The sequence below is a fragment of the Tardiphaga sp. genome (assembly GCF_041424195.1).
In the GTDB taxonomy this organism is placed as follows: Bacteria; Pseudomonadota; Alphaproteobacteria; order Rhizobiales; family Xanthobacteraceae; genus Tardiphaga.
In genome coordinates, this window is record NZ_JBGMOE010000165.1 from 1 (window position 1) to 49,382 (window position 49,382).

Genomic DNA, 49,382 nt, shown 5'->3' on the forward strand with positions numbered 1-49,382 from the left:
ACTTGTCCTCGAGCTCGATCTCCTTGGCGACGGTGACGCCGTCCTTGGTGATGCGGGGCGCGCCGAACGACTTCTCGATCACGACATTGCGGCCCTTCGGACCGAGCGTGACCTTGACGGCGTTGGCGAGAATGTCGACGCCGCGCAGCATGCGATCGCGCGCGTCTCCGGAGAATTTAACGTCTTTGGCTGCCATGTGATGGTGCTCCTGAATTCCTGAAAGGTGAACTTAAAACGCTGTCATGACCGGGCTTGCCCCGGTGATGACAGCGTTTGTGGCGGGCGGCGTCGCTTAAGCGATCACGCCCATGATGTCCGACTCCTTCATGATGAGGAGTTCTTCGCCGTCGAGCTTGATCTCGGTGCCCGACCACTTGCCGAACAAAACCTTGTCGCCGACCTTGATGTCGATCGGGATCAGCTTGCCGGCTTCGTCGCGACCGCCAGGGCCGACGCCGACGACTTCGCCTTCCGACGGCTTTTCCTTGGCGCTGTCCGGGATGATGATGCCGCCCTTGGTCTTCTCGTCGGCGACGATGCGCTTGACGACGACGCGGTCATGCAGCGGGCGGAATTTGGTCTTGGCCATGGGATTGTCCCTTTGGGTTGCGATCTGGGTGCCATCACGGAGGCGGGCTGGAATCCAGCCGGAACGCTCGAGGCGGCCGGCTCATTCCCTTAGCAATCGCGCTCCGGGAGTGCTAATTGAGCGTCCGGGAGATATGACCAGACGCTTTTTGAGTCAAGCGAGGCCTTAAGGCCTTGGTGAGGCCAATATGGGATGATCTGGAAACCATAACGGAGCATCGGCGTAACTTGGCCGGCCTTATTGCTCCGTCAGGTGTTTTGCGCTTGGCTGCTGGGACGGGCAGTCGGGGAATTTGCTCAGGGGATGATATGATCAGGTCACGCTACGCCCGCACGATTGCCCATCTGGCGATCGTTTCAACTTTGGCGCTGTCATTGGGCGGGTGCGGCACGTCTGGTGGATTGGGCGGCTTCAGCTTTGGGAACTCGCAGCCGACACCGCCGCCCGAGCCTCCGCCGGCGCCGGAACTGCCAGCATCCATCCGCTCGGAGGAGCTCGTCGGCCGTTGGGGCCTGGCGTCCTACATGAATCCCAATGACCGCGTTCGCACCGAGAATGCCGCGCGTGGCCAGTGCAAGAACCCCTATATCATCGGTCAGGGCGCCACCGGCGGCGTTATGATGCATCTTGCCGACGAGGCGACGCCGCAGGAACTGCGCCTTAAGGGCAGTCAGAGCGGCAAAAACTACATCGGTCCGCCCGGCCCTGCCGGTGGCGAAAAGGACCGCGAGATCGTGTCTTTCGACGGCCGGGTGCTCGTCACACGCTTTATCGACAAGGACGCTGCCGTCCGTTACGGCAACATGGTCTATGTCCGCTGCGCGCCCAAGGCATGACCTGAGGCGTAGTGCGGGTCCCGCCATTCTGCTGACAATGTGAGATCATGCACCGATTGCGCGACCTTGTTTTCGGACCGGGCCGCGCGGTCCTCGTGCTGGCATTCACCCAGATCCTGACCTGGGGCATCCTGATCTATCCTCCGGTGCTGACCATGCCGCATGTCACGGCGGCGCATGGCTGGTCGCTGGCCTTCGGTATGGCCGGCTTTTCGTTGGGGCTGATCGTATCGGGGGTGTTGTCGCCCATCGTCGGCGGATTGATCGACCGGCACGGCGGCAATGTGGTGATGGCATCCGGCGCGCTGGCTGGTGCTTTGGGCCTCGCGCTGTTTTCGGTTGCCGATCATCCCGTGACCTATCTCGCCTGCTGGCTGTTGCTCGGCGCTGCGATGTCGGCGTCGCTCTACGATCCGGCCTTTGCGACGCTGACGCGGATCTTCGGGGCTTCGGCGCGGCGGCAGATCACCTTCGTGACCTTTGCGGGCGGCTTCGCCTCGACGGTCGGTTGGCCGGCGACCCATCTTCTGCTTGAGGCTGTCGGCTGGCGGGGCACCTATCTGGCCTTCGCAGCGATCTTCGCCTTTGTCGTTGCGCCGCTGCATGCCTTTGCCTTGCCGCGCCATGTTGCCGTTGCGCCTCTGCCCGTGGCGGATGCCGTTGTCGTCCCCCAGCAGGCAACCCTGCGCCCGCAAGGCTGGCCGTTCATCCTGCTGGCCGCGGCTTTCTCGCTTTACAGTTTCATTCTGTCGGGCGTGACGTCGAACCTCTTGGCCCTGCTGGAACGCGGCGGGCTCAGCGCTGCAACGGCGGTGACCATCGGCGCGATGTTCGGCCCGGCGCAGGTGGCATCGCGGCTGGCTGACTTCATGCTGGCGGGGCGCACCCATCCGCTGTGGATCGCGCGCGGGGCGGTGGTGCTCGTGGTGTCAGCCTTTGCGATGCTGGCCTTTGCCGGAATATCGTTTCCGCTGGCGGCATTGTTCGCCATCGCGTTCGGCGCCGCCAATGGCGTCATGACCATCGCGCGGGGCGCGCTGCCGCTTCTGATGTTCGGTCCGGTGGGCTATGGCCGTGTCATCGGCCGTATCGCGCGGCCGGCCTTGTTCGTGCAGGCTTTTGCGCCGTTCGTGGTGGCATCGGCGGTCGAGACGCTGTCCGACCGCACCGTCCTGCAACTGGGCACGATCGGTGCCCTGATCGTTCTGGGGTGTTTTCTGGCCATCCGTCCGCCGGGTGTCGCCACCCGGCGTTAGTCAGTCATCAACCTTAGCCGAACATCGCGTCGATATCGTCCTGCGAGGCATGGCCGATATCGCCATCCAGCTTCGGACCGTTCAGCAGCTTCTCGTCTTCGCCGCGCTCGTCGACCTTCGCCGGCGCGTGCGCCTTGATCTCGTCGACGCCACCCCAGATGTCCATCATCGCGGTGATGCGATTCTCAATGAACTTCATGGTGGTCATGACCTTGCTGATGCGCTGGCCGGTGAGATCCTGGAAGTTACAGGCTTCGAAGATCGCGACGACATTGTCGCCGATCTCTTCGAGCATCTGCTTCTGCTGGTCGGGCGAGGTTACCTTGCCGAGCGCTGTCGATGCGTTGTCGATGGCTTCGGCTGCGGCGAGGATCTGCTGGGTGGCTTCTTCGGTGCCGCCGACGACGGCGCCGAGTTCACCGTTGACCTTGGCCATTTCGTCGCCTTCGAAGCTCTTGCCATGAAGAACTGCGATTTCCTGCTTGGTGCGGGTAATGGCGTCGTGGATGAGGTCGAGTTCGATCTTCAGCTTTTCGCACTGCTCGATCTGTGCGCGATAGGTTGCGAGCAGGGACTGCGCTTCCGCGATTTGTTGATCGGCGGCGGCGCCGACCTGATCTGTCACGGCGTTGCGGCCCGGCGTTCCCATCTGCGCGCGGATCGCGCGGAGCTCGGCCATGATTTCGCGATGCATCGGCATTGGCTCGCTGCCTACAACTTCATTGGGCATAGGTGCGGTACCGAAAACTTCTTCAATGCGAAATCGCTTGCGACGAACAGACATCAGGTCCCCCAACGTTCAATCAATTCCCCGTTCGTATACGCATGAGTTTAACGTGAAGTTCACGCGGGAACTTCGTACCGATGCTCAAGTATCTCTGTGAGAACTGTTAGTTAACCATGGAGCCTTCGCGTTTAGTCAAAATAAACGCTACCTGACAGAACAGCGCCTTCTGACGATGTGGTGAATCCAAACGGCGATTGTGTTTACCAAACCGAGGCGATTTTAACCTTAAGTCGGAGTGTGCAAAGCGCTTCTCAGGTGAGAACGCGCACGACGAAACAGTGCAGAGTACGTCGATGTTCAAAAAGTTCTCTCTCACGCTTCTCGCCAGCGCGTCCTTCATCGGCGCTGGATTCCATCAGGCGCTTGCGGTGGAAGCCGCAGCGCCATTCGCCGAGCCTTCGGTGGTCTATGCGCAGCAGCCGCAGCGTCCCATGCAGCGCACGGCCTATGCCGAGCGCTCGCGCATGGGCGGTGGCTTCATCGAGTTTCTGTTCAGCGATGGTCCGGCACAGCAGGGCCAGCGTTATCAGCAACAGCCGGACTACTCCTACGAGCAGCGACGTTCGCTGCTGCCGCCGATGGATCCGCAACAGCGTGTCTATCGGCAGGAAGAGACGGCAGACGCTGCGCGTCCCGCGATGGACCCCAAGTATCAACCGCAGATGGTCGAGTATCAGGGCAGCGAAAGCGCCGGCACCATCGTCGTCGATACGCCGAACAAGTTCCTGTTTCTGGTGCAGGGCGGCGGCAGAGCGATGCGCTATGGCATCGGCGTCGGCCGGCCGGGCTTCACCTGGTCCGGTGTAAAGACGATCACGGCGAAGAAGGAATGGCCGTCGTGGACGCCGCCAAAGGAAATGCTGGCGCGCCGTCCTGACCTGCCGCGTTACATGGAAGGCGGTCCGGAGAATCCGCTCGGCGCCCGCGCGATGTATCTCGGCTCGACCCTGTATCGTATTCACGGCTCCAACGAGCCATGGACGATTGGCACCAATGTTTCTTCAGGCTGCATCCGCATGCGCAACGAGGACGTCATCGATCTCTATGGCCGAGTCGGTGTCGGTGCAAAGGTCATCGTGATCTGATCTTGCTTAACCTCTCCCCGCATAGCGGGGAGAGGTCGGCGCGTAGCGCCGGGTGAGGGGCGGGGCAGGCGCTCTCACCAGGACGGAGCCGTCGAATCCCTCCGTTACGGCATACCGTCTTTTGCTGCTAAAATCCGATCCGATAGTTGAGCGACCGAGGCCTTTATCGCGTGATGCCCCTCACCCGTCCGGCTTCGCCGGCCGACCTCTCCCCGCATAGCGGGGAGAGGTTAAGGGTGTGCCGCCCGATGATCAGGCGAAATCGCTGTCGTCGGAATCCATGTCCATGGAGTCGTAGTCGCCGTCGTCCTGGTCTTGATCCTGGTCCTGATCGGCGTCGGCCTGTGCCTGATCGAACGATCCGGCGCGGGAGCCGCTGGACGAGCCGATGTCATTGACGCCGGCCTGATTGGCGAGGCTGCCGCCGGACGAATCCGAACCTGAGCTCCAGGGGCTCCTGCTCTCGCTGGCATTGGCGGCGTCGCCGAAACCTTGCTGGTGGCTGCCGCCCATCATCGAACGGATACTGCCGAGCAGAAGCGAGCCGCCGACCACGCCGGCTGCGGCCGCCGCTGCGGTACCCAGAAACGAACCGCCACCGCCAGCCTGGGGCTGCTGCTGGCCGAACTGGCCCGGTCCCGGACCTTGGCCATAGCCGCCCTGGCCGTATCCGCCCTGGCCATAGCCAGCTTGCGGCTGCGGCTGGCCGAGGACCTGTCCGGTGTTCCAGGCAGCGCGGCTCGGTTCGGGCGGGCGTACGCTCGGCACGGAGCCGCGCGGCGGGTTGGGGTTCTGAGCCTGACCGAACAGGGCGTCACGCATCGAATCGAGAAAGCCGCCCTGCGGAGCCTGTTCGGGGGCGCCGTTACCTTCGAGCTGCTGGATGCGCTCATGGGCGCGCTTCAGCGCTTCGTCCTGCAGCAATACGGTCTGGACCAGCGCATAGAGCGCATTGGGCGCGCGGCGCTGGCCCTGCGCAATGGCGTCGAGGGCGTCCGGATCGCGTGGCGCGCCTTCAACCTTGCTGAGCCGGTCAAAGAGATCGTCAACCAGTTGGCGTTCTTGCGGTGTCATGGCGTCCTCTGTCTCAAAGCCGCGCCTCGAATAGCGCGCAGGAGATGTAATGACGCTTTGTGTCGCGAATAGTGCCCGCCGGATTAAATTTCGGTATGCGACAAAACGGCAGGTGACGGGCCTCACGCCTCGCGGGCATAGCGTGCGAGGTTGTGCTGCAGCAAGTCGAGCACCTGATCCCGTGCCGGATCGCGGGTCCCCCTGATCCAGGCTGCGGCGAGGGGCAGTCTGTTCATCGCCGCCATGCCCAGTGGCATATAGCGAACCCCGCGCGCGGGCATGCGCGAGGTCCAGCGCGGCACGATTGCCAGCCCGATCTCGGCGGCCACGAGATTGACGATGGTCTGCTTCTCGTCGGCAATCTGGACGACATTTGCCTGTAGTCCGGACTCTGCAAACAGCTTCATCGTCAGGTCGTGACTATGCGGCCGCGAACGTCGCTCCGGCACGATCAGCGGCTCGTCAGCAATGTCCGGGATCGACAGAGTCGCGCGCGATGCCAGCGGATGCCGTTCGGAGATGGCCACCACCGCCGTCTCGTGAAATAGAAACATGAATTCCAGCCGCTTGTCGGCGCTCTGAGGCGGCCGGACGAAAGCGAGATCGAGCCGGCCGGACAGCAGGCGAGGGAGCAGACGGATCGTCTTGTCCTCAACCAGCCTGATCGCGACGTCCGGAGCTTGCTCACGAAGATCGTGAAGCAATGCCGGAAGTAGTCCGGCGGCGGCGCTGTCGATCGCACCAACGCGGATCGTGGCGGCGCGGGCGCGCACGCGTTCGCGGAATGACGATGCGATCTCGTCGGCATGGGCGATGAGGTCGCGCGCCTGTTGCAGAAATTCGGCACCGTCGTCGGTCAATGCCACGCTGCGTGTGGTGCGCGTCAGCAGGCGCGTGCCGAGATCGTCTTCCAGCATGCGGATGGTGCGGCCGAGCGCCGACGGCATCATCTCGAGCCGCTGCGCGGCGCGGCCGAAATGCAGCTCGTCCGCCGCGACGACAAAACAGCGCAGCTGATGCAGGTCCATCGGTCCTCCCGGCGAACTCTTGTCGCCCGACAATCCATTATATCATTTATTTGCACAATCCAATGCGATTGAGCCCGGCGCGGCCGGCCTGCAGGGTGGGACTAATCAACTCAACCCAGCAGAGACCTCACCATGCGCGAATATTCCATCGCGGCCATTCCGGCCGACGGCATCGGCCCCGAAGTCATCGCCGCCGGCACCCGCGTGCTGGAAGCGCTGCAGAAGCGCGTCGGCGATGTCACTTTCAATGTCGAGACCTTCGACTGGGGCTCGGCCTATTACCGCAAGCACGGCGTGATGATGCCGGCCGACGGTCTGCCGAAACTGAAGAAGTTCGACGCGATCTATTTCGGCGCGGTGGGCGCGCCCGACGTGCCGGATCACATCACGCTCTGGGGTCTGCGGCTGCCGATCTGCCAGGGCTTCGACCAATACGCCAATGTGCGCCCGACCAAGATCCTGCCCGGCATCACCTCGCCGCTGCGCAACGTGAATACAGGCGATCTCGACTGGGTGATCGTGCGCGAGAATTCCGAAGGTGAATATGCCGGCTGCGGCGGCCGCGTGCATCGTGGACTGCCCGAGGAAGTCGGCACCGAAGTGTCGGTGTTCACCCGCGTCGGCGTGCAGCGGATCATGCGCTATGCGTTCAAGCTGGCGCAGTCGCGGCCGCGAAAACTGCTCACTGTTGTCACCAAGTCGAATGCGCAGCGTCACGGCATGGTGATGTGGGACGAGATTGCCGACGAAGTGTCGCAGGAATTCCCCGACGTCACCTGGGACAAAATGCTGGTCGACGCCATGACGGTGCGAATGACGCTGAAGCCGCAGAGCCTCGACACCATCGTGGCGACCAATCTTCACGCTGACATTCTCTCCGACCTCGCCGGCGCACTGGCCGGCAGCCTCGGCGTCGCGCCGACGGCAAATATCGATCCGGAGCGCCGATTCCCCTCGATGTTCGAGCCGATCCACGGCTCGGCCTTCGATATCACCGGCAAGGGCATCGCCAATCCCGTCGCGAGTTTCTGGACCGCGGCGCAGATGCTCGATCATCTCGGCGAGCCGGATGCTTCTGCGCGGCTGATGCGTGCCGTGGAGAAAGTCTGCGAAGCCGGCATCATCACGCCCGATGTTGGCGGAAAGGCCACAACGAAAGAAGTGACCGACGCCGTGGTGGACGCGATCCATAGTTCGAACGTCTGACGCCATTTTCAATCGTCCCGGCCAATGCCGGGGCGATCAAACGACCAATAAAAACAACGAATTTCACCGGGAGAACCACATGAAACGCTCAGCCATACTGGCCACCGTACTTGCAATGGTGAGTTCAGCCGCGTTCGCGCAAAGCAACTATCCGAACAGGCCGATCACCATGCTCGTGCCGTTCGCGGCCGGCGGTGCCACCGACACGGTCGCGCGCGTCACCGCGGCGACCATGTCGAAGTTGCTCGGCCAGACCATCATCATCGAAAACGCCACCGGCGCCGGCGGCACCATCGCCGCGGCACGCGCGGCACGCGCAGAGCCGGACGGCTACACGATCCTGATCCATCACATTGGCATTTCGACGGCGGCAACGCTGTATCGCAAGCTGCCCTACGACACCAAGACCGCCTTCGCGCCGATCGGTCTCGTCACCAATGCGCCGATGACCATCATTGCGCGGCCGAACCTGCCGCCGAATTCGCTGGCCGAGCTGATCACCTATATCAAGGCCAACGGCGACAAGATGACCTTCGGCAATGCCGGCCTCGGCGCGGCCTCGCAACTCTGCGGCCTGATGTTCATGAATGCCATCGACAAGCAGATACTGTCGGTGCCCTACAAGGGCAACGGCCCGGTGATGAACGATTTGATCGCGGGCCAGATCGACCTCACCTGTGACCAGACGACCAACACCACCGGCCCGATCGCGGCGAAACTCGTCAAGAGCTACGCCATCACCACAAAGACTCGTCTGTCGTCCATGCCGGATCTGCCCACTGCAGATGAGGCTGGCCTGAAAGGCTTCGAGGCTGGCGCCTGGCACGGCATCTATGCGCCGAAGGGCACGCCGGATGACGTCGTGCAGAAACTCGCCAAGACGCTGCAGGAATCGCTGCGTGATCCCGAGCTGATCAAGCGCTTCAACGACATCAACACCGATCCCGTACCACAGGATCAGGCCACGCCGCAGGCGTTGAAGAAGCAGCTCGACAGCGAAGTCGACCGCTGGGCGCCGATCATCAAGGCGAGTGGACAGTTCGCCGACTAACGCGCCAGCGTGACGTTGTTCGCTGCCAGCAACTGCGCGAAGGCATCGCTTGCGAGATATTGGTATTCGCGCTCGCGCTGGTCGGTGAACGGATCGAGGTCGATCAGGATCTCATCGACATGGCCCGGATGGCACATCACCAGTCCGCCGTCCGGGAGGCCGTCGAGGAAGCCGGCCATCAGCGCACCGAAGTCGGTTTGCCTGGTGAAATCATAGGCGCCGGCGAATCCCCGATTGAACGGCACGCCGGCGCGCGTCGCACGCCGGCGAAACGTGGCGCTGAGCGTGTCGAGCAACAGCGCCTTCGGATTATCGAGGCGTTGGCCCAAAGGCAGCACGCGGCCGGACTGCCGCACCCAGGCCCTTGGCGCGTTTTTCTTCACTGATGCGAGGATCGCGTCGCGCACCTGCGGGAAGGTCTGCACGTGCTGGTGCCCGTCGACATAGTCAGGGGCGCGCCCGAACAGGGCCGCAAACTTCGCGATCTGCGCCGTCAGCTCGGTTTCGATGGCCTCGCGATCGAGTTTTCGCAGCAGACTGAAACGCAGCATTCTGCCGAGTGGCAGAAAAAGCTCATCGCGCAGCGGCCGGTAGTGCATCGTCAGCGGATGAAACGGCGCGGTCAGCGTCGCGTGGAGTCCGATCCCGCAATTCGGGTTCTTCGCGACCGCGTCCTGCAAGGCGCTGACGTCATTGCGGGTGATGGCGGGGCCGACAACCATCACCGAAGTCGCATTGAGACGTCCAAGCGTGATGAGTTCACGGATGCCCTGATTGACGCCGGGGCTGATGCCGTAGTCGTCGGCGCAGAGTGTGATGCGGCGCAGGGCTGCGCCGGTCATTCGGCGGCGGTCCGGTCGGTGGTTTGCACGGCGCTGTCGGAGGCATTGCGCTTCACGCTGTGTTCGGCGACGAAATAGATCGGCCGCGCCTTCAGCTCGGAGAGGATCTTGCCGATATATTCGCCGAGCACGCCGATCATGATCAGCTGCACGCCGCCGATGGTCATCAGGCCGACGACCAACGACGGATAGCCCGGCACGGATTTGCCGGAGATCATCGTCTCCCACAGGATCGACAGACCGAACAGGAACGCGCCGAAGGCGAGCAGCAGCCCGAGCAGGCTGGCGAAACGCAGCGGCGCGACGGAGAACGAGGTCAGTCCTTCGATCGACAGGCCGATCAGCTGTTTCGGATTGAACGAGGTGACGCCGTGTTCGCGCGCCGCCGGCTCATAGTCGACGCGCAGCTGGCGGAAGCCGATCCAGGTGGCCAGTCCCTTGAAGAAGCGGTTGCGCTCCGGCAGCTGGCGCAGCGCCGCAGCCGCACGCGGCGACAGCAAACGGAAGTCGCCGGCGTCTTCCGGAATCTTTTGCCGCGCGCCCCAGTTGATCAGCGCATAGAAGCCGCGCACGGCCTGACGGCGCAGGAAGGATTCGTTGTCGCGATGGGCTTTGGCCGTGTAGACGACGTCATAGCCTTCGACGATCCAGTGGCGCACCAGCTGTTCGACCAGCGATGGCGGATGCTGGCCGTCGCCATCCATGAACAGCACGGCGCCCTTGGTGACATGGTCGAGCCCCGCCATCAGCGCGGCTTCCTTGCCGAAATTGCGCGACAGAGACACGACCTGAACGTCGAGCGACGTGGCTTGCAGGCTGCGCGCGATCGCTAGCGTGCCGTCGGCGCTGCCATCATCGACATAGACGACTTCGCAGGCGAGGCCGTGGCGTTCCTTCAGCGTGGTCGCGAGCGCGGCCAGCCGCTCATGAAACAAGGCGAGGCCGGGCGCCTCGTTGTAGACAGGCACAACGATCGACAGACCTTGCGCCGCGGCGGTCGCGGCATCGGTCGACAGGCTAGAGACGTCGCTGCCCAGCATCATCGATCAGATTCCAGTATCCAAAACAGGCTCATGACTCATATGGTAATCAGCCCGTGCGCTCGCCAGCAAGGCGAAACGCGGCGCTGCGCATTACTGCCGCAGGAAGGCCTCAAGTTTGGCGAACAGCGGATTCTCGCGATCCATCACATAGTCGAGCGATGCGACCGAGACGGTATCTGCGCCATTGGCACGCAGGAAGCTGCTGAGTGCATAGAGCTGCGTCGGCGGGCAGTGCAGGGTGATCATGCCCGATGAGGTCGGGCCGCCGAACGGCGACACGACGCCGAAGCGGTTATGTGCCTCGGTGAGCAGCGCCTGATTGCAACCGGCAAAGCGCGTGCGCACTTCCTTGTACTTGCTGGCGCGGGCGCGTGCGGCGATGTGATCGAGAATGATGCTCGCGGTTTCACGCGCCTGGGGCGACCAGTCGGCGGCGCGCGACGCGACGAGATTGGCCTGGCTGCGCAGGATCACGCCGTCATCGAGCACCTTGAGGCCGTTGGCGACGAGAGTCGCGCCGGTGGTGGTGATGTCGACGATCAGTTCGGCGGTGCCGGTCGCAGGTGCGCCTTCGGTGGCGCCGGCGCTTTCGACGATGCGGTAGTCGACCACGCCGTGTGACGCGAAGAAGTTGCGTGTCAGGTTGATATACTTCGTGGCGACGCGCATGCGGCGATTGTGCTGCGCGCGGAATCCGGTGGTGACGTCGTCGAGATCGGCCATGGTGCGGACGTCGATCCAGGCCTGCGGCACGGCGACGACCACATTGGCGCTGCCGAAGCCGAGGCCTTCGATCAGTGCAACTTTCTTGTCGGCGTCGGGGATGCTCTCGCGCAGCAGATCTTCGCCGGTGATGCCGAGATGCACGGCGCCGCGCGCCAGGTTCGAGGCGATCTCGCTGGCCGAGAGATAGGCGATTTCGACATTGTCGAAGCCGGCAATGGTGCCGCGGTAATCGCGCACGCCGCCCGGCTTCGCCAGCGTCAGGCCGGCGCGGGTGAAGAAGGCTTCGGCGTTTTCCTGCAGACGGCCCTTGGAGGGAACAGCGAGGACGAATGGTGCGGTCATGACGCACTCCCGGAAACGAGCGCCGAGGAGGCGTGTTGGGTCAAGGTTTCGATCCAGACCGAGAAGCCGACCGCCGGGATCGGCGTGGCGGCTCCGAGCTGCGTCAGCAGCCCATCATAGCGGCCACCGGCGACCAGCGGCTCGGTGCCATTGCCCTTGCGGTGCAGTTCGAATTCGAAGCCGGTGTAGTAATCGACGCCCCGGCCGAACGAGGTCGAGAAACGCGTCCTGCTGGTGTCGATACCGCGCGCCGCCATGAAGCCGATGCGGCTTTCGAATTCGTCGATGGCGGCCGTGATATTGAGCTTGGCATCGGAGGCGAGCTTGCGCAGTTGCTGCAGGGCGTCGTCGGGATCGCCTGAGATGGCGAGGAAGCGCTTGATCAGCACCAGCGCATCTTTCGGCAGCGCGCCGCCTTTCAGCGTCGACTGTTCGAGGAAGCGGTCGGCGATTTCTGCCACCGAACGGCCGCCAACATTGGTGGCGCCGGCAATCGACATCAGGTCGGTGACCAGTGCCAGCGCCGCCTTGCGGTCGGAGCCAGCCAGGGCGGCGAGCACGCCTTCATATTCGTTGCGCACCGGCGATTCCGCGAGGGTCAGCCGGTCGAGATCGTGGGTCAGGCTGATTTTGCGGTTGAAGTCCTTCATCAGCCGCCGCTTCCACACCGGATAGAGGTCGAGCGCCTCGATCAGCGCCGCGAACAGCGCGACGTCGCCGGTGCGGATTTCGATATCGCTGAGGCCGAAGGCTGCCGTCGCCTCGAGACCCAGCGCCAGCATTTCGGCGTCGGCGGCGGCGCGGTCCTGACGGCCGAAGGATTCGATGCCGGCCTGCTGAAATTCGCTGGGCGTGCCCTGCCGATAGCGGAACACCGGGCCGAGATAGCTGAAGCCCGCGGGCTGGCCGGCCTGCGGTGAGGCGAGATAGTCGCGCGCCACCGGGATCGTCAGATCCGGGCGCAGGCACAGCTCTTCGCCAGACGCATCGGTCGTCAGATACAGGCTCTTGCGGATGTCTTCGCCGGACATGTCGAGGAACGGGTCGGCCGGCTGCAGGATCGCCGGCTCGGCATGGGCATAGCCAGCCTCGGCAAATGACAACAGCAGCGCATCCGCCCAGGCAGCGGATCCGGTCGCGCGAGGGGCGGCGGGTTTGGTCATCTCGAAGTCCAGCAATCTCAACAGAGTGGTCGTTGGCGCAGCCCATAGCATGGCGGTTGCGACGTTTCGACCACCATCGCCCGGCTGCCTTAATGTCAGGTCATGGCAGCGGGTTATTTGCCTACTTGGTTACCATTCCAGTCACCAAGGGCCGTCTGCACCAGCGCCAGCGCCGCGACGGCCGCCGTATCGGCCCGCATGATCCGCGGTCCGAGCGCCAGCCGCAGGATATTGGCCTGTTTCAGCAGCAAAGCCCGTTCTTCCTCGGCAAAGCCGCCTTCCGGGCCGATCAAGACGTCGATTCCGGCTGAGGCGGCCTCCCGGGCGCCGGTCAGCGCGGCCACGGGATCGGCCACTTCAGCGGCCTCGTCGCAGAAGATCAGCAGTCGGCTGGCATCCCGCTGGTCGAGATATTTGGGCAGGTTCAGCGGTTCGGCCACAGTGGCCACGCTCAGAATCCCGCATTGTTCGGCCGCCTCGACCACATTGGCCCGCATCCGCTCGGTATTCACCCGGCTGGCCTGGGTAAAGCGCGTCATGACCGGCTGCAGCGCCGCCGAGCCCATCTCGATGGCTTTCTGCACCATGTAATCGAGCCGGGCATGCTTCAGCGGCGCGAACACATAGGTTACGTCGGGCAGGCGATCCTGCGGCCGCGTTTGCGCCAGCAGGGTCAGGCGGTCTGCCCGCTTGCCGCCGGAAATGGCGGCCTGCCATTCGCCGTCCTTGCCATTGAACACCAGCACCGAGGCGCCGGCGCTGAGCCGCAGCACATTGCCGAGGTAATTGCTCTGGTTGCGGTCGAGCGAAATGGTCGCGTCGGCTGCAAAAGGCGCATCGACAAACAGGCGGGGACTGCGGAAATCGGCTTGCGGCATCGTTCATGTTCCATTCAGAGGGCGAGCTTTAGCCCAACTGCGACGAATTATCATGCGGGATCGCGGGTTTGCGCCGTGCTGCCGCCCGAATCCCCGTGCTGTTGGTGGGTTGTTAAGGCTTGGCAGGAATCGTAGAAAGTCCTGAATCAGGATGGGCTTCGCCCCCGTTCAGTCGGGGCACTGAGCTGCCGGAGGAATATCTGTGATCATCCGTCGTTTGATTGTGCCGCTCACCATGGCTGTCTTCGCCATGCAGGCTATCGAAGTTCATGCGCAGGGCGCGTTTCCCGCGCCGTTGCCGGGCAATAGCGCTGCTGCGCCTGCCAGCTCGTCGCCGTTCCCGCCGGTAAATGGCGCGCCGGCGGCTTCGCCATTTCCGCCGGTCAATGGTGCCGCGGCTGCGCCCAGCGCGTTTCCCTCGAATGGCGCAGCGCCAATCGGTGGCGGCGGCTTCGGCGCCCCCCCGCCGCAGCAGGCGGGTCCGCCCGGCGGCGAAGATTGCATGAAGGGCTTTCTGCCCTTGCGTCAGGACGCCGAAAAGAAGGGCGCTGCCATCAAGGCTGCGAGCGAGCGTCGCGCGCCTCCGGACGAGGCCTGCAAGCTGATCACTTCTTTCTCGCAGACCGAAGTCAAGATGATCAAATACATCGAGGCGAATGCGCAGAAGTGCGGCATTCCACCGAATGTCGGCGAGCAAATGAAGACCGGCCACAAGAACACCGAAGGCATGCGGCAGAAGGTCTGCAGTGTTGCCAGTCAGCAGCAGCGTGGTGGTGGCCCGGCGGCTGCACCGCGCCTCAGCGACGTGTTGGGCTCCTCGGCCTCGCTGCCGGAAGCGAACAATGCGCGCAAGAGCGGCGGCACCACCTTCGATACGCTGAACGGCAACGTGCTCACCCGATGATCGGGTGGCAGATCATTCTGTTCCAATGAGCGACGCGGCCGCCCGCGTTGCGGATGCGACCGGCAACTGGGTCGATCGCTCGGCGCCGTTGTGGTCGCGGCCCTATCTGCGGCTGTCGCGCTTCGACCGTCCGATCGGCTCATGGTTGCTGCTGATGCCATGCTGGTGGTCGGCGGCACTTGCCTCCGGCACGGCGCACGATATCCATCAATTGCCGAGGATGATCGTGCTGTTCTTCATCGGCGCCTTCGTCATGCGCGGCGCCGGCTGCACCTGGAACGACATCACCGATCGCGACCTCGATGCGAAGGTCGAGCGCACGCGCTCGCGGCCGATCCCGGCCGGGCAGGTCACGGCGAAACAGGCTTTTGCATTTCTGGTGCTGCAGGCGCTGATCGGCCTCGTGGTGCTGCTGCAATTCAACACCTTCGCCATCGCCACGGGTATCGCTTCGCTGGGCATCGTTGCCGCCTATCCCTTCATGAAGCGCATCACCTACTGGCCGCAAAGCGTGCTCGGCCTCGCCTTCTCGTGGGGCGCGCTGATGGGCTTCGCCGTGGTGTTCGGCCGCATCGATGCGACGGCGCTGCTGCTTTATGCCGGGTCGATCTGCTGGGTGATCGCCTATGACACGCTCTACGCCCATCAGGACACCGAGGACGACGCACTGATCGGCGTGAAGTCCACCGCGCTGCTGTTTGGCGAACGCACGCGTCAGGCATTGATGCTGTTCTACGGCGCGGCGGTGTTGCTGATCGGCGTGTCGCTGCTGCTGGCCGGTGCACGCTGGCCGGCATGGCTCGGCCTCGCGGCGTTCGCACTGCATCTGGCCTGGCAGGTCGCACGCACCGATATCAGCGACTCCGCATTATGCCTGCGGTTGTTCAAATCCAACCGCGACGCGGGGCTGCTGCTGTTTGCAGGATTGCTTGTGGATGCCATCATGCGTGCGGCGTAATCGCGCCGCCTGAAGCATTGATGGACCCACAGAGATGGACGTCGCGCAGCTCAAGACACTCATCCACGTGGCCGAACTGGGCAGCCTGAGCAAGGCCGCCGATCGCCTGCGCATCGCGCAGCCAGCCTTGAGCCGGCAGATCAGATTGCTGGAAAAAGAGCTCGGTGCCGTGCTGTTCGAACGGCACGGGCGCGGCATGGTCATCACGGAGATCGGCCGCGAAGTTCTCAACCACGCCACCCGCGTGATGACCGAGCTCGATGCCATCCGCAATGTTGCCTCGGAGGAAAGCGCCTCGTTCAAGGGGCTGGTCTCCATCGGCACGACGCCGACGGTGGCGGAGATCGTCACCGTTCCCCTGGTCAAGAAGATCAAGGACGTGCATCCGCACCTCTCGATCCGGTTGTCATCGGCGTTTACGGGCCATCTGCTCGACTGGCTGCAGCGCGGCGAGCTCGAACTCGCCGTATCTTATGATCCGCAGCCTCTGCGCTCGCTCCGCATCGTGCCGGTCATGATGGAGAACCTGTTATTCGTCAGTGCCGGCAGCAGGGGATTGCGGATGGATCGCCCCGTTCCTTTCGCGGCGCTAGCTCACGAAGAGCTGGTTCTCCCCAGCCTGCGCCACGGCTTGCGCGGGATCATGGAAGAATGCGCGCGGCAGGCCGGCATCCAATTGCGCGGCACCGTGGAGGCGGACTCCTTCGGCGCGATGATCGATCTGGTGCGCAATGGCGTCGGCTCCACCGCGCTTCCGCTCGGGCCGATCCACGCGCTGGTCGAGAGCGGCGTGCTCTGTGCGGCGCCATTGGTCGATCCCACACCCGCGCGCAAGCTGGTGCTGGCCTATCCGGCAGACCGCTCGGTCAGCGCGGCGGCGCGTTTTGTCGGTGATACATTCACGGAGATCGCGGCCGATCTCGTCGCCCGGAATATCTGGGTCGGCCACATGATCGATCCCCGGAAAGTGTAGCTGCGTCGCACCATTCGCGCGCGACTGATGTTGCAACGCCAGAGATCAAATCTCGGCATATCTCCTTATGCAAATCGGTATGCGATGCGCCGTCTGCTTTAAGGTAAGCCTGACGCCGCGCATGTTGCGAGCAATGGAGACTGGAATGACCGATGCAGGGCCCATGCCCGGTTCACAGGTGGATTGGCGGCACGATGTGTTCCGCATCCTGAAGGAGGCCGACGTCAAGCATGTGGTCTATGTGCCCGACGCCGGTCATTCGACGGCGATCCGTCTCGCCGACGAGGACAATGCGATCAATTCCGTGGTGCTGACCACCGAGGAAGAGGGCATCGGTTATCTCGCAGGCGCCTGGCTCGGCGGCGAGCGCGGCGCGCTGCTGATGCAGTCGAGCGGCGTCGGTAACTGCATCAACACACTGGCGCTGCAGGCCTGCACGCGCTTTCCGCTGCTGATGGTCGTGACCATGCGCGGCGACTGGGCCGAGTTCAACGGCTGGCAAAACCCGATGGGGCAGGCGACGGAGAAGGCGCTTAACCTGATGGGCGTGCTGACCTGGCGCGCCGACGAGCCGCAGGATGTTGCGCCGCTGTTGCATGGCGCTGCATCGATGGCATTCAATGGCGATGCAGCCTGCGCATTGCTCCTGGGGCAGCGTTTGATTGGAGAGAAGCAGTGGGTCAAGTAAACGCAGGCGGCGCGCTCGATCGCCGCGAGGTCGTGCAGAAGCTGCTGGCCGGCCGCAAGGATCTGCTTGTTGTCACCGGCCTCGGCTCACCATCCTATGACGTGATGGCGGCCGGCGATCACGACAACAACTACTATCTCTGGGCGGCGATGGGCAGTGCGGCCATGGTCGGCCTTGGCTTGGCCACGGCGAAGCCGGATCATTCGGTTCTGGTCATCACCGGCGATGGCGAGATGCTGATGGGGATGGGCGGGCTCGCCACCATCGCCACCCGCAAGCCGGCCAATCTCACCATCGCGATTCTCGACAACGGGCATTTCGGCGAGACCGGCATGCAGGTCAGCCACGCGGGTCTAGGCGTCAATCTCGATCGCGTGGCGCAGGCCTGCGGCTTCGGGTGGACGCGCGAGATCCGCGACATGGCCGGCGTGGAGGATCTGCGCAGCCGACTGTCGTCACGCGATGGCGTCAAGCTCGCGACCATCAAGGTGAAAGCCGAAAACCCGCCGCGCGTGCTGCCGCCGCGCGATGGCGTCTATGTGAAGAACCGGTTCCGCGCAGCGCTCGGACACACGCCGCTCTGAACAAAGGGAAGGGCGTTCATCCATATGGATGGATGCCCTTCTGACGATCGCTGGAATACCCAATGCTGGAAAACCAGTGTGGGAAACAAAAACATCATCAAGGGTAGGGAAACAATGGCGAGCAAGATCACGCGCCGCACGTTCTGCCGCACGGCGGCCGTTGCGGCGTCCAGCATGATGATTCCGGGCACCCTTGCCTGGGCACAGGCGGACCTGCCGAAAAGCCCGATCACGCTGATCGTGCCTTTCGCGGCCGGCGGGGCCACCGACATTGTCAGCAGGCATGTCGCCAGAAAGGTCTCCGATCAGCTCGGGCAAACGATCCTCATTGAAAATGTCGGCGGCGCTGGCGGCGTGGTCGGTGCCACGCGGGTCGCGCGCGCCAAGCCCGATGGGCTGACGCTGCTGATGGGCACCATCTCCACCCACACTATCAACCCGCTCATGGCGAAGGTGCCGCCCTACGATCCGGTGAAGGATTTCACGGCGATCTCGATGCTGGTCACGGTGCCCAATGTGCTGATGGTGTCCAAGCAGGTGCAAGCGACCACCGTCAAGGAACTGATCGCACTGCTCAAGGCCGATCCGACCAAATACAGCTATGGGTCGTCCGGGGTAGGCACGCCGCCCAATCTGTCGGGAGAACTGTTCAAGGTGCAGGCGGGCGTGAAGATGGAGCACGTGCCCTATCGCGGCGGCGCGCCGGCCATGAACGACCTGATGGGCGGACAGATCCCCGTCCTGTTCGACGTGCTCAGCGGCGCAGCACCCTTCATCAAGGCAGGCTCGATCCGCACGCTGGCTGTCACCACCAAGAAGCGGTCGCCATCCTTCCCCGATATTCCGACCATCGCCGAGTCCGGCCTGCCTGATTACGAGACCTATACGTGGAACGCGGTGTTCGGCCCGCCCGGCATGGCGCCGGCGCTCGCGGAGCGGTTGAGTGCGGAGTTTCGCAAGGCCGTCGCCGATCCGGATGTGGCGAAGCAATTGCGCGAGCTGAGCGGCGATCCGGTGGGCTCGACCGGTGCCGAGCTCGAAGCACAGGTCAAGGCCGAGGGCGTGAAGTGGGGCCCGATCATTCAGGCTGCGGGTTTGAAGGCTGAGTAACCCGCGAAAGGATAGTCGTTGACCTCTCCGAAGACCGATCACGCCGCATTTCTGGCGGCCGTGGCCGCAGTTACTGGCGGCAAATATGTTCGCACGGGTGCGGATGCCGACCCCTATCAGCAGGATTGGCGTGCGCGCTATCGCGGCGCTGCCCTTGCGGTAGCGCTGCCGGGAAATACCGAGGAGGTGGCAGCGCTGATGGGCGCCTGCCGCCGCTTCGGTGTCGCCGTCGTGCCGCAGGCGGGCAATACCGGCCTGACCGGAGGCGCGGTCGCGCCGGACGGGTTGGACTGTCTCATCATCAATGTCTCGCGCCTCAATCGCGTGCGCGCGATCGATCCGCTGAACAATGCGATGACACTGGAAGCCGGCTGTATCCTCGCAGATGTCCGGGCCCTTGCCGAACAGCACGACCGTCTGTTTCCGGTATTGCTCGGCAGCGTCGGCAGTTGCGAGATCGGCGGGCTGATCTCCACCAATGCCGGCGGCACCGGCGTGCTGCGCTATGGCAATATGCGCGAGCAGGTGCTGGGCCTTGAAGTGGTTCTGTCCGACGGGCGGATCTGGAATGGGCTGAAGGCGCTGCGCAAGGACAATACCGGTTATGATCTGAAGCAGCTCTTCATCGGTGCCGAGGGAACGCTCGGCATTGTGACAGCCGCGGTGCTCAAGCTGCACCCGAAGCTGACGGCATCGGCCACCGCCATGGTGTCGCTCCGTACGGTCGGCGATGCCGTGAAACTGTTGCAGCACATCCAGCAGGCGACGGGCGCGCGGCTCGAAGCCTTCGAGCTGATGTCACAAAGCCAGTTGCAGATCGTGCTGCGTCACAGCACCCGGCATGCCAGCCCGATGGCCGGCGATGATCCCTGGTATGTGCTGCTCGAACTGGCCGACAGCGCCGCCGACTGGGAGCCCGTTGAGCGTCTCGAGCGTGCTCTGGCGTCGGCCATGGAGCGCGATCTGATTGTCGATGCGGTGATCGCCAGCGATCAGGCCAAGGCCGACCGGATCTGGAACCTGCGGCACACGATTTCGGAATCGAACAAGCGCGAGGGCTTCACCGTGTCGAATGACACGTCGGTGCCGATCTCCGCGCTGCCGGATTTCATCGACCGCGTGACGCTTCGCTTGCAGAAGACATTTCCGCGGGCGCAGGTCGCTCACTGCGGCCATGTCGGTGACGGCAATGTCCATGTCATTATCGTCTTTCCTCACGACATAGGTGATGCCGATGTGCGTGAGGCTGCGGCGGGCGAGGCCAATACGATCGTGCATCAGGAAAGCGTTGCGTCAGGCGGCAGCATCAGTGCCGAACACGGCATCGGCCGCATGCATATCGATCGACTTCCGCTTTATGCGTCGGACGTCGAGCTCGATCTGATGCGGCGTGTGAAGCTTGCGTTCGATCCCGATCGGATGATGAATCCGGTCAAGGTCTTGCGATTACCGTGAGTGAAGCGGCAGGAAATCCTGCCTGCTTCCTAATGTCGCGCGATGATCTCGCGCTCGCCTCTGTAGATGCCGGCTTCGCCGAGCAGTCCGCCGGGACGACGACGCACCAGAAATTTCGGGCGGCGTTCGCGGATCGCGTTGCGGCGGCGACGACGCTGCGATGGTTCACAGGTCTTCTCCTCGGGCAATTGCGGAAGCGCGAAGATCTCGCTCCACATCTGCCAGGCCATATCGATTTCTTCGCGGTCGGAACTGACCAGCAATGGAATCGACAGTGATGGATCGCGATGCGCGAGCATCAGCATCTTGCCGTCGTCGAGACCGCGCAGGGTGACGCCGAGAAAGTCGCTGACGCGCACATTGATCGCCATGCGCATGCCGCTGACGGCCCGATGCAGGACGACCCGGGTACGATGCAGTTCGATATGGCGGACCGCTCCGTCGGCGCGGGTATCATGCGCCTCGAAACGAACCGGAAGTGAATGGGGATCGAGCCGCAATGCGCTGCTCGATCCCGGGGCATGGGCCCCACCTGTCGCTGTTTGATGCCTCACGGCTTTTTATCTCCCCGCCGGAATTATGTTCCCGGTCGATGGAGAGAGCTTGCCAGAGCCGGTTCGGAATCGGCTTAAAAAGCCTGGTTAATCGAATCCGACTGCCCTTCATGATTGACAGAAGCTTGGCAGGCATGATTGACGAACCGTTGCGAGAGCCCTGAAATTCTTTCCTTTTCGGCCCGGCAAATGCTTGAAGTCCCTGTGAAATAAGCACATCTCTAGCAGCGGCCACCGCCGCTTCGGATCTGTTGAAATCGTCTCTCAATGTTGGGATTTTGTTCGTGAACTCTTCACCAAACGCATCGTCGTCTGTCTCCACGAAATCCGACAATTCCGATCTGCTCGATCAGTCCGTACTCTCCACGCTGGCGCAGCGTCTCGTCGAGGCTGCCAGGAAGGCCGGCGCGGATGCCGCGGATGCGGTCGCGGTGCGCGGGGTGTCGCATGGCGTCGAAGTGCGCGATGGCAAGGTCGAAGCCTCCGAGCGTTCGGAAGGCGACGATATGGGATTGCGTGTGTTCGTCGGTCGCCGTCAGGCGGTGATCTCCACCAATGACATGTCCGGCGACAATGTCGCGCAACTGGCCGAGCGTGCTGTCGCGATGGCGCGCGTCGCACCTGATGATCGATATGTCGGCCTTGCGGATCCCGCGCTGCTCGCCCGCGATTTTCCGAAGCTCGATCTGCTCGATCCCGTCGTGCCGTCGGTGAGCGAACTCGAACGCCGTGCGGTGGAAGCCGAAGCGGCGGCGCTCGCGGTGAAGGGCGTGACCAAGTCCGGCGGCGCATCGGCGTCCACCGGCATCGGCGGCATGGTGCTTGTGACCTCGACCGGTTTCCACGGCTCCTATCTGCGATCGAGCCAGGGCGTCTCGATGACTGCCATCGTTGGCGACGGCACCAATATGGAACGCGACTACGCTTTCACCTCGGCGCTCCATGCGTCCGATCTGGAGTCGCCGGCCAGCGTCGGCAAGCTCGCGGGCGAACGTACGGTGGCGCGGGCCAATCCGCGCAAGGTGCCGACCTGCAAGGTGCCGGTGGTGTACGATCCGCGCGTTTCGAACTCGCTGGTCGGTCACGTCATCGGTGCCGCCAATGGCGCGTCCGTCGCGCGCAAGACCACGTTCCTGAAGGACAGTCTCGGCAAGCAGTTGTTCAGCAGCAATATCCGCATCATCGACGATCCCCTGCGCGTGCGCGGCCTGCGCTCGCAGTCCTTCGATGCCGAAGGTGTTGCGACGAAGCAGCAGGCGATCATCGATGGCGGCGTGCTCACGACGTGGTTGCTGGATTGCGCGACCGCGCGCGAGCTCGGCATGACGACCACAGGCCACGCCCATCGCGGCGTGTCGTCGTCACCATCGCCCGGCGCGTATAACCTGCACATGGAAGCGGGCGATGTGAGCCCCGAAGACCTGATCGCGGATATCAAGGAAGGCTTTTACGTCACCGACCTGATCGGCTCCGGTGTCAATGGCGTGACCGGCGACTACAGCCGCGGCGCCGGCGGATTCTGGATCGAGAACGGCAAGCTGACTTACGCGGTGAGCGAGATCACCATTGCCGGTCATCTGTTCGAGATCTTCAAGTCGATGACGCCGGCGAACGACCTCACTTTCAAATACGGCGTCAACGCGCCGACCGTGCGCGTCGAGGGACTGACGATTGCCGGACGCTGATCTCGATACAGACAAACGGCTCGCGCACGATGTTGCCCTGATGGCGGACACAGTGCGGGCGGCCGGCGAGCTCGGCCTCGCAATGTTCGGTACAGAACTCAGGAAATGGACCAAGGGCGAATCCTCCCCTGTCTCGGAAGCGGATATCGCCGTCAACGATCTGATCGAGAAGCGGCTCCGCGCGGCGACCCCTGGTTATGGCTGGCTCTCCGAGGAAAGCGCGGACGATGCGACACGGCTCGGCAAGCGTCTGACCTGGATCATCGATCCGATCGACGGTACCCGCAGCTATCTCGCCGGGCGCGAGGACTGGTGCGTCTGTGTCGCACTGGTCGAGGATGCCCGGCCTGTGATGGCAGCGGTATTCGCACCATCCACAGATGAATTTTTCCTGGCGGTCAGGGGGCAGGGTACCACCTGCAACGGCGTTCCGGTTGGGGCGACCATGGGCACAGAGATGGATTTCTCCCGCGTGGCCGGTCCGAAGCCGCTGGTCGAGCGAATGGTCCATCCCAGGGAAGATATCACCCTCTATCCGCGAATCGGCTCGCTGGCGCTGCGGTTGTGCTGGATCGCCAATGGCCGGCTGGATGCGGCTTTTGCCGGGGGGCAGAGCCGGGACTGGGATCTGGCCGCCGCGGATTTGATCGTCCACGAAGCGAATGGTAAGATGACCGAGCTTTCCGGCGAACCGATCCTTTATAATCGCCGGGAAGTGACGCACGGATTGCTGGTCGCAGCGGGGGCCGAACGTCATGCTTACATCGTTGAGCAGTTCAAAAATCGCCGGATCTAACCGGCAGCACCATTATCTTTGACTTATCTGATCGCAGCCGTTCGCTGCAGGAACAGGATTCATGTCGGACACACCACAGCAACTGCTTCATCTGGTCATCGGGGGCGAGCTGACCAACCTGAAAGAGACGACGTTCAAGGATTTGAGCCAGGTTGAAATCGTCGGCATCTATCCGAATTACGCTTCCGCCTTCGTGGCCTGGAAGGCCAAGGCGCAGCAGACCGTCGACAACGCCCACATGCGTTACTTTATCGTCCACCTCCATCGGCTGCTCGATCCGGGTCAAGACGCGAAGCCGACCGCTTGAAACGACTGCTTCGAAACACGCTGCGCAGCAGCTGGGTTCAGCGCGCCGCGGGTTTTCTCGCGGCCGAATTTTTGCGGCTGGTCTGGAAGACCAACACCTTCACCTTCGATCCCGTCGATGTCTATGACATCGTCGAGCCGCAGATGCCGGTCATCCTGGCGTTCTGGCACGGCCAGCATTTCATGACGCCGTTCATCCGGCAGAAGGACTATCGCGGCGCGGTGCTGATCTCCAAGCATCGCGACGGCGAGTTCAACGCGCTGGCCGCCGAGCGGCTCGGCATCGCCACCGTTCGCGGTTCCGGCGATCATGGCGGCGCGTTTCATCGCAAGGGCGGTGTCGGTGCGTTCAAGGAGATGGTGCGGGTGCTGGAGCGCGGCATCAACATGGCACTGACCGCCGACGTGCCGAAGCGTTCGCGCGTCGCCGGCATGGGCATCATCATGCTGGCGCGCGAAAGCGGCCGGCCGATCATGCCGTTTGCCATGGCCACCAGCCGCTACGTCCAGCTCAACAACTGGGATCGCACCACCATCAACCTTCCGTTCGGCCGCGGCGTGCTGGTCGGCGGCGAGCCGATCAATGTGCCGGCCGATGCCGACGGCGCCACGATGGAAGCGTTGCGCCTGCAGCTCGAGGCCACGCTGAACGAGGTCACCCAGCGCGCCTATGACGCGGTGGGTCGACCGGAAGGTGCGGGTCGTGGCTAACGCTCTGCCGATCACGCTGCGCGCCTATCGCAGATTGTCTGCGGCGTTGTCGCCGCTGGCGCCGATCCTGATCCAGCAACGGTTGAAGAAGAACAAGGAAGATCCCGCGCGCCTCGACGAGCGCCGCGGCATCTCGCAGATTGAGCGCCCCACCGGACCGCTGGTCTGGGTTCACGGCGCCAGCGTCGGCGAGGTATTGGCGGCAGCGGCGCTGATCGAGCGGCTGCGCGCGCTGGGCATGCGCATCCTGCTGACCTCGGGCACGGTCACCTCGGCCGAGATCATCGCCAAGCGATTCCCGGCCGATATCATCCACCAATACATTCCCTATGATTCACCGCGTTTCGTGGCGCGCTTCCTCGATCACTGGAAGCCGAGTCTGGCACTGTTCATCGAGAGCGATCTCTGGCCGAACCTCATCATCTCCGCCGCCAAGCGCCGGCTGCCGATGGTGCTGATCAATGCACGCATGTCGCAGCGCTCGTTTCCACGCTGGCAGAAGTTCTCGACAACCATCGGCGCGTTGCTCGGCCGTTTCGAGATTTGCCTGGCGCAGTCTGAAACCGACGCCGAGCGCTTCAGCGCATTGGGGTCGCGCAGCGTCGTCGTCACGGGCAACCTGAAGCTCGACGTGCAGGCGCCGCCCGGCGACGCCGTGAAGCTGGACAAGCTCATGGCGGTAACACGCGGCCGCCCCGTCATCGTCGCATCCTCGACGCATCCCGGCGAAGAGGAAATCATCCTCGAGACCCACAAGACGCTGATCAGCTTCTTCCCGAAATTGCTGACCATCATCGTGCCACGCCATGCCCATCGCGGCGCGGATATCGCGCAGATGATCACCGTTGCAGGTGCGCAGGCAGCGTTGCGGTCGCGCGAGGAATTGCCGCATGCAGGCACCGATATCTATGTCGCCGACACCATGGGCGAACTCGGCCTGTTCTATCGCCTGTCGCCGGTGGTGTTCATCGGCGGCTCGCTGGTGCCGCATGGCGGACAGAATCCGATCGAGGCGGTGAAGCTCGGTGCATCCGTGGTGCACGGCCCGCATGTGTTCAATTTCACCGATGTCTATGACGCGCTCGATGGTGCCGGCGGCGCGAAGCTCGCTGGCTCGTCGGAGCAACTCGTCAAACAACTAGGCCAGATGCTCGGCAACGATGCCGCGCGTGAAGCCGCCATCGATGCCGGGCAGCGTGTCGTCGAACGGCTCGGCGGCGCGCTCGATCGTACCCTGCATGCGCTGGAGCCCTATCTGCTACAGCTCCGGCTTGAGGCAGGAGCCCATGATGCGTGAGCCGGCGTTCTGGCAGCCGCCGTCGACATGGCTGTCGCGTCTGCTGATGCCGCTTGGCGCGATCTATGGCGAGATCGCTGGCAGCCGCATGGCGCGCAAGGGCGTCGATGTCGGCATTCCCGTTCTCTGCGTCGGCAATTATCACGTCGGTGGTGCCGGCAAGACGCCGACCACGCTGGCGCTGGTACAGGTGCTGCGCGATCTCGGCGAGACGCCGGTGGTGCTGAGCCGCGGCTATGGCGGCCGGCTGCGCGGCCCGGTGAAAGTCGATCCGTCAAGGCACGTGGCTGCGGATGTCGGCGACGAGCCGCTGATGATGGCGCGTCAGGTGCCGGTGGTGATCTCCGGGGATCGCGTCGCAGGCGCAGCGCTGGCCCGCTCGACCGGTGCAAGCGTCATCGTGATGGATGACGGCTTCCAGAATCCCGCGATCGCCAAGGATGCTTCGCTGATCGTGATCGACAGCAATCGTGGCCTCGGCAACGGACGCGTGTTGCCAGCGGGGCCTTTGCGCGCGCCGCTCGACCTGCAGATCGCACGCACCGATGCACTGGTCGTGATCGGCGATGGCGTTGCGGCGGCGGGTGTCGCTGCACTGGTCGCCGGCAAGGGCGGCCCGGTGCTGACGGCGCGTCTCGTACCGGACGAGACATCGGTGGCTGCCCTGCGCGGCAAGCGCGTGCTGGCCTTTGCCGGGGTTGGTGATCCCCAACGCTTCTTCCGGACGTTGCGTCTCGCCGGTGTGGATGTCGCGGTAGAAAAGGCCTTCGCCGATCACCACCCGTATACGCCCGGTGAGATCGATGCGCTGGTCCTGCAGGCGAAGCGCGATGGCTTGACGCTGGTGACGACGGAGAAGGATGTCGTCAAGCTCAGCAACATGCCGGTCGCGGCAGAGATCGTGCCGTTTGCCGTTACGCTGGTCTTCGAGGACAAGGCGGCGCTGCAGGCTTTGGTGATTGAGAGGCTCAATCAGGCAAGAGTGAAGACGCTGAGATCGTAGGATGGGTAGAGCGTCTTCGCGAAACCCATCACTTCTGTCGCGTGTGATTGATGGGTTTCGCTCCGGCGCGACTGCGCCTGCGCTCTACCCATCCTGCGCCTTTACTTCTGACCCTTCACCGCGTCCGGATAATGCCGCGCGAGCACCGCGTTCGGCACCGCATAGGCTTCCTGCCGGTCGACGCTCCAGTATTTCAGCTCGTCGAGCGGAATGCGCTCGCCGGTGATGGCGCAGATCACGTAGGTGCCCGGCGAGACCACGCGGAAATCGCCATCGAGATATTGCAACTGGGCTTCGCCGTGGCCCGGAGGGCCAAATTTGTTCAGCACGGCTGGTCTCCTGGATCGTCACTAAGTCGTCTTGCCGGATCGGTCACCGGCCCTGAATGTCGTCTTGTCGTAGCATAAATAAGGCCGCAGCGTCGCCCGTTAAAGTCGACCGCGCGACTCTAGAACAGGCTGCCTTGATCGATCTTAGGCGCCTTTTTCGGCGCGGCCGGCGCTGCGGGCTTGGCCTCGCGCGGAGCAGGCGCCGTGCGGTCGCCATCTGCGGTCACGCCGATGCGTCCATCCGCAAATTCGATGCTCAGGCGGGCGCCCGCTCCGACAGCGGCGGCGGCATGCAGCGCCGCACCTTGCTCGTCGCGCACAAGCGCGAAGCCGCGCGCCAGCACGCTGCGATAGGAGAGGGCGGAGAGGAGCTGGCTCGAGGCCTGCACGCGGGCCTGCTGGCGCTGCACCAGCGTCATCAGCGCGCGGCGGGCGCGCTCCGACAGGCGCAGCGCACGTTCCCGGTCGCGTGTGATGGCATTGCGCTGTGCCTGCGCATTGGCCAGCTTCGAGGCTTTCAGCCGCACTTCCAGTCCGGCAAAACGATCGCGTCGCTGCCGAAGCAGCGCACGCGCCGAGAGGCTCAACCGTTCGCCCGATACCGTCAGGCGCTGCGTGGCATGGGCGATCTGTGCGCGTAGCACGCGCAGCGTGAGGCCGGCACTGGCCTGCGCGAAGCGGCGATGATGCGCGTGTGTGTTGGCCTTCAGCGCACGCGGCAGCGACGCGCTCGCGCCATCGAGACGCTGGCGCGGAATGGCGAGCAACTCGCTGAGGTCGGGCAAGGCGCGCGCCGCAGCGCGCAGCTCGTTGCGGCGGGATTCCTGCCCGCGCTGCCAGCACAGCATCATGCGGCGCTCGAAACCTGATATCTCCACCATCAGTTCGGCGCGCACGGGCACCGCCATTTCGGCAGCGGCCGTCGGTGTCGGCGCGCGCTTGTCGGCGGCGAAATCGATCAGCGTGATATCGGTCTCGTGGCCGACGGCCGAGATCAGCGGGATCATGCTCTCCGCTGCGGCACGCACCACAATTTCCTCGTTGAACGACCACAGGTCTTCCAGCGACCCACCACCACGCGCGACGATGAGCAGATCCGGCCGCGGAATCGTGCCGCCTTCGGGCAGCGCATTGAAACCGTGGATCGCGGCGGCCACCTGTTCGGCCGAGCCTTCGCCCTGAACCTTCACCGGCCACACCAGCACGCGGCGCGGGAAGCGGTCTTCCAGCCGATGCAGGATGTCGCGGATGACCGCGCCGGTGGGCGACGTCACGACGCCGATCACTTCCGGCAGCCATGGCAGCAACTGCTTGCGCGCTTCGTCGAACAGGCCTTCCGCGCCAAGCTTGCGCTTGCGCTCTTCCATCAGCGCCATCAGCGCGCCGACGCCGGCGGGTTCGATGGCTTCGATGACGATCTGGTATTTCGACGAGCCGGGATAGGTCGTCAGCTTGCCGGTGGCGATGACTTCGAGGCCTTCCTGCGGCTTGAACCGCATCCGGCCGTGGACGCCCTTCCAGATCACCGCCTCGATCTTGGCGCTCTCGTCCTTGAGCGAAAAATAGCAGTGGCCGGAGGAATGCGGCCCGCGAAAGCCGGAGATCTCGCCGCGCACCCGCACGTTCCCGTAAGCGTCCTCCACCGTCCGTTTCAGGGCTGAGGACAGCTCGGAGACGGTGAATTCGGTGGAATTCGTGAGGGGAGCAGCGGCAGTTTTGGGCATCGGGGACTCGAGCTGTTGCGGCACCGAATTAGCATGCTAAAGGCTGTCGCAACCATCAAAAACCCCCGGTCTGGCAGTCTCTCATGAACATTCTCCTCCTTGGTTCCGGTGGTCGCGAACACGCGCTGGCGTGGAAACTCGCCGCCTCTCCGCTGCTGACCAAGCTCTGGTGCGCGCCCGGCAATGCCGGCATCGCCCGGGAGGCCGAATGCGTGGCCCTCGATGTCGCCGACCATGCGGCCGTGATCGCCTTCTGCCAGACAAACAAGGTCGATTTCGTCGTGGTTGGTCCCGAAGCGCCGCTGGCGGCGGGGATCGTCGACGATCTGGCGGCCGTCGGGATCAAGGCCTTCGGGCCGGGCAAGGCCGCCGCGCGTCTCGAAGGCTCCAAGGGCTTCACCAAGGATCTCTGCAAGGCCAACAACATTCCGACCGCCGCCTATGAGCGGTTCAGCGATGCGGATGCCGCGAAGGCCTATATCCGCGCGCAGGGCGCGCCAATCGTGATCAAGGCCGATGGTCTTGCCGCGGGGAAGGGCGTCGTTGTCGCGATGACGCTGAAGGAAGCGGAAGACGCCATCGACATGATGCTCGGCGGCGGCTTCGGCGCGGCCGGCGCGGAAGCCGTGGTCGAGGAATTCATGACTGGCGAGGAAGCCTCGTTCTTCGTGCTGTGCGACGGCGAACATGCATTGCCGCTGGCCGCCGCGCAGGATCACAAGCGCGCTTTCGATGGCGACAAGGGACCGAACACCGGTGGCATGGGCGCCTATTCTCCTGCGCCTGTGTTTACCGATGCGATCCGCGATCGCACCATGAAGGAGATCATCTACCCGACGCTGCGCGCCATGAGCGCGATGGGCACGCCCTATAAAGGCATGCTGTTTGCCGGCCTGATGATCACCGACGAAGGCCCGAAGCTGATCGAATACAATGCGCGCTTCGGTGATCCCGAGACCCAGGTGTTGATGGTCCGGCTGATGTCGGATCTGCTGCCGGCCCTGATCGCCTCCTGCGACGGGCAGCTCAAGAATTTCGACCTCCGCTGGTTCCCGGATCCCGCGCTCACCGTGGTCATGGCCGCAAAGGGCTATCCCGGCGACTATGAGAAGGGCACCCGGATCGCCGGCCTCGACCGGGCCGAGAAGATCGAGGGCGTCGAGGTGTTTCATGCGGGCACCAAGGCCTCGGGCGACTGGATTCTCGCCAATGGCGGGCGCGTCCTCAACGTGACCGCGTCGGCCAAAACCGTCGGCGAGGCCCAGCGCCGCGCCTATGAAGCCATCGGCCTGATCAACTGGCCGGAAGGTTTCTGCCGCCGCGATATTGGCTGGCAGGCGGTGGCGCGGGAGCGCAAGGGCAAATAACGGTACCCTGGGGTTCTGTCAGGGAACCGAAGGTTGCATGGCGCGTTGATGGGGCTGTGAGGTACCCATGGTGCACTATTACTTCGACCTCAAGAACGGCACGACAAAGCGCGACCACGCCGGTCAGGAGCTGCGCAGTGACGCCGAAGCGATTGCACAGGCTAATGTGATTGCCGATGGACTCAGCGCACGGTCGGCGACGCATCAGGACCATGCGCGCCACATTTGCGTCATTCACGAGGACGGGCACGAAGTGACCCGCGTTCCCATCGATGTTGCCGCCGGCAAAGCCTCAGCGCCGCGCTTTAAAAAACGCTCGTAGCAGCGTGGCAGACTGGGTTTCCCCCACGGACGGATAGACCTCCGGCGCGTGGTGGCAGGTCGGTGACGCGAAGAACCGCACGCCGGAATCGACCCCGCCGCCCTTGGGATCGGCAGCCCCGTAATACAGCCGCCTGATCCGGGCGAAAGAGATCGCGCCGGCGCACATGGTGCAGGGCTCCAGGGTTACATAGAGATCGCAATCGACCAGCCGCTCGCTGCCGAGCCTGGCCGCGGCCTCCCGGATCGCCAGCACCTCGGCATGGGCGGTCGGGTCGCGGTCCCGGATGGTGCGATTGCCGGCGGTGGCGATCACCTCGTTATTCCCGACGATGACGCAGCCGATCGGCACTTCGCCGGCATTTCCGGCACTTTCGGCCGCCTTCAGCGCCAAATCCATGAAAGAAGGTGCGGTCAACGGCTCGTTTCCTGCGCAAAACTCTGCTACGGAGTTGCATTCAGCAAAAGTGGATACTGGTTTTGCGTGACAATGCGCCCCAATGAGCGCGCATTTTCGGCCCGCGAACCGTTTCCGCACCGCTCAACCCAATTCAGCTTCCGCTGCAGTGAGACCCTTCATGCCCCGCGACAACGACAAAAACAACGGCCCCTCGCGCGGCCGTCCTCCGGGCGGAAAAGGCGGAGCCGGCAAGGGCCGCTCCGGCGCCGCACGTGGTCCCGAGAAGAAATTCGCCAAGCGCGATGGCACCTATGCACCGAAACCGGCAGGTGCCGGTGGCGAGAAGCGCTCCTTTGGTGGCAAGCCTTCCGGTGGCAAGTCCTTTGGCGCCAGGCCTTACGCTGGCAAGCGCGATGACGACCGCGCGCCGCGCCGTGACTATGGCGATGCGCCGCGTCGCGATCGTGACGACGCACGTCCGGCCCGCTTCAACCGCGACGATCGTCCGGCACGCAGCGGCGGTGGCGATCGCCCGGATCGCGGCCCGCGCAAGGATTTCGGTGACCGCGAGAAGCGGCCCTATTCGCCGCGCGCCGGCGCCGGTGGTGGCGACAAGCGTCCCTACAGCCCGCGTGGAGATTCCCCGCGTGGCGACCGTCCGAATTTCAACAGGGATGACCGCGCCCCGCGCGGCGACCGCGGCGATGCGCGTCCGGCCGGACGCTTCTCCGACAAGAAGTTCGGCGAGCGAAAGCCATACGCGCCGCGCGATGGCGGCGGTGAGAAACGCCCCTATACGCCGCGCGGCGAAGGTTTTCGCGGCGGCGATGGTGACCGTCCGCGTCCGCGCTTTGATCGGCCGCAAGGCGATCGCAACGATCGGCCACAGCGTGAGCGCAGTGATCGCCCGCAAGGCGATCGTCCGCGCGGCGACCGGCCCTTCAGCGCCGAGAAGAAGTTCGGCGGCGACAAGAAATTCTCCCGTGGTGCGCCGGATCGCGGCGGCCCGCGCAAGAGCTTTGGCGATCGTCCCGATCGCGGTGATCGTGGTGGGCGTGATTTCGAGCGCGGCCCTGATCGCAGCGAACAGAAGCCCTGGCAGAGGCGCGAAGGCGGCTCGGATGATCGTGGCAGCCGCAGCGCGCGTCCGCCGCGCGATGGCGCGCGCAATTTCGATCGGCCGAAATTCGACAAGCCGCGCTTCGAGCGTCCGCGCGAGGACCGTCCGGAGCGTGGCGATAGCGAGCGTCCGCGTTTCTCGCGTCCGCGAGAAGATCGCCCAAGCTTCGATCGTCCGCGCGAGCCCCGCGGCCGCACCGACTGGCAGGAGCATGGTCGCAGCGAGCGTCGTGATGGCGACGAGCGTCCGCGTCGTGAGAACGAGGACGACAGCAGGATCTTTGCGAAGCGTCCCGCCTTTGGTGGCCGCGGTGAATATCGCGAGCGCGATCCCGAGCAGCGTCGTCCGGCGCGCCTTCCCGCTGCAAAGAAGGCCGGTGAGCGTATCGCCAAGGTCGTGTCGCGCGCGGGCCTGTGCTCGCGCCGCGATGCCGAGGAATGGGTCACGCAGGGCCGCGTCGCCGTCAACGGCCGCGTGATCAACTCACCAGCGCTCGATGTCTCGACCAACGATGTCATCACCGTGGACGGCAAGCCGTTGCCGGCGCCGGAGCGCACGCGCCTGTTCCTGTATCACAAGCCGCGTGGCCTGATGACGACCCATGCCGATCCCGAGGGACGGCCGACGGTGTTCGATCATCTGCCCGAGGGCCTGCCGCGCCTGATCTCCATCGGCCGGCTCGATTTCAACACCGAAGGCCTGCTGCTGCTCACCAATGACGGCGGTCTCGCGCGCACGCTCGAACTGCCGGAGACCGGCTGGCTGCGTCGCTATCGCGTTCGTGCGCATGGCGAAGTCACCCAGGCGCAGCTCAATGAGCTCAAGAACGGCGTCGAGGTCGACGGCGTCAAATACGGCTCGATCGATGCGACGCTGGAGCGCGACAAGAGCGCCAATGTCTGGATCGTGTTCGCGATCCGCGAAGGCAAGAATCGCGAAGTGCGCAACGTGCTGGCGCATCTCGGCCTCGAAGTGAACCGCCTGATCCGCATCTCCTACGGTCCGTTCCAGCTTGGTGAAATCGAAGAGGGACAGGTCGACGAGGTGAAGACCCGCGTGCTGCGCGAGCAGCTCGGCGAGAAGATCGCGGAAGCCTCCGGCGCCGATTTCGGTCGCCAACTGCCGAGCAAGGGCGACGTGTCGCTCGATCCGGTGATCGTGAAGAAGCCGGTGCTGAAGCGCTCCACGGTGGAAGACCGCAAGGGCCGTCGCATCCTGGTGCAGCGTGCCGGCTCGGAAGAGTCGCGCGCCCGCAATGAGGACGCGGCCACCTTCGGCGGTCCGCCAAAGAAGCCGAAGCGCGGCTATCACGGCAAGCGCGATCTGAAGCCGCGGGACGAGTAATCCATGCGCGTCGTCGGTGGCCGGCTGAAGGGCCGCAACATCGCATCGCCCACGACTCAGGCGATCCGCCCCACGGCGGATCGGCTGCGCGAGGCGTTGTTCAATATCCTGATCCACGCTTATGAGAATCCGATTCTGGATGCGCGCGTGCTCGATCTGTTTGCCGGCACCGGCGCGCTCGGCATCGAGGCCGTGTCGCGCGGTGCAAAGTTCACGCTGTTCGTCGACAACGGCTCCGAGGCGCGCGCGCTGCTCCGCAACAATGTCGAGGCGCTCGGCCTTGGCGGCGTGACCAAGGTCTATCGCCGCGATGCCGCCGATCTCGGTCCCGCACATCCGGTCGAGCCGTTTTCGCTGGTGTTCCTCGATCCGCCCTATCGCATGAAGCTCGCCGAGAAATCGCTGAACTCGCTGCGCAATGGCGGCTGGCTGACGCAGGACGCGCTGCTGGTGGTCGAAGAGGCGAAGGATGCGGCGTTCGCGGCACCGGACGGGTTCGAAGAACTCGAGCGCCGCGCCTATGACGATACCGAGTTTACATTTCTGCGCGCGATATGATGAGTTCGTAGGACGGGTAGAGAGAAGGCGCGTCAGCGCTGATCGAAACCCATCGACCACAAGCACCACAAATGATGGGTTTCGCTACGCCAACCCGTCCTGCAAGATGAGGATCATGCCGATGTCCGCGATTGAATACACCTGGGATCACGTCCATATCCGCACGCCGGACACCGAAGCCACCGCGCAATGGTTTGCCGACATGCTCGGTGCCGAGATCCTGCGCGCGCCCGGCCGCATCGACATCCGGCTCGGCGGCGGCATGATCTTCCTGGCACCGGTAACGCCGGAGATGGGCGTCAACCCGCCGCCGGTGACGCCCTATCAGGGCCTCGACCATTTCGGCCTGAAGGTGAAGGACATCGATGCGGTGGCCGCCTCGCTGAAGGCCAAGGGCGTGGAATTCACCAAGGAGCCGCATACGCTCAAGCCGGGCCTGCGCATCTGCTTCATCCGTGCGCCGCAGGGCGTGTCGATCGAGCTGCTCGAGCGCGATCCGAAATATACGTGAGCCGAGCGCGCTTTCCTTATCCCTCCCCACTGCGCGTAGCTCCGCTACGCTTGAGGGAGGGATAAGAGATCACCTCCGCCCGAATAGCTTCTCGATATCGCTGAGCTTCAGCTCCACATAGGTCGGCCGGCCGTGATTGCACTGGCCGGAATTCGGCGTGTCTTCCATCTCGCGCAGCAGCGCGTTCATTTCCTCGGGCCGCAGCCGTCGGCCTGAGCGCACCGAACCGTGGCAGGCCATGGTCGCGGCCACATGCAGCAGCCGGCGCTCCAGCGGCAGCGCTTCGTCCCATTCGGCCATGTGCTCGGCGAGATCACGCAGCAGCGACGCGGCGTTTGTCTTGCCCAGCAGCGACGGCGTCTCGCGCACGGCAATGGCGCCGGGGCCAAAACTGTCGATGGCGAGGCCGTAGCTGGCGAGTTCCTCGGCGCGGTCGAACAGTTTCTCCACGATGGCCTCGTCCATTTCGACGATCTCGGGGATCAGCAGGATCTGCCGTTGCACGCCATTGGCAGCCAGCGATGCCTTCAAGCGCTCATAGACGATGCGTTCATGCGCCGCGTGCTGGTCGACCACGATCATGCCGTCGCGGGTCTGCGCGATAATGTAGTTCTCATGCACCTGCGCGCGCGCCGCGCCGAGCGGCCGGTCGATCAGGTCAGTCTGCGGCGTTTCCTCGAAACGCACATCGGCCGTGGGCGTGCCGACATCGAAGGCCGCCTGGCTCCGCTCGGCAAAGGCAGCCGAGCCGTCGAAAGCCGGCATGGGGCTAACCGGAAGAGCGGGTGATCGCTTCCAGTCCCAATTGGTATTCGGGCGCGGCGCGAAATTGGGTGCGAAGTTGGGGCGGAACGAGTCCAGCACGGCGCCGTCGCTATTGGCCGCGGTGCGACGGCCTTCGCGGGCCAGGCCTTCCTTCAGCGCATGCACGATCAGTCCGCGCACCAGCCCGGCATTGCGGAAACGCACCTCGGTCTTGGCCGGATGCACATTGGCATCGACCTCCTGCGGGTCGAGCGTGACGAACAGCGCGACGATCGGATGGCGGTCGCGGGGCAGATAATCGGAATAGGCCGCGCGCACCGCGCCAATGATCAGCTTGTCGCGGACCGGACGGCCATTGACGAACAGATATTGTCCAAGCGCATTGGCGCGGGTCAGCGATGGCGCCGCCGCAAAACCTTCGACCACCACACCTTCGCGTTCGCTGCGCACCTCAATGGCGCTGAGGCGAAACTCGGGTCCGAGAATGTCACCGAGCCGCGTCAACTGTCCGGCCGGACCGGGCAGGGCAGCCGCCCATGTCACCGGCGCGCGTTCCTCGCCGGCCATGGTGAAGGCGATGTCCGGCCGTGCCATCGCGAGGCGGCGGACAACCTCGCGGATCGCTTCGGCCTCGGTGCGGTCGGTCTTGAGAAATTTCAGCCGGGCAGGGGTCGCGTAGAAGAGATCGCTGACTTCGACGCGGGTGCCCTGGGTGAGGGCGGCCGGCACAATGTCAGATTTCTCCCCGCCATCGACGGTGCGCGACCAGGCATGGGGCTCCGAGGCGTGGCGCGTGGTGATGCTCAGCCGCGCCACCGAGCCGATGGAAGGCAGCGCCTCGCCGCGAAAACCGAGGGTGCGGATCTGCAGCAGGTCCTCGTCATCGAGCTTCGAGGTGGCGTGGCGGTCCATCGCCAGTGTGAGGTCGGCATGGGTCATGCCGCCGCCGTCATCGGTGATGGCGATCTTCCGCCGCCCGCCGCCATCGGTGAAGATCTCGACCCGGCTGGCGCCGGCATCGATGGCGTTCTCCACCAGCTCCTTCACCACGCTGGCCGGCCGCTCCACCACTTCGCCGGCGGCGATGCGGTTGACGATGGTTTCTGGGAGCTGGCGAACGGGCATGGAGGTGCTGTGATGTCGGGTTGGGTGACGGACGAATCCGGGCGGTTTGCGCCTGACGCTCACTTAGGAGCCTGATTGCCCCATTCTAGGGTCAGCCGGTCCGGCTGTCCCCGCGACAGGACCGATTTTCCCCCGGCGATTACGCGAATCGGCCGCCCTTCTGGATCACCTCGATCTTGTAGCCATCGGGATCGGTGGCGAAGAAGAAGCGGGCGAGGAGTTTGCCGTCGTGGTTCAGCTCGCGCAGCGGCCCGGCGGTCAGTTTTTCCTGCGCGAAACGGGCATGTTCCCCAGCGACGTCGTCGACGACAACCGCGAGATGCCCGTAGCCGTCACCCGGCGCATAGGGCTCGGTGCGGTCGAAATTCACCGTCAGTTCCAGCTCGAAGGGCGAGGACGGATGGCGCAGATAGATCAGCGCGAAGTCGGGAAATGCGATGCGATCGGCGATCTCCAGTCCGAAGGCGCGCTGGTAGAAGTCCAATGAGCGCGCTTCGTCCAGCACGCGGATCATCGAATGAACGGGTTTGGCCATCGAGACAGGTCCTTGATCAGACAGGTTTGGAGGTGGCGACGCGGCTCAATCGTCGAAACGGCCGCCGCGGCCGGCCTTGATGTCGCTGCGGCGCTTCTTGCCGTCGAGGCGGCGCATCTTCGAACCGAGCGTGGGTTTGGTAGCCCGCCGGGGCGCCTGGCGGAAGGCGGCTTCCTGCATCAGTTGGACCAGCCGCTCGATGGCGTCGGCCTTGTTGCGGTCCTGGGTGCGGAAGCGCTGGGCGTGGATCACGATCACGCCGTCTTTGGTCATGCGCTGGCCGGCGAGGGTGCGCAAGCGGATCGTGGTGTCCTCCGGCAGCGTCAGCTTCGTCGTATCGAAGCGCAATTGCGCAGCGGTGGAGACCTTGTTGACGTTCTGTCCGCCGGGACCGGACGCGCGGACGAAGACGATCTCGATATCGTCCTCGTCGATGGCAATGGAGCGCGTGATGCGGAGCATGATCCTCCGTAGCACATCCGCCGGCCGTCCGGGCAAGCCTGTGCGCCGTCATGCGCTGTCAGGACCGCCGCGACCCGCTGCGTTCGACCAGCTTCACCATGACCTGCAGGGCATGGTTCGTCGGCGTCGGGATGCCATGCTCGGCGCCCTTGCGGACGATGAAGCCGTTCAGGAAGTCGATCTCCGATGGCTGGCCGCGGGCGAGATCCTGCGAGGTCGATGATTGCTGAAACGGCATGCTGGCGGCGAGGCCGAGGGTCTTGTCCAGCAGATCGGCGGGCAGCGACACGCCGCAGGCGCGCGCCACCGCCAGGCATTCGGTAACGGCATTGGTCACGATATCGGGGACGCCATCGACCTTGAACATCTCGCCATATGCAATGCCGGCCACCGCCGACAGCGCGTTATAGGCGCAATTGTTGATGAGCTTGGACCACTGCACCGCGTCGATATCGTCGGCGATGGCTGTCGGCACGCCAGCATCGGACATCAGCTTTGCCAGCGCTTCGCTTTGGGGCGAAGCACCGATGATCAGCTCGCCGCGTCCGTTATGTTTGATATGGCCCGCGCCCGGCATCTCCGCGGCCACATAGACCGCCGCGGCAATCACCGGCTGGCTGAGAATGGCGCGCAGGCGCTGCGGATTGTCGACGCCGTTCTGCAGGCTGAGCACGATCGTATCGGCCTTGAGGACGGGCTTCAGCGTTGCTGCCGTGCTGTCCGTATCGCCCGATTTCACCGCGAACAGCACGAGATCCGGCGGCGTCAGACTCGCGACGTCGGTCGTCGCCCTGGCCGGAACGAAGCCGGTGAATTCGGCGCTCTCGAAATGCAGGCCACGCGCATTGATGGCATCCACATGCGCCTGTCGGCCGACCAGGGTGACGTCGTGACCCGCGCGCAGCAGCTTGGCGCCATAATAGCAGCCAACCGCGCCAGCGCCGATCACCGCGATCTGCATGTCGGCGCTCAGTTGGCCTTCGGCGCCGGGACCACCGGCGCTGCGGCTGCTTGCGGCGCGCGTCCGACCACGACGGTCAGCAGGCCATCGGCCCACAGCTTCTTGGCTGCAGCCCTGGCCTGATCCAGCGTGACGGCATCGACGATCGCATTGCGCTTCTCGATGTAATCGATCGGCAGCTTGTCGAGCTGATATTGCAGCAGCGCGCCGGCGAGCTTCGATGACGTATCGAGCGCCAGCATCTGCGAGCCCTTGAGATAGGACTTGGCCTCGTCCAGCTCCTGCTGGGTCGGGCCCTGCTCGGCGATGCGCTTCACTTCGCTGGTCACGGTATCGACCGTTTCGGTGGCGCGATCGGCACGGGTGGCGGTGTTGCCGATATAGATGCCGGAATGCTGCATCCACAGCAGCGAGCCGGACACCGAATAGACCAGACCGCGCTTCTCGCGCACTTCGTGATAGAGCCGCGAGGACAGCGTGCCGCCGCCGAGAATGTGGGTGACGATATAGGCGGCCATGAAGTTCGGATCGTCGCGCTTGATGCCGGGGCTGCCGAAGGTCACCACGGTCTGCGGCACGTCGAGCGTGACGAAGCTCTTCTGCGGCGGCTTGGCGGCAACGACCTCGGGGACCGGCGTCAGGCTGGCTTTTGCGGGCAGGCCACCGAAGGTCTGGTCGAGCAACTTGCTCAGTGTCGCGGGATCGACGTCGCCGACCACGGCCACCTTCAGCGTGTCCTTGGCGATGACACGCGCCTTGTAGGCCTTGATATCGTCGATGGTGATGCCAGGGACTTCAGTGAGGTTGCCATTCGATGGACGGCTGTAGGGATGATCGCCGAAGGCCAGTTCGAGAAACTTGCGGGTGGCGATCGAACTCGGATTGGTGGTCTCGCGGCGCAATCCGGAAAGGATCTGCGCGCGGATGCGCTCCACATCGGCGCTGTCGAAGCGCGGCTGTGTCAGCGACAATCGTAGCAGGTCGAAGGCTTCATCGCGATTGTCCTTCAGCATGCGCAGCGAGCCGCGGAAGTAATCGCGCTGGGCATTGTAGCTGAGTTCGATGGCGCGGCGATCCAGACGTTCATGGAAAGTCTTGGAGTCGAGATCGGCTGCGCCTTCGTCCATCAGGCTGGCGACCATGTTGGCGGTGCCGGATTTGTCCTTGGGATCCTGCGCCGCGCCGCCGCCGAAGGCGTATTCCATGGCGATCAAAGGCACGGTCGCGTCCTGCACGAACCAGGCTTCGATACCGCCCGGGGTGACCAGATGCTGGATCTTCGCGGCGGCATGGGATGGCGCTGCCGTCAGTGAAGCGAAAGAGAGAACGGTAGCGACGGCGAAGCCGACGCGGCGGGCGTTGCGCAACATCATGTTCACGACCGCTTCTCCTCGCGCTTTGGCGCAGATGCATCCTTGACCAGATAGCCGGTGACCGAGCGCTTCTTCTCGAGCCAGGCTTGCGCCGCAGCGCGCACCTGTTCGGCCGTCACCGCCTTGATGCGGTCGGGCCAGCTGCGAATGTCCTCGACGCTGAGGCCGGTGGTGAGGGCTGCGCCATACCAGCGGGCCAGGGAGGCCTGATTGTCCTGCGCATAGATCGCTTCGGCCACGAGCTGCGTCTTGACGCGTTCGAGGTCGGCCGCCGGAACGGGATTGGTCGCGAGGTCGGCGATCACGGCATCCATCGTCTTTTCGATCTCGGCGAAATCGACGCCGGGCCGCGGCGAGGCGGAGATCATGAATTGCGCGCTGTCCAGCGCGGTGCCCTGATAGCTGGCGCCGGCATTGATCGCGAGCTGCTTGTCGACCACCAGCGCACGGTAGAGATATGAATTGGCGCCGCCGCCGATCAACTGGCCGAGCACATCGAGGGCCTGGCTTTCGCCGGCTGCCGCCGTGGTCGCGGACGGGACGAGGTAGTAGCGACGGACGCTGCTCTGTTCGACGCGTGGATCGGACAGGGTCACGGTGCGGGGGGCGGCCGGCGTTGGCTCCTGCGGGCGCGTGCGCCGCTCGGGGATCGATGGCTGCGCCGGGACGACGCCATAGGTGCGCTCCACCATCGGGCGGATTTCCGCCACATCGACATCGCCTGCGATGATCAGCGTGGCATTGTTCGGTGCATAGAAGCGCTTGTAGAAGGCGAGCGCGTCCTCACGGTCGAGCTTCTCGATTTCCTGATGCCAGCCGATGATCGGGCGGCCATAGGGATGGTTGAGATAGAGCGCTGCCATGATCTGTTCGGACAGGCGCGCATCCGGGCTGTTGGCGACGCGCATATTGTATTCTTCGAGCACGACGTCGCGCTCGGGCAGGACGTTCTCGTCCTTCAGCACGAGGCCGGTCATGCGATCGGCTTCGAATTCCATCATCCGGCCGAGCTGGTCCTTGGTGACCCGCTGGTAGTAGCCGGTGTAATCGGTGGAGGTGAAGGCGTTCTCGTTGCCGCCGATGCGCTGCACCGTCTGCGAGAATTCGCCGGCCGGATGTTTCGCTGTGCCCTTGAACATCAGGTGTTCGAGGAAATGCGCCAGGCCCGATTTGCCGGGTGTCTCGTCGGCGGAACCGACCTTGTACCAGATCATCTGCGTCACGACGGGTGTGCGGTGATCTTCGATCACGACGACCTGCATGCCGTTGCTTAGCTTGAAGGTGGTCGGCGGGTTCGATGTCACCGTCTGCGCCCGAGCGCCCGACATGGCGAAGGCGGGAGCCAGCAGCAAGGCGACGACTGCGACGGATCGTGCGGCAAGTCGGAATGATGAGGTCATGGCGGGGCTAGCAGCTCCAAGGCATGAGGAAAGGCGTGACCAAGCTATCGCGCGGAACACATCCGCGCGTGCAGGCTGATCGCAGTGAAAGGACGTCTTTGGAGCGGCGGCGCAACGGGAGCGCTGCGATCAGAACTTACCCGTCATCGGGTTCAGGTTGTAATCGTTCTTCATGACTTCCTTCGGCCCGGTGCCATAGGCATAGCCTGAGGCTGGCGTCTGGTAGCCGGCGGGCGGCTGGGTCAGCGACTCGCGTGTCGGCTCGCCCTTGAACTCGGCTGTCTCGCCCTTGTTGCCGCCGAACATGTTCTTGAACAGTCCGCCTTCATAGCCAAGCTGTTTCGGGCTCAGCACGATGTTCTTGTTCGGATCGCCGGGCGAGGAATTGTCCACGGCGGACGAGGCGCCACGTGCGCGCTTCGGCGCCATTTCGCGCGGGGTCAACGGACGCGCGGCTTCCAGCACTTCTTCGGGGCGTCCGGTCTTGGCGTTGGCGGCGGCTGCGCGGCGCTGCTGCACGTCGGGATCCTTCGGCCAGTTCGCGACAGGCGCGGGGCCCTTGGCATCCGGCGGCGGCAGGTCGATCTTCGGCGGCACCACCAGGGGCGAGCGCTCGCGGTAGTCGATGCCGGTATTTTCCATATTGGTGCCGCCGAGACCGGTCATGATCTGCTTGATGACCTTCTGCTCGAATGGCTGGTCTTCTTCCTCGGCATCCTGGGCGCGTGCAGCGCCAGCGGACATCACGAGACCAACGCTAAGGGCAACGGCGGTGAGGCGCAGGGCGCGCATCCAGGCGCCCGATGAAGTGTGCAGAGCCCAACCGGTTTCGGTCTCGCGCATCGTGTTCATCCTGTTCAAATATCTGGCGGATCGGCAAGAATACGAGAAATCCTGCTGCGGTTCCGCTGGTATCGCCCTTGGCCTTGCGTATCGGCTGGGATCAGGGCGCTTTTGCGGCGGGTACCGTGAAGAAAGAGTCATACAGCAGGGCCGCTACACCGGCAACAATGGCAACATCGGCAAGGTTAAACACGTACCAGTTGTAGGTCTTGCCGGCGATTTCGACATGCAGCAGGGCGAAATCGACCACGGCGCCATAGGCGAACCGGTCGATGGCATTGCCGATCGCGCCCCCGATGATCAGCCCCAGCCCGATCGTGGCCAGTCTGGTCTCCGATTTCGCCATCCAGACCGCCAGCGCCACCACCGCGATGGCCTTGATCGCCACCAGCACGACCTGACCGGTGGGGCCGGAATCGGAGAACCAGCCGTAGCTGATGCCGGTATTCCAGGCCAGGACCAGATCGAAGAACGGCGTGATCCTGACCAGGCCGCGATGGCCGAGATCGAAGCCATAGAGCAGCCACAGCTTCGTCGCCTGATCGAGGATCAGGACGACGATGGCGGCGATCAGCCCGCTGCGGACGGCTGGTTTCAAACAGCCACTCCCAGCGCCTTCCACTCCCGCAGCGCCTGCGCGTCGCGCGGGGTGACGTCGGGATAGTCCTTGTCCTCACCCACGGTCGGGAGAATCTTCCATGACCGCGCGCATTTGGTGCCGACGGCCTTTTCCACCACCACCGCGACGCCGGGCACGTCGTTCAGCGTGAAGGCGCCTGCGGGCGCTTCCTCATTGGTCAGCATCGCGTTCGAGGTGATGAACACTTCGGCGAGGTCGATGTCCGCGAGGATCGCGAATACGGCCTTGTCTGACACATAGACCAGCGGCGAGGCTTCCAGCGACGAGCCGATATTCTTGGCGGCGCGTTCGATTTCCAGCGCACCGGTGACGACGCGGCGGACGTTGCGGATGGTGTCCCATTTCGCGGCCAGCGCCTCGTTGCGCCAGGCCGGCAGCGTGTTCTGGAACGGTTCGAGATGCACCGACACGGCCGTGCTGCCGTAGCGCGACAGCCACGCTTCCTCGGCAGTGAAGCTGAGGATCGGCGCGAACCAGGTCACGATCGACCGGAACAGGTAGTCGATCACGGTCAGCGAGGCCTTGCGCGCCACCGACGACGGCGCGTCGCAATACAGCGTGTCCTTGCGGATGTCGAAGTAGAAGGCCGACAATTCGGTGTTCATGAAGGCGGCGAGCGTGGCCACCACCGTCTTGTAGTCGAAATCGGCATAGGCCTGTCGCACCACCTCATCGACTTCCGAGAGACGATGCAGCATCAGCCGCTCAAGCTCCGGCATATCGTCGGCCTTGATGCGATCCGCTTCGCGGAAATGCGCGAGGCTGCCGAGCATCCACCGCACGCTGTTGCGCAGCTTGCGATAGGTCTCGATGGTGTTCTTGATGATCTCCGGGCCGATGCGCTGGTCGTCGGCATAGTCGGTGGCGCAGACCCACAGGCGCAGGATGTCGGCGCCGGAATCCTTGATCACCTTCTGCGGCTCGATGGTGTTGCCGATCGATTTCGACATCTTGCGGCCGTTCTCGTCGAGCGTGAAGCCGTGGGTCAGCACGACATCGAACGGCGCGCGGCCGCGGGTGCCGCAGCTTTCCAGCAACGACGACTGGAACCAGCCGCGATGCTGGTCCGAGCCTTCCAGATACATCACGGTGTCATCGCCGCCATCGACCTTGCGGTTGATACCGGCGAGGCCGGGGAAGTTCTGCTGGTCTTCGAGCACGAAGGCGTGCGTCGAGCCGGAATCGAACCAGACGTCGCAGATGTCGTCGACTTTCTTCCACGCTTCATTGGCAAGTGGACCGAGGAAGCGTTCGCGGGCACCTTCGGCATACCAGGCATCGGCGCCTTCGTTCATGAAGGCTTCGGCGATCCGCAGATTGACGGCGTCGTCGATCAGGATTTCGGCGGAGCCGTCGCCCTTCTCGCGCACGAATACCGCAATCGGCACGCCCCAGGCGCGCTGCCGCGAGATCACCCAGTCCGGCTTGGTGTTGATCATGCCGTTGATGCGGTTCTGCCCCGTCGCCGGCACCCATTGGGTGACCTTGATGGCCTCCAGCGCGCGGTGACGCAGCGTATCGCCGGGCTTCGCCTTGCCCTCGTCGATGATGTCCTTGTCCATCGCAATGAACCATTGCGGCGTGTTGCGATAGATCACGGGCTTCTTGGAGCGCCAGGAATGCGGATACTGATGCTTCAGGCGCGTACGCGCCACCAGCATGCCGCGCTCGACCAGCGCCTTGATGATGGCCTCGTTGGCGTCGCCCTTCTCGCCCTTGTCGTTGAGCACGCGGGTGCCGGTGAAGCCCGGCGCCTGTTCAGTCAGCGCGCCGTTCTCGTCGACCGTATAGGGAATCGTGGTGGCGATGCCGCGCTCGGTGAGCTGGCGGCCGTTCGACGTCCAGATATCGAAGTCGTCGCGGCCGTGGCTTGGCGCGGTATGCACGAAGCCAGTGCCGGCATCGTCGGTGACGTGGTCGCCATCGAGCAGCGGCACGATGAAATCATAGCCGCCGGCGAGGCCCTTCAGCGGATGGCGGCATTCCAGATCCTCGAGTATGTCGGACGACATCTCGCTGCTCTTCTTCCATGACGTGACGCGCGCCTGCTTGAACACGCTTTCGGCCAGCGCGTCGGCGAGGATCAGCAGGTCGCCGGTCTTCAGCCAGTTGTCCTCCGGCGCCTCGGTGACCTCATAGAGGCCATAGGCGATCTTGCGCGAGAACGAGATGGCGCGGTTGGCGGGCAGCGTCCAGGGCGTGGTGGTCCAGATCACCACTGAGGCCTTGGCGAGGCGGCCGAATTCGGCTGCGACGGGGAATTTCACCCACACCGCGTCGGACGTGTAGTCCTCATATTCGACTTCGGCTTCGGCCAGCGCGGTCTTTTCCACCACGCTCCACATCACCGGCTTGGAGCCGCGATACAGCGTGCCGTTGGCGGCGAATTTCATCAGCTCGCGCGCGATCTGCGCTTCCGCGAAGAAGTCCATGGTGGCGTAGCGGCCGGCCCAGTCGCCGATGATGCCGAGGCGCTTGAATTCCTCGCGCTGGATGTCGAGCCATTTGTTGGCATAGGCGCGACATTCCTGGCGGAACGCGATCATCGCCGCGCCGTCCTTGAAATTCGGCTTGGTCTTGCCCTTGGAGCGGTAGTTCTCTTCCTCGATCTTCCACTCGATGGGCAGGCCGTGACAGTCCCAGCCCGGCACGTAGTTGCTGTCGAAGCCCAGCATCTGCTGGCTCTTGGTCACCACGTCCTTGAGGATCTTGTTGAGCGCATGGCCGATATGGATGTTGCCATTGGCATAGGGCGGGCCGTCATGCAGCACGAATTTCGGCTTGCCCTTGGCGGTTGCGCGCAGCTTGCCGTAGAGGTCGATCTCGTTCCAGCGCGCCAGCATTTTCGGCTCGCTGGTCGGCAGGCCTGCGCGCATCGGAAATTCGGTCTGCGGCAGGTAGAGGGTCTTGGAATAGTCGTTGGCGCTCTTTTGGGCGTCAGATTTTGCGGGCTTGTCGGACATAGGTGCTCTGGCTTGCTCGAATGGCGCTGAAACGCGTGAAAACGCGATGAAACTGGACGGTCCCGGTCTTGCGCCGAGCAAAGCTCAGGCGGAAGCCGGGCCGATAATGCTTATGATGGGGCGCCGTGCAGACATCCCGCACTCAATAGCAGCCGGAACAGGGATCGCAAAGCGTCCTAACGGTGTTTTGACGCTGATCAGGCCCGCTTGCCGATCGACCGGGCCGGATTGCCGGCCACGGTGGCGCCGGGCGGCACGTCCCGGGTCACCACGCTGCCGGCGCCGATCACGGCTCCGTCACCGATGGTCACGCCGGGGACGATAATGGCTCCGCCGCCGATCCAGACATCGGCGCCGATTTTGACCGGCCGGCCGAATTCCAGCCCGCTGCGGCGGCTCGCTGCGTCCCGTGGATGGTCGGCGGCGTAGATCTGCACGGCGGGGCCGATCTGGGTGCGGTCGCCGATGGTGACCTCGACGACGTCCAGGATCACGCAGTTGAAATTCAGGAAAACACCATCGCCGAGATGGATGTTGTAGCCGTAGTCGCAGAAAAACGGCGGACGGATCACGCAGTCGGCGCCGACTTTGCCGAAATGCTCGGCGAGCAGCGTCCGTCGTTCGGCCACTGGCCGGTCCAGCTGCGCGTTGTACTTGGCCAGCCAGGCCTTGTTGGCCTTCTCGTCAGCGACCAGTTCGGGGCTGCCGGGGCGATAAAGCTCGCCCGCCAGCATTTTCTGCTTTTCGGTCTGGGTCAGGGGAGGTCTCCGGGCGCTGAGAGGTATGAGTAACGGTTGTATTTTGCGTGTATCGGTCTAATTTGTTGAGATCGTGGAGTGAGGCCAATGAACCCGCGCACGCGCATCGAGCAATATCAGAGCTTAATGGACCTCCGGCGTCAGGGGCCTCTGCCAGCGGAGGCACAAGCAGCGTTGAAAGAGGAGCGTTTGAGCGTCCTGGAAATACGAGCGCTCGCTGATCGTGTTTTCGGCGATGAGGTCAAGGCTGAAGCATGGCTCCGCCATCCCAACAGATCGATGTCAGGGCAGACGCCGTTTGATTTGATGCAAGACGAACTCGGCGCCGCCGTGGTCCGTGAAACGCTGGAGCAGATCGATCACGGCATCTTCTCTTGAGCATCCACGATGGAGCTCTGGCGGATTTCAAATTATCCCGATCTTTCCGGTATCGGTGGCTTGCATGCCAGCGGCCGTTGGCATTCGAAGGGCAAGCGGGTCGTCTACCTTGCAGATCACCCGTCGAGCGCTCTCTTGGAAACGCTCGTTCATCTTGAACTCAACATGATCCCCGCGACCTACCAGTTGCTTCGTGTTCGATCAGAGAAAACCATCGAAGTTGAAAAAGTCGAGGTCGTTGATTTACCGGCGGACTGGTTCAGTCGAATCGACGCGACGCGACAGATCGGTGATCGTTGGTTGGATCAAGGTTCAAGCGCCTTGTTGCAGGTTCCGTCGGCAATTTCGCCACGCGCAACGAATGTCCTGTTGAACCCTCAACATCGCGACGCAATGTTGGTCAGCATCGTCGAGACGATCGTTCCACCGTTTGACCCGCGCTTGTTGAAGGGGCCTTAAGCACTATCCCACGGCCCCCAGTCTCGGAAACGCATCCGGCGCGGCCGCCAGCGCGGCGCGCGCTTTGGCGCTGTCGTCGTCCATCTGGCGGATCAGGGGTTCAATGCTCTCGAATCTCATTTCATCGCGGATGAAGGCAATGAAAGCGACGTCCAGTGTCTGGCCGTAGAGATCGCCCTTGAAGTCGAACAGGAATACTTCGAGCAGCGGCGCGCCGTTGTCGAAGGTCGGGCGGCGGCCAAAGGATGCGACGCCGTCGAAGCGCTCGTGGCCGCGGCCGACCCGCACCGCATAGATGCCGTGTTTGAGGCCGCAATTGGCATTCAGGCGGATATTGGCGGTGGGATAGCCGAGGTCGCGGCCGAGCTTCTTGCCGTGGATCACCTCTCCTGTGATGAACCAGGGGCCGTTCAGCATCTCGGTGGCCTCGGCCACCTGGCCCTCAGCCAATGCCATGCGGATGGCAGTCGATGACACCGGGCGCTCATCGATATCGATATGTGGCTGCACATCGACCTCGATGCCAAGCCGCGGGGCTTCATTCACCAGCAGGCTGGGAGAGCCGACGCGGCCTTTGCCGAAATGAAAGTCGTAGCCCACGGCGATCCCGCTGATGCCGAGACGCTCGATGAGATCGTGGTGAATGAAGTCTTGCGCCGTGGTGCTGGCGCGTCCCTTGTCGAAGGTCATGACGACGGCGCCGGCGAGGCCGGTTCCTGCCAGCAGGCGCAATTTGGCGGCTTCGTCGGAGAGCCGGAACTGCGGCGTGTTCGGGCTGAAGAAACTGCGCGGATGCGGCTCGAAGGTTACCGCCAAAGCGCTTGTTTTATGCAGTTCCGCCATGCGTAGCGCAGCACCGATGACGGCGCGGTGGCCGAGATGGACACCGTCGAAATTACCCATGGCGACGACGCATCCGCGCGGGATGGCATCGGCAGGCGTTGTGTCGCGGATCACGCTGAAAGCAGTCGTCATGATTGGATTCGTTGATGGTTTTGGCGGGTGAGGGACCGTGACGCGCCCGCCGCCCCGAAGTCAAGCGAAGGTAAAATCGGCCTTCTTCTCGAATTTGACCGATTTCAGGCCACGGGGCGGTTAACTGGAAATTTAACCCACCCTGCTAATTCTGGCACCTAGCCGCGGACAGCAATGCTCGCCAATCCCGGCTGGAACGGTTTGCCTGACGGCAAATATCATTTTTGCATTTGCGTATCGTGCCTCAGGGGGAAATGAAGATGGCGGTTGATTTGTCGATGACGGTGCTGGTGGTGGACGATTACAACACCATGATCCGCATCATTCGCAATCTTCTGAAGCAGCTTGGTTTCGAACATATCGACGATGCGAGCGATGGTTCGATGGCGCTGGAAAAGATGCGCACCAAGAAGTACGGCCTGGTGATTTCCGACTGGAACATGGAGCCGATGACGGGCTACGACCTGCTCAAGGAAGTCCGTGCCGATCCCAACCTGTCGCAGACCCCCTTCATCATGATCACGGCAGAATCCAAGACCGAGAACGTGATTGCCGCCAAGAAGGCCGGCGTGAACAACTACATCGTCAAGCCGTTCAACGCGGCGACGCTGAAGACCAAGATCGAAGCCGTGTTCCCCGACACCGTGCCGGCGTAACCGGCGGGCTTCCTGCGTCAGAGCTTTTGAGTTTCACAATGCCCGGCCTCGTGCCGGGCATTTTGCGTTTCGGCTCTTCACCGTCATTCCCCGGCACGCCAATTGGTATGCCCCGGAATGACGGTTCGGGGCGGCAAGACAGCACCCAAACATTTTTTCCTATTTGTATTGACAACATCCCCATCTTGATTATTTTCCCCTTCGTCCTGCCCCATTGAGAGGGGCGATCGCGATCGTCACGATTGCGGGGCGGGATGCGGTGGACGCCGGAGATGCGGCGTCACGGGATGTGTGGGTACCGGCTGTCTGCGGGCAGGCCGCATCGCCTGTGGTCAGGATACCACTGGGACAGGCGGTATGGCTTGCCTTCGGATGGAACGGGCCTGCGGATCAAGTGACGGACGACCAGATTCGAAACGCGTCCGGCCCAATAGCTGCGCTCCCCCGGCCCTGTCGCGCAGGGCCAAACAAGGGTGACCTTGATC

Annotated in this window: 51 protein-coding genes; 26 read left to right on the forward strand and 25 right to left on the reverse strand. The window is 63.8% G+C overall.

What is annotated here, in order from left to right; translation table 11 throughout:
• Positions 1–196, reverse strand: a 196-nt coding sequence (locus ACEK02_RS21975) for a TCP-1/cpn60 chaperonin family protein (protein ID WP_371423669.1), incomplete at its 3' end; no start/stop codon positions are given.
• A gap of 96 nt (positions 197–292) precedes the next feature.
• Entirely contained in the window at positions 293–589 is a 297-nt protein-coding gene (locus tag ACEK02_RS21980; RefSeq protein WP_089261928.1) for a co-chaperone GroES, read from the reverse strand.
• A gap of 308 nt (positions 590–897) precedes the next feature.
• Between ACEK02_RS21980 and ACEK02_RS21985 the strand changes: the two genes are divergently transcribed.
• Positions 898–1,425, forward strand: coding sequence for a hypothetical protein (locus tag ACEK02_RS21985; RefSeq protein ID WP_371423670.1), 528 nt, complete (start codon positions 898–900; stop codon positions 1,423–1,425).
• A gap of 47 nt (positions 1,426–1,472) precedes the next feature.
• Complete coding sequence (locus ACEK02_RS21990; protein ID WP_371423671.1) at positions 1,473–2,681, forward strand: MFS transporter; 1,209 nt, start codon at positions 1,473–1,475, stop codon at positions 2,679–2,681.
• A 13-nt stretch (positions 2,682–2,694) separates the two neighbouring features.
• Here ACEK02_RS21990 and ACEK02_RS21995 read toward each other — a convergent pair whose 3' ends face one another.
• Positions 2,695–3,465: a protein phosphatase CheZ gene (locus ACEK02_RS21995; RefSeq protein WP_371423672.1), complete on the reverse strand. Its 771-nt coding sequence runs from the start codon at positions 3,463–3,465 to the stop codon at positions 2,695–2,697.
• Positions 3,466–3,761: 296 nt separating this feature from the next.
• Here ACEK02_RS21995 and ACEK02_RS22000 point away from each other — a divergent pair, with 296 nt between their 5' ends.
• Positions 3,762–4,553, forward strand: coding sequence for a L,D-transpeptidase (locus ACEK02_RS22000; protein WP_371423673.1), 792 nt, complete (start codon positions 3,762–3,764; stop codon positions 4,551–4,553).
• A 252-nt stretch (positions 4,554–4,805) separates the two neighbouring features.
• On the opposite strand, the gene ACEK02_RS22005 is transcribed toward ACEK02_RS22000, so the two are convergent.
• Both ACEK02_RS22005 and ACEK02_RS22010 read right to left on the reverse strand, forming a co-directional pair.
• Positions 4,806–5,627 carry a DUF2076 domain-containing protein gene (locus ACEK02_RS22005; protein WP_371423674.1) on the reverse strand — a complete coding sequence of 274 codons (822 nt, stop codon included), beginning with the start codon at positions 5,625–5,627 and terminating at the stop codon, positions 4,806–4,808.
• A gap of 122 nt (positions 5,628–5,749) precedes the next feature.
• Entirely contained in the window at positions 5,750–6,655 is a 906-nt protein-coding gene (locus ACEK02_RS22010; RefSeq protein WP_371423675.1) for a LysR family transcriptional regulator, read from the reverse strand.
• A 132-nt stretch (positions 6,656–6,787) separates the two neighbouring features.
• On the opposite strand from ACEK02_RS22010, the gene ACEK02_RS22015 reads away from it, so the two are divergent.
• Together ACEK02_RS22015 and ACEK02_RS22020 are read left to right on the forward strand one after the other, a co-directional pair.
• Complete coding sequence (locus ACEK02_RS22015) at positions 6,788–7,861, forward strand: tartrate dehydrogenase (protein WP_371423676.1); 1,074 nt, start codon at positions 6,788–6,790, stop codon at positions 7,859–7,861.
• A 79-nt stretch (positions 7,862–7,940) separates the two neighbouring features.
• On the forward strand, positions 7,941–8,912 hold the full coding sequence (locus tag ACEK02_RS22020) for a tripartite tricarboxylate transporter substrate-binding protein (RefSeq protein ID WP_371423677.1): 972 nt from the start codon (positions 7,941–7,943) through the stop codon (positions 8,910–8,912).
• Here ACEK02_RS22020 and ACEK02_RS22025 read toward each other — a convergent pair.
• The 5 genes from ACEK02_RS22025 to ACEK02_RS22045 form a co-directional block, all read right to left on the reverse strand.
• Entirely contained in the window at positions 8,909–9,754 is an 846-nt protein-coding gene (locus ACEK02_RS22025) for a ChbG/HpnK family deacetylase (protein ID WP_371423678.1), read from the reverse strand. The genes ACEK02_RS22020 and ACEK02_RS22025 overlap by 4 nt on opposite strands.
• A complete protein-coding gene (locus ACEK02_RS22030; protein WP_371423714.1) occupies positions 9,751–10,794 on the reverse strand; it encodes a glycosyltransferase family 2 protein in 1,044 nt (347 codons plus the stop codon). Before ACEK02_RS22030 ends, ACEK02_RS22025 begins: the two co-directional genes overlap by 4 nt.
• 93 nt (positions 10,795–10,887) lie before the next feature.
• Complete coding sequence (hisG, locus tag ACEK02_RS22035) at positions 10,888–11,865, reverse strand: ATP phosphoribosyltransferase (RefSeq protein WP_371423679.1); 978 nt, start codon at positions 11,863–11,865, stop codon at positions 10,888–10,890.
• Positions 11,862–13,028 carry an ATP phosphoribosyltransferase regulatory subunit gene (locus ACEK02_RS22040; RefSeq protein WP_371423680.1) on the reverse strand — a complete coding sequence of 389 codons (1,167 nt, stop codon included), beginning with the start codon at positions 13,026–13,028 and terminating at the stop codon, positions 11,862–11,864. Before ACEK02_RS22040 ends, hisG begins: the two co-directional genes overlap by 4 nt.
• Before the next feature lie 113 nt (positions 13,029–13,141).
• Positions 13,142–13,906 (reverse strand): 16S rRNA (uracil(1498)-N(3))-methyltransferase, encoded by a 765-nt coding sequence (locus ACEK02_RS22045; RefSeq protein ID WP_371423681.1) that lies wholly within the window; start codon positions 13,904–13,906, stop codon positions 13,142–13,144.
• 202 nt (positions 13,907–14,108) lie between these two features.
• On the opposite strand from ACEK02_RS22045, the gene ACEK02_RS22050 reads away from it, so the two are divergent.
• The 7 genes from ACEK02_RS22050 (at position 14,109) to ACEK02_RS22080 (ending at position 20,578) form a co-directional block, all read left to right on the forward strand.
• A complete protein-coding gene (locus tag ACEK02_RS22050; RefSeq protein WP_371423682.1) occupies positions 14,109–14,810 on the forward strand; it encodes a hypothetical protein in 702 nt (233 codons plus the stop codon).
• A gap of 25 nt (positions 14,811–14,835) precedes the next feature.
• Positions 14,836–15,768 carry a 4-hydroxybenzoate octaprenyltransferase gene (gene ubiA / locus ACEK02_RS22055; RefSeq protein ID WP_371423683.1) on the forward strand — a complete coding sequence of 311 codons (933 nt, stop codon included), beginning with the start codon at positions 14,836–14,838 and terminating at the stop codon, positions 15,766–15,768.
• Positions 15,769–15,802: 34 nt separating this feature from the next.
• Entirely contained in the window at positions 15,803–16,741 is a 939-nt protein-coding gene (locus ACEK02_RS22060; RefSeq protein WP_371423684.1) for a LysR substrate-binding domain-containing protein, read from the forward strand.
• A 145-nt stretch (positions 16,742–16,886) separates the two neighbouring features.
• On the forward strand, positions 16,887–17,429 hold the full coding sequence (locus ACEK02_RS22065; RefSeq protein ID WP_371423685.1) for a thiamine pyrophosphate-binding protein: 543 nt from the start codon (positions 16,887–16,889) through the stop codon (positions 17,427–17,429).
• Complete coding sequence (locus tag ACEK02_RS22070; protein ID WP_371423686.1) at positions 17,417–18,013, forward strand: thiamine pyrophosphate-dependent enzyme; 597 nt, start codon at positions 17,417–17,419, stop codon at positions 18,011–18,013. Before ACEK02_RS22065 ends, ACEK02_RS22070 begins: the two co-directional genes overlap by 13 nt.
• Before the next feature lie 114 nt (positions 18,014–18,127).
• A complete protein-coding gene (locus tag ACEK02_RS22075; protein ID WP_371423687.1) occupies positions 18,128–19,123 on the forward strand; it encodes a Bug family tripartite tricarboxylate transporter substrate binding protein in 996 nt (331 codons plus the stop codon).
• An 18-nt stretch (positions 19,124–19,141) separates the two neighbouring features.
• Positions 19,142–20,578, forward strand: a complete 1,437-nt coding sequence (locus ACEK02_RS22080) for an FAD-binding oxidoreductase (RefSeq protein ID WP_371423688.1) — start codon at positions 19,142–19,144, stop codon at positions 20,576–20,578.
• 29 nt (positions 20,579–20,607) lie between these two features.
• On the opposite strand, the gene ACEK02_RS22085 is transcribed toward ACEK02_RS22080, so the two are convergent.
• The gene (locus tag ACEK02_RS22085; RefSeq protein WP_371423689.1) at positions 20,608–21,132 is read right to left on the reverse strand and encodes a DUF6101 family protein; all 525 of its coding nucleotides are present in this window, start codon (positions 21,130–21,132) and stop codon (positions 20,608–20,610) included.
• 284 nt (positions 21,133–21,416) lie between these two features.
• Between ACEK02_RS22085 and ACEK02_RS22090 the strand changes: the two genes are divergently transcribed.
• The 6 genes from ACEK02_RS22090 (at position 21,417) to lpxK (ending at position 26,930) form a co-directional block, all read left to right on the forward strand.
• Complete coding sequence (locus tag ACEK02_RS22090) at positions 21,417–22,817, forward strand: TldD/PmbA family protein (RefSeq protein ID WP_371423690.1); 1,401 nt, start codon at positions 21,417–21,419, stop codon at positions 22,815–22,817.
• Entirely contained in the window at positions 22,804–23,613 is an 810-nt protein-coding gene (locus ACEK02_RS22095; protein WP_371423691.1) for a 3'(2'),5'-bisphosphate nucleotidase CysQ, read from the forward strand. Before ACEK02_RS22090 ends, ACEK02_RS22095 begins: the two co-directional genes overlap by 14 nt.
• A 61-nt stretch (positions 23,614–23,674) precedes the next feature.
• Positions 23,675–23,920 (forward strand): DUF4170 domain-containing protein, encoded by a 246-nt coding sequence (locus ACEK02_RS22100; protein WP_371423692.1) that lies wholly within the window; start codon positions 23,675–23,677, stop codon positions 23,918–23,920.
• On the forward strand, positions 23,917–24,630 hold the full coding sequence (locus ACEK02_RS22105; RefSeq protein ID WP_371423693.1) for a lysophospholipid acyltransferase family protein: 714 nt from the start codon (positions 23,917–23,919) through the stop codon (positions 24,628–24,630). The genes ACEK02_RS22100 and ACEK02_RS22105 overlap by 4 nt, the downstream gene beginning before the upstream one ends.
• Complete coding sequence (locus tag ACEK02_RS22110; RefSeq protein WP_371423694.1) at positions 24,590–25,927, forward strand: 3-deoxy-D-manno-octulosonic acid transferase; 1,338 nt, start codon at positions 24,590–24,592, stop codon at positions 25,925–25,927. Before ACEK02_RS22105 ends, ACEK02_RS22110 begins: the two co-directional genes overlap by 41 nt.
• Positions 25,920–26,930 (forward strand): tetraacyldisaccharide 4'-kinase, encoded by a 1,011-nt coding sequence (gene lpxK, locus ACEK02_RS22115; protein WP_371423695.1) that lies wholly within the window; start codon positions 25,920–25,922, stop codon positions 26,928–26,930. The genes ACEK02_RS22110 and lpxK overlap by 8 nt, the downstream gene beginning before the upstream one ends.
• A 101-nt stretch (positions 26,931–27,031) precedes the next feature.
• Here lpxK and ACEK02_RS22120 read toward each other — a convergent pair whose 3' ends face one another.
• Complete coding sequence (locus tag ACEK02_RS22120) at positions 27,032–27,259, reverse strand: DUF2093 domain-containing protein (RefSeq protein WP_371423696.1); 228 nt, start codon at positions 27,257–27,259, stop codon at positions 27,032–27,034.
• A gap of 119 nt (positions 27,260–27,378) precedes the next feature.
• Positions 27,379–28,983, reverse strand: coding sequence for an exodeoxyribonuclease VII large subunit (gene xseA, locus ACEK02_RS22125; protein ID WP_371423697.1), 1,605 nt, complete (start codon positions 28,981–28,983; stop codon positions 27,379–27,381).
• A gap of 83 nt (positions 28,984–29,066) precedes the next feature.
• On the opposite strand from xseA, the gene purD reads away from it, so the two are divergent.
• Both purD and ACEK02_RS22135 read left to right on the forward strand, forming a co-directional pair.
• The gene (gene purD, locus ACEK02_RS22130) at positions 29,067–30,350 is read left to right on the forward strand and encodes a phosphoribosylamine--glycine ligase (protein WP_371423698.1); all 1,284 of its coding nucleotides are present in this window, start codon (positions 29,067–29,069) and stop codon (positions 30,348–30,350) included.
• Positions 30,351–30,417: 67 nt separating this feature from the next.
• Entirely contained in the window at positions 30,418–30,672 is a 255-nt protein-coding gene (locus ACEK02_RS22135; RefSeq protein ID WP_371423699.1) for a hypothetical protein, read from the forward strand.
• Here ACEK02_RS22135 and ACEK02_RS22140 read toward each other — a convergent pair.
• A complete protein-coding gene (locus ACEK02_RS22140; protein ID WP_371423700.1) occupies positions 30,643–31,089 on the reverse strand; it encodes a nucleoside deaminase in 447 nt (148 codons plus the stop codon). The two genes, ACEK02_RS22135 and ACEK02_RS22140, sit on opposite strands and share 30 nt — an antisense overlap.
• A gap of 160 nt (positions 31,090–31,249) precedes the next feature.
• Here ACEK02_RS22140 and ACEK02_RS22145 point away from each other — a divergent pair, with 160 nt between their 5' ends.
• The 3 genes from ACEK02_RS22145 (at position 31,250) to ACEK02_RS22155 (ending at position 34,604) form a co-directional block, all read left to right on the forward strand.
• Complete coding sequence (locus ACEK02_RS22145; RefSeq protein WP_371423701.1) at positions 31,250–33,535, forward strand: pseudouridine synthase; 2,286 nt, start codon at positions 31,250–31,252, stop codon at positions 33,533–33,535.
• A gap of 3 nt (positions 33,536–33,538) precedes the next feature.
• Positions 33,539–34,093 (forward strand): 16S rRNA (guanine(966)-N(2))-methyltransferase RsmD, encoded by a 555-nt coding sequence (gene rsmD / locus ACEK02_RS22150; RefSeq protein WP_371423702.1) that lies wholly within the window; start codon positions 33,539–33,541, stop codon positions 34,091–34,093.
• 121 nt (positions 34,094–34,214) lie between these two features.
• Positions 34,215–34,604 carry a VOC family protein gene (locus ACEK02_RS22155; protein WP_089261869.1) on the forward strand — a complete coding sequence of 130 codons (390 nt, stop codon included), beginning with the start codon at positions 34,215–34,217 and terminating at the stop codon, positions 34,602–34,604.
• Between the two features lie 69 nt (positions 34,605–34,673).
• On the opposite strand, the gene mutL is transcribed toward ACEK02_RS22155, so the two are convergent.
• From mutL to ACEK02_RS22205, 10 genes are all read right to left on the reverse strand, one after another.
• Positions 34,674–36,494 carry a DNA mismatch repair endonuclease MutL gene (mutL, locus tag ACEK02_RS22160; RefSeq protein WP_371423703.1) on the reverse strand — a complete coding sequence of 607 codons (1,821 nt, stop codon included), beginning with the start codon at positions 36,492–36,494 and terminating at the stop codon, positions 34,674–34,676.
• 139 nt (positions 36,495–36,633) lie between these two features.
• Entirely contained in the window at positions 36,634–37,029 is a 396-nt protein-coding gene (locus ACEK02_RS22165; protein ID WP_371423704.1) for a VOC family protein, read from the reverse strand.
• A gap of 45 nt (positions 37,030–37,074) precedes the next feature.
• Positions 37,075–37,491, reverse strand: coding sequence for an alternative ribosome rescue aminoacyl-tRNA hydrolase ArfB (gene arfB, locus ACEK02_RS22170; protein ID WP_371423705.1), 417 nt, complete (start codon positions 37,489–37,491; stop codon positions 37,075–37,077).
• A gap of 58 nt (positions 37,492–37,549) precedes the next feature.
• On the reverse strand, positions 37,550–38,452 hold the full coding sequence (locus ACEK02_RS22175; RefSeq protein WP_371423706.1) for a ketopantoate reductase family protein: 903 nt from the start codon (positions 38,450–38,452) through the stop codon (positions 37,550–37,552).
• A gap of 8 nt (positions 38,453–38,460) precedes the next feature.
• Positions 38,461–39,822 carry a M16 family metallopeptidase gene (locus tag ACEK02_RS22180; protein ID WP_371423715.1) on the reverse strand — a complete coding sequence of 454 codons (1,362 nt, stop codon included), beginning with the start codon at positions 39,820–39,822 and terminating at the stop codon, positions 38,461–38,463.
• Positions 39,823–39,827: 5 nt separating this feature from the next.
• Positions 39,828–41,225, reverse strand: a complete 1,398-nt coding sequence (locus ACEK02_RS22185; protein WP_371423707.1) for a M16 family metallopeptidase — start codon at positions 41,223–41,225, stop codon at positions 39,828–39,830.
• 129 nt (positions 41,226–41,354) lie between these two features.
• Complete coding sequence (locus ACEK02_RS22190; RefSeq protein ID WP_371423708.1) at positions 41,355–42,068, reverse strand: hypothetical protein; 714 nt, start codon at positions 42,066–42,068, stop codon at positions 41,355–41,357.
• Between the two features lie 100 nt (positions 42,069–42,168).
• Positions 42,169–42,666 carry a signal peptidase II gene (gene lspA / locus ACEK02_RS22195; protein WP_371423709.1) on the reverse strand — a complete coding sequence of 166 codons (498 nt, stop codon included), beginning with the start codon at positions 42,664–42,666 and terminating at the stop codon, positions 42,169–42,171.
• The gene (ileS, locus tag ACEK02_RS22200; protein ID WP_371423710.1) at positions 42,663–45,671 is read right to left on the reverse strand and encodes an isoleucine--tRNA ligase; all 3,009 of its coding nucleotides are present in this window, start codon (positions 45,669–45,671) and stop codon (positions 42,663–42,665) included. Before ileS ends, lspA begins: the two co-directional genes overlap by 4 nt.
• A 197-nt stretch (positions 45,672–45,868) precedes the next feature.
• On the reverse strand, positions 45,869–46,429 hold the full coding sequence (locus tag ACEK02_RS22205) for a sugar O-acetyltransferase (protein WP_371423716.1): 561 nt from the start codon (positions 46,427–46,429) through the stop codon (positions 45,869–45,871).
• A gap of 87 nt (positions 46,430–46,516) precedes the next feature.
• Here ACEK02_RS22205 and ACEK02_RS22210 point away from each other — a divergent pair, with 87 nt between their 5' ends.
• A complete protein-coding gene (locus ACEK02_RS22210) occupies positions 46,517–46,807 on the forward strand; it encodes an antitoxin Xre/MbcA/ParS toxin-binding domain-containing protein (protein WP_371423711.1) in 291 nt (96 codons plus the stop codon).
• 9 nt (positions 46,808–46,816) lie between these two features.
• A complete protein-coding gene (locus tag ACEK02_RS22215) occupies positions 46,817–47,266 on the forward strand; it encodes an RES family NAD+ phosphorylase (protein ID WP_371423712.1) in 450 nt (149 codons plus the stop codon).
• A 3-nt stretch (positions 47,267–47,269) separates the two neighbouring features.
• Here the strand turns inward: ACEK02_RS22215 and ACEK02_RS22220 are convergent, their stop codons facing one another.
• Positions 47,270–48,241, reverse strand: a complete 972-nt coding sequence (locus tag ACEK02_RS22220) for a bifunctional riboflavin kinase/FAD synthetase (protein ID WP_371423713.1) — start codon at positions 48,239–48,241, stop codon at positions 47,270–47,272.
• A 260-nt stretch (positions 48,242–48,501) separates the two neighbouring features.
• Between ACEK02_RS22220 and ACEK02_RS22225 the strand changes: the two genes are divergently transcribed.
• On the forward strand, positions 48,502–48,897 hold the full coding sequence (locus ACEK02_RS22225) for a response regulator (RefSeq protein WP_089263591.1): 396 nt from the start codon (positions 48,502–48,504) through the stop codon (positions 48,895–48,897).
• Positions 48,898–49,382 lie beyond the last annotated feature (485 nt).

What these genes read in the sequence shown, in the direction of transcription:
- ACEK02_RS21980 (WP_089261928.1), bottom strand. Translation starts at nt 589, where the DNA reads ATGGCCAAGACCAAATTCCGCCCGCTGCATGACCGCGTCGTCGTCAAG.
- ACEK02_RS21985 (WP_371423670.1), top strand. Translation starts at nt 898, where the DNA reads ATGATCAGGTCACGCTACGCCCGCACGATTGCCCATCTGGCGATCGTT.
- ACEK02_RS21990 (WP_371423671.1), top strand. Translation starts at nt 1,473, where the DNA reads ATGCACCGATTGCGCGACCTTGTTTTCGGACCGGGCCGCGCGGTCCTC.
- ACEK02_RS21995 (WP_371423672.1), bottom strand. Translation starts at nt 3,465, where the DNA reads ATGTCTGTTCGTCGCAAGCGATTTCGCATTGAAGAAGTTTTCGGTACC.
- ACEK02_RS22000 (WP_371423673.1), top strand. Translation starts at nt 3,762, where the DNA reads ATGTTCAAAAAGTTCTCTCTCACGCTTCTCGCCAGCGCGTCCTTCATC.
- ACEK02_RS22005 (WP_371423674.1), bottom strand. Translation starts at nt 5,627, where the DNA reads ATGACACCGCAAGAACGCCAACTGGTTGACGATCTCTTTGACCGGCTC.
- ACEK02_RS22010 (WP_371423675.1), bottom strand. Translation starts at nt 6,655, where the DNA reads ATGGACCTGCATCAGCTGCGCTGTTTTGTCGTCGCGGCGGACGAGCTG.
- ACEK02_RS22015 (WP_371423676.1), top strand. Translation starts at nt 6,788, where the DNA reads ATGCGCGAATATTCCATCGCGGCCATTCCGGCCGACGGCATCGGCCCC.
- ACEK02_RS22020 (WP_371423677.1), top strand. Translation starts at nt 7,941, where the DNA reads ATGAAACGCTCAGCCATACTGGCCACCGTACTTGCAATGGTGAGTTCA.
- ACEK02_RS22025 (WP_371423678.1), bottom strand. Translation starts at nt 9,754, where the DNA reads ATGACCGGCGCAGCCCTGCGCCGCATCACACTCTGCGCCGACGACTAC.
- ACEK02_RS22030 (WP_371423714.1), bottom strand. Translation starts at nt 10,794, where the DNA reads ATGCTGGGCAGCGACGTCTCTAGCCTGTCGACCGATGCCGCGACCGCC.
- hisG (WP_371423679.1), bottom strand. Translation starts at nt 11,865, where the DNA reads ATGACCGCACCATTCGTCCTCGCTGTTCCCTCCAAGGGCCGTCTGCAG.
- ACEK02_RS22040 (WP_371423680.1), bottom strand. Translation starts at nt 13,028, where the DNA reads ATGACCAAACCCGCCGCCCCTCGCGCGACCGGATCCGCTGCCTGGGCG.
- ACEK02_RS22045 (WP_371423681.1), bottom strand. Translation starts at nt 13,906, where the DNA reads ATGCCGCAAGCCGATTTCCGCAGTCCCCGCCTGTTTGTCGATGCGCCT.
- ubiA (WP_371423683.1), top strand. Translation starts at nt 14,836, where the DNA reads ATGAGCGACGCGGCCGCCCGCGTTGCGGATGCGACCGGCAACTGGGTC.
- ACEK02_RS22060 (WP_371423684.1), top strand. Translation starts at nt 15,803, where the DNA reads ATGGACGTCGCGCAGCTCAAGACACTCATCCACGTGGCCGAACTGGGC.
- ACEK02_RS22065 (WP_371423685.1), top strand. Translation starts at nt 16,887, where the DNA reads ATGACCGATGCAGGGCCCATGCCCGGTTCACAGGTGGATTGGCGGCAC.
- ACEK02_RS22075 (WP_371423687.1), top strand. Translation starts at nt 18,128, where the DNA reads ATGGCGAGCAAGATCACGCGCCGCACGTTCTGCCGCACGGCGGCCGTT.
- ACEK02_RS22100 (WP_371423692.1), top strand. Translation starts at nt 23,675, where the DNA reads ATGTCGGACACACCACAGCAACTGCTTCATCTGGTCATCGGGGGCGAG.
- ACEK02_RS22110 (WP_371423694.1), top strand. Translation starts at nt 24,590, where the DNA reads ATGACGCGGTGGGTCGACCGGAAGGTGCGGGTCGTGGCTAACGCTCTG.
- lpxK (WP_371423695.1), top strand. Translation starts at nt 25,920, where the DNA reads ATGCGTGAGCCGGCGTTCTGGCAGCCGCCGTCGACATGGCTGTCGCGT.
- xseA (WP_371423697.1), bottom strand. Translation starts at nt 28,983, where the DNA reads ATGCCCAAAACTGCCGCTGCTCCCCTCACGAATTCCACCGAATTCACC.
- purD (WP_371423698.1), top strand. Translation starts at nt 29,067, where the DNA reads ATGAACATTCTCCTCCTTGGTTCCGGTGGTCGCGAACACGCGCTGGCG.
- ACEK02_RS22135 (WP_371423699.1), top strand. Translation starts at nt 30,418, where the DNA reads ATGGTGCACTATTACTTCGACCTCAAGAACGGCACGACAAAGCGCGAC.
- ACEK02_RS22145 (WP_371423701.1), top strand. Translation starts at nt 31,250, where the DNA reads ATGCCCCGCGACAACGACAAAAACAACGGCCCCTCGCGCGGCCGTCCT.
- rsmD (WP_371423702.1), top strand. Translation starts at nt 33,539, where the DNA reads ATGCGCGTCGTCGGTGGCCGGCTGAAGGGCCGCAACATCGCATCGCCC.
- ACEK02_RS22155 (WP_089261869.1), top strand. Translation starts at nt 34,215, where the DNA reads ATGTCCGCGATTGAATACACCTGGGATCACGTCCATATCCGCACGCCG.
- mutL (WP_371423703.1), bottom strand. Translation starts at nt 36,494, where the DNA reads ATGCCCGTTCGCCAGCTCCCAGAAACCATCGTCAACCGCATCGCCGCC.
- ACEK02_RS22165 (WP_371423704.1), bottom strand. Translation starts at nt 37,029, where the DNA reads ATGGCCAAACCCGTTCATTCGATGATCCGCGTGCTGGACGAAGCGCGC.
- arfB (WP_371423705.1), bottom strand. Translation starts at nt 37,491, where the DNA reads ATGCTCCGCATCACGCGCTCCATTGCCATCGACGAGGACGATATCGAG.
- ACEK02_RS22175 (WP_371423706.1), bottom strand. Translation starts at nt 38,452, where the DNA reads ATGCAGATCGCGGTGATCGGCGCTGGCGCGGTTGGCTGCTATTATGGC.
- ACEK02_RS22180 (WP_371423715.1), bottom strand. Translation starts at nt 39,822, where the DNA reads ATGTTGCGCAACGCCCGCCGCGTCGGCTTCGCCGTCGCTACCGTTCTC.
- ACEK02_RS22185 (WP_371423707.1), bottom strand. Translation starts at nt 41,225, where the DNA reads ATGACCTCATCATTCCGACTTGCCGCACGATCCGTCGCAGTCGTCGCC.
- ACEK02_RS22190 (WP_371423708.1), bottom strand. Translation starts at nt 42,068, where the DNA reads ATGCGCGAGACCGAAACCGGTTGGGCTCTGCACACTTCATCGGGCGCC.
- ileS (WP_371423710.1), bottom strand. Translation starts at nt 45,671, where the DNA reads ATGTCCGACAAGCCCGCAAAATCTGACGCCCAAAAGAGCGCCAACGAC.
- ACEK02_RS22210 (WP_371423711.1), top strand. Translation starts at nt 46,517, where the DNA reads ATGAACCCGCGCACGCGCATCGAGCAATATCAGAGCTTAATGGACCTC.
- ACEK02_RS22215 (WP_371423712.1), top strand. Translation starts at nt 46,817, where the DNA reads ATGGAGCTCTGGCGGATTTCAAATTATCCCGATCTTTCCGGTATCGGT.
- ACEK02_RS22220 (WP_371423713.1), bottom strand. Translation starts at nt 48,241, where the DNA reads ATGACGACTGCTTTCAGCGTGATCCGCGACACAACGCCTGCCGATGCC.
- ACEK02_RS22225 (WP_089263591.1), top strand. Translation starts at nt 48,502, where the DNA reads ATGGCGGTTGATTTGTCGATGACGGTGCTGGTGGTGGACGATTACAAC.